Here is a 51632-nt window from a genome sequence, read left to right as displayed (position 1 = left end):
AAATAGTCTGGTGGCGATAGCGAAGAGGCCACACCCGTTCCCATGCCGAACACGGTCGTTAAGCTCTTCAGCGCCGATGGTAGTTGGGGGCTTCCCCCTGTGAGAGTAGGACGTTGCCGGGCTTTTTTGTTCCACAGTAGCTCAGTGGTAGAGCAATCGGCTGTTAACCGATCGGTCGTAGGTTCGAGTCCTACCTGTGGAGCCATTTTTTTTGCTTCCATAGCTCAGCCGGTAGAGCACCACCATGGTAAGGTGGGGGTCAGCGGTTCGAATCCGCTTGGAAGCTCCAGAAGAATACATATATTATGCGTCGTTTAGCAATTGCTGAACGACGCTTTTTGCTATTTCATGATAAGTTGATAGTCAGTATTGCAGCACGGTAATGTAAAATGAATGGATTTAGTCAACATAAAAAAAGCACTTGAAGACTCCATTAACACACAATAAGTCTTCAAGTGCTTTTTATTCATTAACCACTAACAAACTGAACCAATTCCTTAGGATATTGTTTAAGAAAGTGATAAATGGCGTTGGCCACACCGTCCTTGGAGTTTGGTTTTGTTATGAATGTGGCAAGGTGTTGCACAAGGCTGTCAGCATTCCCCATCGCAGCACTTTCTTTAGTAACGGCAAACAACGATAAATCATTGCCACTGTCTCCAATTGAGAGGCTATTTGTTAGAGGGAGATTTAATCGGTTGGCAAGTGCGACAGCAGCAAAACCTTTTGATGCTTTTGCGTCCATAAGTTCAAAGTTATGGGGGGAAGAAGTGACAACTGTAAGTCGTTCATCATTTCTGAAGTACTCTTTTCCGTATTCTCGTTTCATTTCATCAAAGGTAAAGGCAAGGATATTATAGTAGATGATCTCTTGTTGGAGAAAAGCCTCTATGTTATGAATAGGGAGATATCCTTGTTGATTCCTTTGCTTAGCAACAGCATTGACAAGTGAATTGCGATCAATCGTTGGATCTGCACTAAATGCTTTATCAATTTCGATTGTTAATAATGATTGACTATTAAAAGGGCTAAAGATACCTTTAGGAGTGAACACCTCATAATAAAATCCTTGTTCATGAAGCCATCTAATTGCTTTCTTCCCCACATTTTGTTCCATAGTTGTCTCGTTTAATAGCAAACCGCTCTCGTCATGAATTGCTGCGCCATTTGCGCTAATAATACGTAATTTTAGAGGAGTTTGTTTAAGGATATGTTGTACATCAAAGAAAGCTCTTCCTGTGGCTATAATTACCTCAGCACCACGTTTTTGTGCCCATTCGATTGCGTTAATGTTTTCAATACTAATGACTTGCTGCTCGTTTAACAAAGTACCGTCCAAATCAATAAAAATAAGTGGTTTCACGTTATGGCCTCCTTATGACACAATCATCAATTCAACATTGGCATCTGTAAGCTTTTCCTTTATAGCATTAGGTGGTTCTTCGTTTGTAATCAGTAAATCAATATCTTCAAATCCAGCAAAGCGATAGAAGCTTGTTTGGTTGAATTTTGAAGCATCAGCAAGAATAATCACTTGCTTTGCTTGTTTAATCATCTCTTTCATAACAGCACCGTCACCTTCGTGGGCTACAGTAAATCCATGTTCCGAAATGCCAACGACACCTAAGAAAGCGCGATCCACAAAGAAGTGACTCAGTGATTCTTTGACAGAGGGACCATATAGGAAGAAATGTTCTTTTTCAAGAATGCCTCCTAATAGATGAACATGAATGGATGACGGATTGCTTGTAAGTAACGTGGCTTGATGAATCGAGTTTGTCACGACTGTACAAGGTATAGTGATCGCTTCTGCGCAAGCTTGAACAGTTGTAGAAGCATCCAACAAAATATAATCACCAGAGCGAATAAGAGAAGCTCCTACTTGACCAATTTTTCTTTTTTCTTCAGAAAAGGTTTCTAGTCGTTGATTGTATGGTTTAATTTGTTCATGAAATTGAGGGAGAAGAGCTCCGCCACGTGTACGAATAATTGCCCCCTGCTCTTCAAGACTGACTAGATCTCTTCTTGCGGTATCACGTGAGACACCAAACAATTGACATATTTCTTCTACGGAAATGCGTTTTTGCTCTTTTAAGTGTTCAATGATGGCCATTAACCGTTCTTCTTGATACATAAAAGCCTTCCTTCCTTTCTATAAAAGCTACTATAATAGTAAGTGTTTTTAAGTGTTTGTGCAACAACTTAAGTTATTATAATTTATTTTAAGTAAAAAAAAGAACCCTTATCAAAAGGGTCTCTTTTATGTAAAATATTATTTATCCACTTGATTTTGTCTAAGCCCTGTAATTGCACGTACTAATTTAATATCAATACCATAATCAAGCATGCATTCAGCCACTTCTAATCGTGTTTCTTCTTTTGCTTTGTCTCGGATATATTCTAAAATAGTAAGTAACTCTTCGTGAGAGTGACGCCTCGCTTCGCTCATTCATATCACCTCAAATATATTTTTCTTTCATTATACCGAATGTATGTTCTTATTAACAACTTAAAAAAAATAAAAAAGTTAGCAAAAGGGGTTGTTTTCTTTTTTTTATTTAGATATAATACTTTTTGTCAGCAAGAAAGACTTGCTTATAAGGCCCGTTGGTCAAGCGGTTAAGACACCGCCCTTTCACGGCGGTAACACGGGTTCGAATCCCGTACGGGTCATTATTTAGTGCAGGACATGCTTACATATCTTGTACTTTGGAGGATTAGCTCAGCTGGGAGAGCACCTGCCTTACAAGCAGGGGGTCGGCGGTTCGATCCCGTCATCCTCCACCATATATGCCGGCCTAGCTCAATTGGTAGAGCAACTGACTTGTAATCAGTAGGTTGGGGGTTCAAGTCCTCTGGCCGGCATCTTCATTATGGAGGGGTAGCGAAGTGGCTAAACGCGGCGGACTGTAAATCCGCTCCCTCAGGGTTCGGCGGTTCGAATCCGTCCCCCTCCACCATTTCATACTGGGCTATCGCCAAGCGGTAAGGCAACGGATTTTGATTCCGTCATGCGTTGGTTCGAATCCAGCTAGCCCAGCCATATATGAGCCATTAGCTCAGTTGGTAGAGCATCTGACTTTTAATCAGAGGGTCGAAGGTTCGAGTCCTTCATGGCTCATTTTTTATTACTATTAAATATGCGGAAGTAGTTCAGTGGTAGAACACCACCTTGCCAAGGTGGGGGTCGCGGGTTCGAATCCCGTCTTCCGCTCCAATACGAATACGGGGCCTTAGCTCAGCTGGGAGAGCGCCTGCCTTGCACGCAGGAGGTCAGCGGTTCGATCCCGCTAGGCTCCACCAATATACTTAAACTATTCAAGCCATAGATGCTAGCATCTATGGCTTTTTTACACTATTTAACCGGTTTGTTTTTGGGTTCGGCGGTTCGATTTATTAAGGCCTCGTACTCATTTAAGAGTGCATCTAGTTGGCGGCTGTAATTTACCATTTTTTCAGAGGGGAGAGGAGTATTTTTTGATCGCTGGTTTAATAAATGTCTGTAGCGTTCAATCTCTCTAAGTAGAAGTTGTTCTTTACCCATTTTGTCGACACCCTTCTATGAAATGATCAGTATTTTTTGTTTACGCATTGAATTGGTAGATCATTTTACATATACCCCATCTTGTTACAAAAAATATCAAATGGAAACGATTTTACACAAACCGTGTTATGATAATGTAAATAAAGAAATTAATTTACATATGAATGTTTCTTCAGGAAAATAGTTTTAATGAAACGAAACGCAAAGCTATTCCGTATACAAAGTCAGAACGAATGTGGGTAGGGGTAAGAACATGGAAACGATTGTGAAAAGATTAATCCGGGAAGTGAGGAAAGGCGATCAACAAGCTTTCGCTGAAATTGTGGAGCTTTATAAGGATAAGGTGTATCAGATATCCTACCGAATGGTTGGTAATGTCCATGAAGCGCAAGATATTGCTCAAGAAGCATTTTTACGTGCTTATACAAATATGGATCGATTTGATATTGAACGAAAATTCTCAACATGGTTATTTCGAATTGCTACTAATGTCGCCATTGACCGCTTAAGAAAAAGGAAGCCTGATTTCTATCTTCAGGATGAAGTGAAAGGGTCTGAAGGTTTGACTATTGAGTCACAGTTAGCTGCAGGGGATGATTTGCCAGAAGATCAAGTCGTCACTCTTGAAATGCAAGAATGGGTTCAATCAGAAATTAATCATTTGCCGCCTAAGTACCGAACAGCTATCATTTTAAAATATATTGAGGATCTATCCATTAATGAAATCAGCGACATTCTCGATATGCCTCCGTCCACCGTTAAAACAAGAATTCATCGTGGGAGAGAAGCGCTTAGAAAGAGAATGCGTGATGTATAGGAAGGGGTGTTAGATATGAAATGTGAGCAACATTACGAAGAATTAATACAAGCATTCTTAGATGGAGAAGCAACGGAAGGAGAAAAGGAGCAGTTAGATGCCCATCTCGCGCATTGTCCTTCCTGTAGACAACATTTTCATGAACTTAAAAAAGTGATTGCGTTTGTACAGAGCTCTTCCCATATCGAAGCCCCTGCCGGTTTTACAGAAGGGGTAATGGCTAAATTACCAGAGCGAAAGCAAGCTTCAAAATGGAAGCAGTGGACGAGGCAGCATCCGATTCTCATTGCGGCAGCCATCTTTATTTTGTTAATGTCGGCGAGTATCTCATCACTTTGGGATAATGGTGATGAACAAGTTGTTGTGACGGGTTCTGGTCAAATTGTTATTGATCAAGAAACGGGTAAAGTATTAGTACCAGAAGGAGAAGTAATTGAAGGAGATTTAATCGTTCGTAACGGTTCTCTTCAAGTGGATGGAGAAGTTCGAGGAAATGTCCTTCTTGTTAATAGTGAGCCATACCTTGCATCTGCTGGGCATGTGTCAGGAGACATTGATGAAGTAAATCAAGTACTTGAATGGGTTTGGTATCATATCAAAGGGTTTTTTAAAGATGTCGTGACAATCGTCGAAGATTAATAAAGGATGACTCATAAGTGTATGACCTAGGAGCTTTTACTAGGGGGAGCCACTTAGCTAATGAGTCATCCCTTCGTTTTATAAGAGAGCCTTTTCTGACTATTGATTGGACCTCAATTAGAAGGCGTGTTGGTTGGCAGTTTATTTGTGCTATAATGGAACGAGTGAAAGAGAACATAAAAGTGAATCTCTTTCTACGTATGTCAATGGTTTGGAGGAAGAGCCATGTTTTCATTGGAAGACTTTAGTTTGCTAAATTATCTCGGGCAGATTGTCGATATCTTGCTTGTTACTTACGTTATATACAAACTGATTATGGTCATACGTGGAACAAGGGCTGTGCAATTACTAAAAGGGATCACTGTTATTTTGGCTATTTGGTCCTTGAGCAGGCTCTTAGGACTGCGAACACTCGAATTTATTATGACTCAAACAGTTACATATGGTTTGCTGGCGATTATTATTATTTTCCAGCCAGAGCTAAGACGAGCGCTTGAACAATTAGGGAGAGGGAGATTATTTTCTAGTCGGACCATTCCTCAGGATGATACGGTTAAAAAATCAATCGACGCCATTGTAAAAGCATCTACGTATATGGGGAAACGTCGTATTGGTGCACTTATGTCCCTTGAACGCGAAACAGGTATGAGTGATTACGTTGAGACTGGAATTGCAATGAATGCCAATTTAACATCTGAATTGCTCATTAACACATTTATCCCGAATACACCTCTTCATGATGGGGCTGTTATTTTAAAAGAAGATAAGATTCTTGCAGCAGCGTGCTACTTACCGCTTTCAGAGAATCCATTTATTTCAAAAGAATTAGGGACGAGACATCGAGCTGCACTTGGCGTTAGTGAGGTTACAGATTCAATAACGATTATTGTATCTGAGGAAACAGGGAATATCTCGCTAACGAAAAATAGTGAATTGCATCGCGATCTAGATGAAGAGCAGTTAAGAGCTTTGCTTGAACAGGAACTGCTCACAGAAGTTAAGCAATCAACCACTTCACGTTGGCAGTGGGGAGGAAAGAAGAATGGATAGGCTGTTTAATAGTCATTGGTTTGTTAAAATCATTTCTTTCTTTATTGCATTAATGCTCTTTACCATGGTAAACATGGATAGTATTAGTAGTCAACCAGGGGTGTTACCAACGATCAGTTCTGCTACTTATACGCTTGAAGAAGTGAAAGTAGCAGTGCTTTATGATGAAGAGAATTATGCGATTACCGATCAAACGGAGCATGTACAAGTGAACTTAAGAGGACCTCAAAGTGAGATTACGCTCTTTCAGCTATCGCGCCCTTCCTATGAAGTTTTTGTGGATGTAACGGATCGTGGAGAAGGGGTACATACGTTAAGTGTCCAACATCGTGGGTTCCCAAGTGATTTAACCGTATCAATCGTGCCGCAATTTGCACGAGTGGAATTACAAGAAAAGCAAACAGTGTCGTTCCCTGTCCAAGTTGATTTGTTAAATACAAATGAGGTAGAGGAAGGCTACAAAGTCGGTACACCAATCGTGACACCAGTTAATGTTGAGGTAAGGGCTGCTCGTAGTCTCGTATCTCAAGTGGCAGAAGCTAAAGCTTATGTCGATGTCTCAGGCGTCGATAAGGTTGTAGAGGAAGCAGCACCAGTGAAGCTTTACGATGAAAATGGTCAGGAATTAGACATACCAGTTGAACCAGCTGTCGTCAATGTCAAGGTGCCAGTGACGAGTCCAAATCGTAATCTTCCAGCTCAAGTGTCACGGACAGGAGAGCTTCAGGAAGGGCTTAGTGTGCAAGGGGTTGAGATTGAGCCAGCTGAGGTCACGGTCTATGGTCCTCTTGAAATTATAGACAGTTTAAATGTGATTGGAGTTGGAACGCTTGACCTCAGGGAAGTGAATGAAACAGGAACCTATAAGATGACAGTGCCCGTTCCTGCTGGTGTAGAGCGAGTGTCACCTGAAACCGTCAATGTCACGGTTGTCACTGCCGAAGAGCAGACGAAAGAGATGACAGATGTACCAGTCGAAGTGGTAGGAGCGAATGATGGTGAAATAGTTACATTTGACGGAGCGGATAATAAAGTCATTACGCTAACGTCTAGAGGGTCAGAAGCATTATTAGAAAGATTGTCATTGGCAGATATTCAAGCTTATGTCGATGTAAGTGACCTGCCAGAAGGCGATCATGTAGTAGAGATACAGATTAATGGTCCACCAAATATCCGTTTTAGTCCGAGTGAAAATACAATTCCAATTACAATACGTAATGAAGTGTCTGAAGGAGAGAATGAATAATGGGAAATTATTTTGGTACTGATGGTGTGAGAGGGGTTGCGAATACGGAACTAACTCCAGAACTTGCCTTTAAGCTTGGTAGAATGGGCGGCTACGTATTAACAAAACATACAGAGAAGCCAAGAGTGATCATTGGTCGCGATACACGTATATCTGGAGAAATGCTGGAAAGTGCGCTTATTGCAGGTCTTTTATCCATTGGAGCAGAAGTTATGCGTTTAGGTGTAATTTCCACTCCAGGTGTTGCCTTCTTAACAAAAGCATTAAGTGCAAATGCAGGCGTTATGATTTCAGCTTCGCATAATCCTGTTCCTGATAACGGTATTAAATTTTTCGGTCCAGATGGCTTCAAGCTGCTTGATGAACAGGAGTTAGAAATTGAGCGCTTATTGGATGCAGAAGAAGATGAACTACCTCGTCCAACTGGTGGAGAGCTTGGACAAGTCAATGATTACTTTGAAGGCGGTCAGAAATACTTACAATTCCTTAAGCAAACGGTTCAAGAAGATTTCTCTGGTATTCATATCGCCTTAGACTGTGCGCATGGTGCCGCTTCTTCACTTGCACCGCATTTATTTGCTGATCTTGAAGCGGACATTTCAACGATGGGAACAGCGCCTAATGGGGTCAACATTAATGAAGGTTGTGGCTCTACTCATCCAGAAGCATTGAGTAAGTTAGTGCTTGAAAAAGGTGCCCAGGTTGGACTTGCCTTTGATGGAGATGCAGATCGTCTAATCGCTATCGATGAAAAAGGAGAAATTGTTGATGGCGATAAGATTATGTTTATTTGCGCGAAATACATGAAAGAGCAAGGATGGCTCAAACACGGAACAGTCGTTTCAACCGTTATGAGTAACCTCGGTTTCTACAAAGGACTTGAAGAGCAAGGGATCGAAGCGAAGCAAACAGGTGTTGGTGACCGTTATGTCATGGAAGAGATGAAAAAAGGCGGTTACAACCTTGGCGGGGAACAATCAGGACATATTATCTTCCTTGATCATATTACAACTGGAGACGGATTACTTTCTGCTCTGCAACTTGTAAACATTATGAAAGCAACAAATAAGCCTTTATCCGAGCTTGCAGCTGAGATGCAAACATTCCCGCAAAAGCTTGTGAATATCCGTGTAACGGACAAGCATGCTGTTAGTGAAAATGCTCTCGTTCGCGAAGCAATAGAAAAGGTTGAAGAGGATATGGCTGGAGAAGGTCGTGTGCTTGTACGCCCGTCAGGTACAGAGCCACTTGTGCGAGTGATGGTAGAAGCAAAATCAGAAGAGCTATGTGAGAAATACGTAAATGATATTGCGACTGTTGTTACACAAGAAATGGGCTTAGCAGAATAAAAAAAATCATATGCATAAGTAGCACATTAGAGGCTATTTATGCATATTTTTAATTACCGCTTTGTTGCTATCAAAAATCTTGTAAGAATGTTTCCAATCATTGACGTGCTAACATCATTGCGGTATGATTATCGTTAGTCAAGGATAGCGAGGAGGATCGAATAAAAACATACTAAAAGCGCCAGGACTACACGAACGTGCAACTGTGTAGTTGACGAGGAGAGGGTTTATCGAGTATTCGGCGGATGCCCTCCGGTTGTAGCATGACAACCGCTAAGCTTCTGAAAAAACAAAGAGGCAACTTTTTGGACAAAGACAGAAGCGACCATGCCTTCTAAATAAAAAAAAGAGTGGGGGCAAGTTTGCCCTCTGGTTGCTTGCCCCCGAAACTTGGGAGGTAACTATTTATGTGTGGAATTGTTGGTTATATTGGAACGGAAAATGCAAGAGAAATCCTACTTAAAGGATTAGAAAAGCTCGAGTATCGTGGCTATGATTCAGCTGGTATTGCTGTGGCAAACGAAGATGGCGTTCACGTTTTCAAGGAAAAAGGACGTATTGCAGCGCTTCGTGACGTTGTTGATGCAACAGTTGATGGACCAGTTGGAATTGGTCATACACGTTGGGCGACGCACGGTGAGCCTAGTCGCGTCAATGCTCATCCGCATCAAAGTGAAACAGAGCGTTTTACACTCGTTCATAACGGTGTCATTGAGAACTACGAGCAGCTTAAGCGTGAATATTTACCAGGTGTGACTCAAAAAAGTGATACAGACACGGAAGTCATTGTTCAGCTTGTTGAGCTTTTTGTAACAAAAGGTCATTCAGTCGAAGAAGCGTTCCGTCAAACATTATCCTTACTAAAAGGATCGTATGCGACAGCTCTTCTTGATAAGCGTGACACTGACATCGTGTACGTAGCAAAGAATAAGAGTCCACTTTTAATTGGTGTGGGCGAAGGTGCAAATGTGATTGCGTCTGATGCAATGGCAATGCTACAAGTAACGAACCAATTTGTTGAAATTATGGACGAAGAAATGGTTCTAGTTACGCGTGATGATATCACGATCAAAACACTTGATGGTGAGGTTAAGAACCGCGCACCTTATACAGCTGAGCTAGACGCAAGTGACATTGAAAAGGGAACATACCCTCATTTCATGCTTAAGGAAATCGACGAGCAGCCGTTTGTTATTCGTAACATTATCCAAAAATATCAGAATGAAGATGGTACAGTTCATTTAGATGATGACATTCGCAGTGCAATGAAATCATCTGATCGCATCTATGTTATTGCAGCAGGAACGAGCTACCATGCTGGCCTTGTCGGAAAGCAGCTCATCGAAAAAATTGCACAACGTCCAGTAGAAGTGCACATTGCAAGTGAGTTTTTATACAATATGCCACTTCTATCTGAGAACCCACTCTTTATTTTTATTTCACAAAGTGGTGAAACAGCTGACCTTCGCGGCGTTCTTGTTGACGTTAAGAAGAAAGGCTATCGAGCATTAACGATTACAAATGTACCAGGATCAACACTATCACGTGAAGCTGACTTCACGTTGCACACTTATGGAGGACCAGAAATTGCCGTTGCCTCTACTAAGGCATATACAGCACAAATGGCGGTCTTTACATTACTTGCTGTTGATACAGCTAAGGCAAGCGGAATCGAGCTCGATTTTGATCCAATTAAAGAACTAGGAATCGTTGCGAACGCAATGGAAATCCTTTGTGATCAAAAGGATCGTTTCGAACAAATTGCACGTGATTACTTGTCTGTCACACGTAACTGCTTCTTCATCGGACGTGCAGCCGATTACTTTGTCTGCCTAGAAGGAGCCCTTAAGCTAAAAGAAATTTCTTATATTCAAGCAGAAGGCTTTGCTGGCGGCGAATTAAAGCACGGTACAATCGCGCTTATCGAAGACGGCACTCCAGTTATCGCAATTGCGACACAAGAGCACGTCAACCTAAGCATCCGTGGTAACGTAAAAGAAGTAGCAGCTCGTGGCGCAAATCCATGCATTATTAGTATGGAAGGCTTAGAGAGTGAAGGCGATGCATTCGTGTTACCAAAGGTGCATGAACTCCTAACATCACTTGTTACAGTAATTCCGCTTCAATTGATCTCATACTATGCAGCACTACACCGCGGTTGCGATGTTGATAAACCTCGTAATCTAGCGAAAAGTGTAACGGTAGAGTAGGTTTGATAGAGAGAGTTAAGCGTTTTGGACCAGCAAAATATAGTTGTTCCTTAGCAAAATAAACTGTATTCTTGGTCAAATAAACGTTCGCTAACACGAGCGAAAATCGGAATCACCATCCGATTTTCCTCGTGTTTTTTGTTGGAATGAAAAGAGCGAGGAAAAAGACTGGTGAAAAAGAACGTGGGAGAAAAAGCAAGGGGGAAAGCAAGAAAAAAGAAGAGGGAAGCCAGCATTTTAGGGAACAACTAATTCGCCTATAGAATATGGAAAGAAAGTTGTACCAGGGGTTTGAAGTGTGGGTTAGGGAACGACTTTATTTTACCGGTACATCTGTATTTTTTAAATAGACTAAATAGCATATCATTTTTTTGAATATTCTTAATATAATTACTTCAGGTTAATAGTCCTATAATTGCAAAAGGTGATATAAAATGAATAAAGTTGTAGTCACAGGATATGGCATTAAAGTACCGTGAGCAATTAATATAGAAGAGTTCTTATACAATTTAAGAAATGGAGTTTGTGGACTAGAGTCTGTTAATAATATCACTCCAAAAGGTGAGTCAACTATTGTAGGTTTAATTAAGGATAATTTTGATGAAATACCTCGTGAAAGAAAGTATGAAAGATTATCAAGACCTACTTTATTAGGTAGGGCAGCGGGTAAAGGAGCATTAAGTCATTCAGGTCTAGAAGATTTTAAAAATAAAAAAATTGGTTTGTTTTTCGGAATCTCTGTTGGTAATATCGGTGAAAAAACATATCAAGATTCAATTATACACGCCAATTCAAATCATTATAAAAGTATTCCTATTCCTTTTGCTCATAGTGCCAACTATCATAGTATTACCTCAGCAATTGGTCATTTTTTAGGAGTAAATGGAATTACAAAAACAATTACAACTGGTTGTACCTCAAGCTTAGAGGCCATTCAAGATGCGATGGTTTATTTAAAAAGTGGAGTTATTGATATAGCCATTGTTGGCGGAAGTGATAGTCCAGTTGGAAAAGTAGCTGATAGATGAAGAAGCCAGTACCTTTCCATTCTGAAAGCAAGGGATTTGCTATGTCGGAAGGTTCAGGGGTTATTATTCTTGAAAGAGAAGATGATGCTCTAAAGAGCAAACATACTTGGTGAGGTAGAGAATGTCGTTTCAAATAAACGCTTGATCAAGAAGTGAATGAGGTAGCAATGACAAACCATGGATGTGGTGGAAACAATGCCTGCGCTTATATAAAAAAAGTACAAAAGGGATGCATAACCGTGATTACTTCGTTATTAATTATGACTATTGGGTTAATCCCTTTAGTTTTAGCAATAAATGTATTAAAGATTTATAAAGGTTCACAATTAGGAATTGCATTATTACTGTTTATGATGTTGATTTGTTTTTGGCAAATAGACATTGGAGTGTTGTATTTAAAAGGGATCATTCCTGAGCATATCATATTACTATTATTTCAAATTTTCCGTATCGGACCTACATTTATTGTTCCAATAACGTTTTATATAGCCTATCTCGTTATGCATAAGCATTCACCAAATTTGAAGGGAACTCGTTACTATCAAATTATTGTATCGTTATTAAATAAGAATTTAATGTTGTTATTTGGAGTTTGGAGTATGTTTGTTTACTTCATTAACTGGACACCTTTAGGTATAGAAGGATTAAGGGTCGTAAATGTAAAATACTCAGACATAAGTCTGTACTTCCCGGTTTATGGAGAGTTTCACTATTTGTATCTCATCCATATAACCATCTTTGTTTTTTTATTAATGTTGATATTTATTATTTCTAGAGGAATTCAAAATGTTTACTTAAAGAATTTTTTAGGTACATTTTCATTTTGTGCCTTTTTACTATTTACAACAGGTATGGTGAATTTCATACCAGGTACGGGGGCTATTGTAAGTAGTATAGGCGTCATTCTTTTTTCATCCTTTATTATTTTTTCCTTTGTTAAAATGAACATCTTAATGACTATAAATTATAATAAGTTAATTGAACGACAAAAAAAGCTGGATTATTCAGGTGGACTCACATCTAGTTTAGTCCATGAAGTAAAAAACAATTTGCAAGTGATTAAAGGCTATTCCAAAATGTTAACGCGATCGACATCTTTATCAGAAAGTAAAAACATGGCAAGTATGATTCAGTCAGCGGCACAAGGATTAGAGGATTTAACAAATAATTATAACGTCTATATAAGTAATAAGATCATTCAATTTAGAATGGCAGATTTAAATAAAATTATAGAAGAAGCTATTAAGATTACTTCAGAAATAATAAGAGAAAATAGAGTTAACGTTTCCTTTGAGAAAAAATACAGGTCACTAAATACATATGTAAGTGAGACCTTTATAAAACAAGTGTTTATTAATTTAATAAAAAACAGCTCAGAATCAATTAATGCTGATGTAAAAGTAAGGAACATTAAGATCGACACGTTCGTAATGGGTGATCAAATTATTATCGATTTTATCGATACAGGTCATGGAATACCAGTTAGTGAGTGGGAGTCTATTTTCGATCCTTTTATTTCCTCTAAAGACACAGGAATGGGCGTAGGACTTCCATTTGTACGAAAAGTTATTTTTGAGCATCGGGGTGAAATCAAAGTATATGATAGCAGCTCGAAGGGGACTACATTTAGAATTATTTTACCGCAATATGAATTTAGTGAAATATAAAATAAAGAGAACCCTCTATGGACAGAGCTTCAACTAGCAGCCTTTGGTATGAAGGATCAAAATGATACATATCACGATGCTGAAACAGTCCATACTGGTTCTCTAGCAACATTGCATGATGAGTTTGCGACAATACTTACAACTGAGCAGCTGATAAATAAGATTTTGTAAGAGATTCGTTAAGTTATACAGAAGGTCATCCATCTATCCGTCTAGTCGTTTATTAATTGTAGATTTTATGATATTCTTGTTCATGGGAATCTCTTTATATATTGGGATTTGGACAGAACTGCCAATCTTAATTATAAGGAGTTTTTTTTGCATTTAAACCATAAATCAGTCAAAAGATAAGAGCTGATACGGAATACTAATTTCAGTGAAACTAAAAAAAGAGGTGAACTTAATGATAGGAAATATTATTGATTGGGGAAATACGATTCTGTGGTCGTATGTTTTAATTGCTTTGCTTGTTGGCTTAGGTGTTTACTTTACTATCAGAACAAAATTTGTTCAGGTTACGAATCTGAAAGAAATGCTTAGATTAATGACAGAAAGTCCTTCAACTGATAGCGGAAAAAAAGGAGTATCATCTTTTGCTGCATTTTGTATCAGTGCAGCATCAAGAATTGGTACTGGTAACCTAGCTGGGGTCGCCATCGCTATTACATTGGGTGGACCTGGAGCTATTTTTTGGATGTGGGTTGTGGCGATATTTGGAGCTGCTTTAGGTTTTATTGAAAGCACACTAGCACAAGTTTATAAAGTAAAAGATAAAAACGGCTTCAAAGGCGGCCCTGCATATTATATGGAAAAAGCGCTTGGAAGAAGATGGATGGGGGTTTTATTTGCTGTCTTAATTACGTTTTGCTTTGGACTCGCCTTTAATTCTGTTCAAGCCAATACAATTACTGATGCATTTGAAGAAGCATTTGGCCTAAATCGTCTTGCAGTAGGATTGGTTTTAACCGTTTTTACAGCAGTTATTATCTTTGGTGGTATTAAACGTATTGCAAAAGTATCTCAAGTTGTTGTACCAGTGATGGCGGTTTCCTATCTTCTATTGGCTCTATATGTTGTTGTTATAAATATTGGAGAAATTCCAGGTGTGATTGGATTAATTGTGACAAGTGCATTTGGTCTAGAACAAGCGGTCGGCGGTGGTATCGGTGCTGCGATTATGAACGGAGTTAAACGAGGCTTATTCTCTAACGAAGCTGGTATGGGGAGTGCGCCAGTTGCTGCTGCAACGGCTGATGTAAGTCATCCAGCAAAACAAGGCTTCATCCAAACGCTAGGTGTTTTTGTCGATACACTTTTGATTTGTAGTGCAACAGCATTTATTATTTTATTAGCTGGAACTCCTGAAGAAGGAATTGGAGGAATCCAAATTACTCAGGCTGCGTTAAGCACTCACGTTGGGTCTTGGGCTAATATTTTTATTGCAATCGCAGTTTTACTATTCTGCTTTAGTTCAATTATTGGTAACTACTACTACGGTGAATCCAATATTGAATTCATAAGAGAAAATAAAATAGTTCTCTTTATTTTCCGGCTAGCTGTATTAGGCATGGTTGTATTCGGTTCAGTATCAAGCTTAAGCTTCGTTTGGAATTTAGCTGATCTATTTATGGGATTAATGGCAATCGTCAACTTAATTGCTTTAGCTTTAATCGGTAACATTGCGATTAGAGTACTAAAAGATTATCTAAATCAGAAAAAAGAAGGAAAAGATCCTGTATTCTTCGCCCGCAACATTGAAGGATTAAAAAATACAGATTGCTGGGGAGAGCAGCAGGCTGAGGATCATAAAAACACATAAGAAGATTGTTGAGAAATATGGGAAAAGCATTCGATGTCTGATGATAGCGAATGCTTTTTTTATTGCTAAATGAAGTAGGATCACCATTTAAGCTCATTAGGTTACAAAGTTATCAGGCTAGAACTGTCTATAAACCACTTCTGTATGGTGATAGAGAAATAGGGGAACCTAATTTCTCTATCCTTTTTCATATTAACTAATTGAATTTTATACAGGTTGTTGCTGCTGTTGACGTAGTTTCTGTGTGGCCGTCACCATATTTTTAAGAGATGCAATTGTTTCTTCTTCATTACGTGTTTTTAAACCACAATCTGGATTCACCCAAAACTGTTCTTTTGAAATAACTTCTAAGCTATCTTTTAAAATCGTATCGATTTCTTCTACACTAGGTACACGGGGGCTATGAATATCATAAACTCCTAAACCAATACCAAGTTCATATGGGTTTTGTTTCAGAGATTGAATTAATTCCCCGTGACTTCTAGAGGTTTCAATTGAAATAACATCTGCATCTAGGGCTCGAATTGGCTCAATAAAATCATTAAATTCGCAATAGCACATATGCGTATGAATTTGTGTTTCATTATTTACATTTGAAGTTGCTAACTTAAATGCATCTACCACCCACGCTAAATACTCATTCCAGTTTTCTTTACATAAAGGTAAACCTTCACGTAATGCTGGTTCATCTACTTGAATAATGGCAATTCCCGCATCTTCTAGTGCTTGAATCTCTTCTCTTAGTGCTAAGGCAATTTGATGGGCTACTTGTTCACGTGAAATATCATCTCGTACAAATGACCAGCTCACCATGTACCAAAACATCAAGTCCGATTTCTTCTTGAATTTCAATCCAACGAGCTGTTTCATTTTTCACAAACTCTCTATAGGTAGTGTCTGTCATTTCTTTTTTACGCCATGCTGTACGTGTTCGTTTTACTTGGTCTGATTGAGGGAAGCTGCCAATCGTTGTTGTTGGATAATCTAGTAAATGTAATACCTTTTGCTGCAAAGCTTGACGTTCCTTAAAAGGCATAGGTCGTCTAAAATGTTCTGGCTTCACTTGTGATACAAGCTCCTTCACTCGTACATTTTTCCGAACCTCATGCTGGGCTTCTTGAAGTATATATTGAAAATTTAAAAAGCAGCATTAATTGATGAAAGAATCGATCGTATGACCTAAATTCCTAGAGGTAGATAAGCAAGACAATGAGGAAACAGGACGAAAAGACTAAATTCTCTGATTCAATTGACAATGATTATCGTTTTTAATAAGATACACACAGTGGTAGTGTAAATGATATTGATTATCATTTATAGATGAATAGTCATTTAATCTAAATGAAAGGAGTAGATGCAGTAGAGTAACTGTATATATCTCCTATATTTTTTTTAATTTAATGATAATGATTTTCATTATCGATTTTCTAATTAAAATTTTTCAAAGAAAGTGGGGATTTAAATGCGACCGTATTTAAAAAATGATCACTATCTTAATATTCAAGAGAAGCGTGAATCTAATGCTCGCTCTTATCCACGTCGAATTCCGATTGCCATTCGTGAAGCAAATGGAATTTATGTCAAAGATGTAGAAGGAAAAGAGTATATTGACTGCTTAGCTGGTGCTGGAACATTAGCATTAGGACATAATCATCCTGTAGTAACAGATGCGATGAGGAAAGTATTAGATGACAAGCTGCCATTACACACGTTAGATTTAACAACACCAGTAAAAGAAGAGTTTGTAGAAGAATTGTTCGGAATTCTTCCTAAAGACTTTGCTAAAAAAGCGAAGATTCAATTTTGTGGTCCCTCGGGTTCAGATGCGGTAGAAGCTTCTTTGAAGTTAGTGAAAACGGCAACGGGAAAAAGGAGTATATTAGCTTTTCAAGGTGGCTATCACGGGATGACTCATGGCTCACTTAGCTTAATGGGCAATATAGGACCGAAGAAATCGATCACTGGTTTAATGCCTGACGTTCACTTTCTTCCATTCCCTTTTGATTATCGCTGCCCGTTTGGAGTTGGTGGAAAAGCAGGATATGAAATTGGAAACAAGTATATTGAACAGCTTTTGAATGATCCTGAAAGTGGTATTGTTCCTCCTGCAGGAATGATTATGGAGATTGTTCAAGGCGAGGGTGGCGCAATTCCAGCACCTGATAGATGGGTACAGGAAATACGAAGAATGACAAAAGAAAAAGAGATTCCACTTATTATAGATGAAATTCAGACAGGGCTTGGTCGTACGGGGAAACTTTTTGCTTTCGAGCATTCTGGAATTACTCCAGATGTTATTGTACTTTCAAAGGCGATTGGAGGATCTCTTCCTTTAGCGGTTATTGTCTATCATGAAGATTTGGACATATGGAATCCAGGAGCGCATGCAGGAACATTCCGTGGTAATCAAATGGCATTTGCGGCAGGAACAGCAACAATTAAATTTATACAGGAAAGTGGTCTAGTAGCAAAAGTAGAAGAAATGGGTGAGCGTTTGATGTCAAACTTATACAAAATTCAAACGCAGACAAATTGTATTGGTGAAGTGAGAGGCCGTGGTCTTATGATCGGTGTTGAAATTGTTCATCCACAATCTTCTATAGATAAGGTAAGAGATGAACTAGCACATCCAGAATTAGCTAGTCAAATTCAAAAAGAGTGTTTTAAACGTGGACTAATTATTGAACTTGGCGGTCGTCATAGTAGTGTGGTTCGTTTCTTGCCGCCTTTAATTATACAAGCAAAAGAAATAGATACGATTAGTGAAATCTTTTTGGAAGCGGTTAAGAAAGCTGAAGCAATGGAGAAAAAAAGTATAATGCAGGAGGTGTAAAGATGGTAAATTATCAAACTGGAATTTTGGAACCAGTCATGCCACAACAAGAAGAAATAATGAAGAATCATTTTGATCGTTTGTTTTTACATAGTAAAGAGGAGAGCACCGAGTACTACACTCATGCTATGAGGTGGGCACAAGATGTATTAGGTCAACAGTTTTCTAGTAATAACAAGCCTTACAGTGGATTACCGTATGAAGAATTCACGAAGCTTTTTGATAGAACGTTTCAAGAAATATTGCCCGAGGATGAAACATCGATTGAAACCTTATTTAAAAACATTGGCAATACGATCTTGAAACATTCCATTATTGTGAGCAATCCAACATGCCTTGCCCATCTGCATTGTCCCCCTTTAAGTGTGGCACTTGCGGCTGAAGTGTTGATCAGTGGAACGAATCAATCAATGGATTCTTGGGACCAAAGTGCTTCTGCTACCGTCCTTGAATCAAAGATTGTTCACTGGTTAAACAATTTATTTTTCTCAAGTAAGCAAGCAGATGGGGTCTTTACAAGCGGAGGTACGCAATCTAATTTCATGGGATTACTCTTAGCGCGGGATCGCTATTTGAAAAAACAGTTTAACTGGGAGGCCAAGAAGGACGGATTACCAAGCGAAGCAAGTAAATTGAGGATTTTATGCTCAAAGGAGGCCCATTTTACCGTTCGTCAATCAGCTTTTTTACTTGGTTTAGGAGAGCAGGCTGTCATTCCAATAGAGACAGATAGTGAGCATCGAATGTGCGTGAATCGTTTAGACCGTTGCTTAAATGAACTATCTAAAGAGGGTTTACTCCCATTTGCTCTAGTAGCAACAGCAGGGACCACAGACTTCGGTAGTATCGATCCGCTTGTTGAGTTAGCGACACGAGCCAATCACTATCAAATGTGGTTTCACGTTGATGCCGCATATGGAGGAGCGCTAATGCTGAGTGAGCGCTACAAAAATAAATTAACGGGAATTGATTTTGCTGATTCTATAACAATAGACTTCCATAAATTATTTTATCAGCCGATTAGCTGCGGGGCTTTTCTAGTCAAGGATCGAACGGATTTTGATCTTATCAAACTTAATGCTGATTATTTAAATCCTGAGGAGGATGAAGAGACAGGTAATCCTAACTTAGTAACAAAATCCATTCAAACGACTAGACGCTTTGATGCATTAAAGCTCTTTGTCTCTTTCCATGCTCTTGGTAGAAAAACGTATGCAGATATGATTGATTATACGATTAATTTAGCTCAAAAAACGGCAACACTTATCGAAAAAGATCCAGATTTCGAGCTTGTAAATCAGCCTGAAATGAATGCAGTTGTGTTTCGTTATCGACCTGATGGAAAAGCGCACTCAAATGATTCAGAATGGCTAAACAAGCTAAACCAATTGATACGCAGGAAACTTTTAGAAAAAGGGCACACTGTTTTGGCAAGAACCCGAGTAAACAAATTTGTTTACTTAAAATTAACATTGCTAAATCCTCGTACTTCCATTAAGGATATTCAATCTATATTAAACGAGATTAAACAAGAAGCACGTAAAATAAGAGAGGATGGGTGAAATGAATTTTAAACAAATTGCTGAAAACGCCACGATGCAAAGCTTTTTAAATTGTTATTTAAGAGAAACTGTCGAGCATCATCTAATCGATAAGAAGAAGGTTCCAGATGCTTTATCTGTTAGACTTACTGATCATAATCAAGTAAAACAAATTATCAATTGCAAATTATCCAACCAAGGTATTAACCTGTACATTCCATTGACGTATTGGTCAGTTACAGGGCGACATATTTTTTCATTTCCGCTCTACTATTCTCTTTCAGCTGATACGAGTCAACTATTTGAACTGGATTATATCACTTTGGTAAGTATGATCATCAAAGAGCTACATTTGAAAGCAAATGCTGCTTCTAATAATATATCAGGCAATCAAGACGAACTTATGATGCGAGTTATTTTAAGCTGCCAAAATATCAATCAATTTATTCAAGAACGCCATAAAGAGAGTAATCGCCTCTATAAAGCTGATATGAGTTTCATTGAGGCAGAGCAAGCCTTATTATTTGGTCATTTATTACATCCTACACCGAAAAGTCGACAAGGAATATCGGAATGGGATGCTCCTTTTTATTCACCAGAGCTAAAGGGACAATTCAACTTACATTATTTCCGTCTTCATATGTCGATGGTTAAGTATGGGTCCGCCTTAGAAGATACAACAATGAACCTTATCAAACAACAATTAAAAGAGGATCCTCATGTAACAAGTGAGTTCAAAATGAATTATTGTCAAGAAGATGAGTATGCTTTAATTCCCATTCACCCATGGCAGGCTGAATTTCTCATGCGAAAACCAAAAGTTCAAAAACTGATGGAGCAAGGATTGATCGAGAATCTTGGAAGGCAGGGACGTGCCTTTTATCCAACGTCTTCTGTTCGGACTGTTTATCATCCTGAAGCAAAATATATGTTGAAGTTTTCTTTGAATGTAAAAATTACTAATTCTTTACGTGTGAATAAGCAAATGGAGCTTGAAAGAGGGGTAGAGGTTAAGAAGTTGCTAGATGGAAAGATTGGTAAGGACCTAAGGAATAAATATCCAAACTTTCGCATTATAAGTGACCCAGCCTTTATCACTGTATCTATTGAGGGTGAAAAAGAATCTGGCTTTGAAGTGATTTTAAGAGAAAATCCATTTCATTTGAACCAAGGACAAAATGCTACACCTATAGCTTCATTATGTCAGGATTCCATTAATGGTCAGACGTCAAGATTAGCAGAGATTATTAAACAATTAGCGGAAAAGGAGGGACGTTCAACTAGTGACGTGAGCTTAGATTGGTTCCGTCGGTATTTAGATCTATCTCTAAAACCAATTATTTGGCTTTTCTCAACTTATGGAATTGCACTTGAAGCCCACCAACAAAATAGTGTCATCCAGTTGAAAGAAGGTTATCCTGAACATTTCTTCTATCGAGATAATCAAGGCTACTATTTTTGCCAATCTTATTATGAACGACTAAATAAGCTTTTACCAGGGATAAGTGAGAAAAGTAAAACGATATGTTCAGATGAGATTGCAGATGAACGACTACGTTATTACTTTTACTATAATCATTTGCTTGGCTTAGTTAATACATTTGGAGTAGGGAAGCTTATTGATGAAAGGAAATTATTACAGGAAATTAAGAATGCATTATTAAGCATTAAAATTCCAAAGGAAAGCTCATCACAATTTATTAAAAGCTTACTGACATATGATAAGTTGTCATGCAAAGCAAACTTACTTACTCGGTTCCATGACATGGACGAGTTAACGGGATCACTTGAAACACAATCGGTTTATATTGAAATCGATAATCCTTTGACAAAGATGGAGTTGGTTACGAGTGAAGTTTTTTGATGATGAGGCTGGTTACGAGTTTTTGTTTAGACAGGTAAAGCTAGAAGATGATTTGGAGCGTTTACATTATTGGCATCATCAGGACCATGTGATTCCGTTTTGGAATCAAAATTTTCCACTTCTGAAGTATAGGGAACATTTACACATGTTATTACAGGATCGCCATCAGACTTTATATATTGGTCATGTAAACGGTGAACCAATGAGCTATTGGGAAAGCTATTGGGCCAAGGATAACATTGTTGCTAATTACTATGATGTTGAAGACAAAGACCAAGGGATTCATCTATTGTTTGGCCCTAAGAAATTTTTAGGAAAAGGGTTAGCATTACCCTTACTAAGAGGAATGACTGCCTTTTTGTTTCAACATGAAGGAACAAGAAAAATTGTAGCGGAACCAGATATTCGTAATGAAAAAATGATTCATATTTTTCAGAAGTGCGGCTTTGAACCAGAAAAGGAAATTGATTTACCTGATAAGCGTGCATTGCTTATGTTTTGTGAGCGTAGAACCTTTTTTAGGAGGTGGAAGCATGTCCAATTCATTCACCAGCAGCATGTATGATGTTATTGGCATTGGAATCGGACCTTTTAATCTTGGCCTAGCTGCCTTAATAGAGGAGGGCACAAATGTAAAATCGCTATTTTTTGAACAAAAGCCTTATTTTGAGTGGCACGGAGGTCTTCTTATTAAAGAAACGACACTTCAAGTTCCTTTTTTAGCGGATGTTGTGACGATGGCAAATCCAAAGAGTAAGTTCAGTTTCCTCAATTATTTACATGAGCATGAAAGGCTATATAAATTTTATTTTTTAGAACGATTTCACATTCCAAGAAGAGAATACAACCATTATTGTAAATGGGTATCTGAACAATTAGCCAACTGCAGCTTTGGTAAGCGAGTAACAGCGATTGAATGGCAAGCGGATTTGGATGAAATAAACAGCACTAGCGGTTATTTCAAAGTGGAAACAGAGGACATTGAAACAGGAGATGTACATTACTATTATTCTCGACATCTTATTATCGGTATAGGGAGTGTCCCGTATGTCCCAGATCGTATATCAAGTCACTCAAAGAAAAATATTTTTCATTCGTCAGAATTTTTGCCAAATATAGAACGGTTACGAAAAGCCGATTCTATTACGGTTGTAGGTTCAGGACAAAGTGCTGCAGAAGTTTTTCTTGAATTGCTAAAGGAACAGGACATTTATGGTTATCAATTGGATTGGTTTACACGATCAAAAGGGTTCTTTCCTATGGAATATTCAAAGCTTGGTTTAGAGCATTTTTCACCAGATTATACTCGATATTTTTATCGTTTAACACAAGATAAAAAGGACGAGCAGCTGCCGAAGCAGGATTTGTTATATAAAGGAATTAGCGCAACAACAATTGCAAATATTTACGAAACCCTTTATGAGTGTTCCGTTGGAGAGCAGGCTCCTCCTATTCGTTTGCTTGCTAAAACGGAAGTGACAGATATGAAGGTGATTAATTCAGATACAAGAAAAAAGTATCAAATGCTGTGTTACCAATGGGAGCAGGAGCAAACCTTTACCCATGAAAGTGAGTTTATTATAGCTGCAACAGGCTATCAATTTCCTATTCCAACATTTATTTCGAATCTGAAATCACTTATTCAATGGGATGAAAAAGGAAGGTATCTCGTAAAGGAAGGTTATCAGCTTAAGCTAACAAAAGATATCTCTAATAAGATATTTATTCAAAATGGAGAAATGCATAGCCATGGAGTTGGAACGCCAGACTTGGGATTGGGAGCTTATAGGAATTCAATAATTATCAATCAACTAACAAAACAAGAAGTATATCCCGTTCGCAAATATAACGTGTTTCAGCAATTTGGAGTTTAGTAAGTGGTTTCTTCCAAACCAGTTCAGACAGTGTTGTTTTTCTTCATTTTTTATTCAGTTTATACAGATGTTGCACTGTCTCCATTTTACCCTCAATTTTTTGAAAAAGTGTTTGGTATAAGGGATTTGGAATTTACAGCATTTTATATCTTTTTATCTCGTTTAACGGTTATCATTGCCATTCCAATATGGGGGCTGCTTTCTAAATATGTCGAAGTGAAGCATTTGCTGTACGCTGGACAATGGATTTCAGTTGTAATGTTAGTTGGAATGGGGGGAGCGCAACATGAACAGCAATTTTTATTTTTTACAGTATTACTATTAATCGGTAAAAGTAGCTTTTTTCTTATTTATGTTTTTCTGATTAAATTAAATGGTGAGGAGAAGCGTTCTACAGTTGTTGGTACTTATCACGCTCTTTTTCATGGAGCCATCATTTTAGGGACGTTGTCAGGGGCATGGATTATCAAGCTTGAAGATCCTCTACTCTTATTTTATGGATTAGCTGTCATAGAGATTGTCCTTTGGTTTATTTGTTACCTCGTATTCCCGAAGCAATCATTACGGGAAAAAAACTTATCAAAACAGCACCCTGTTCATTTTGGTAAGGAGCAATTCCGTTTTTTATTGGCTATTAGTCTAGTCATTTTTGCCTTTCATACAGCCAATAACATGATACGTCCATATTTTACAATCTATACACTCGATGCTTTTCAGGTTTCTCTCATTGAAAGTAGTGTCTTATATATGCTTCCGAGTGTAATGGCGATCATCGCTTATCCATTTATTAGGAAAATTGGTTCGCCTGAAACATTACCTGTGATTTTTGCTCTAGCAGTAGGTGTCATATCGATAAGTCTCCTTTTACAAGGAATAGTTAGCGGTTTGATGGTCTTATATTTAGGAAGGATTTTTTATGGTTTCTTTCTAGCACTTGCTCAATCAGTGCTAGAAATTTACTTGTTTCATAAAAGCAATGATCGATTACATGGTAATTATGCGATCGTATCATCGTTTCAAAATGCTGGTTTACTAGTCGCTCCATTGCTCGCTTCAATGTCTGTTACTTTATCGAACTTAGCAGCACCTTTCATTTTTGCCAGTGCTATTTGTTTACTGACACTGTGCGGTGCTCAATTAACGATTTTTAAAGCTCGAAAGCCCGGTTTTAGGAAATAGATACTGAGATAAAGTTGTATAAATCAAAAATTTAGGAGAGTGGAAACATGTTGGATCATTATCCTTTACAAGATATATTAAAGTCCGATATTTGGGATGAGGTCGGGGTGAACTTATTAGCCAAAATGATCTCAGAATTTATGTATGAGGAGATTATCCATCCCATTATGACTAAGGAAACAGAAGATCGAACAGTGTATCAACTAGTCCTTAAGGATAGGGAGAGTGGTCAAGAAATACGCTATCAATTTGAAGGGAAAAAACGTTTAATGGATAGCTATCGAATTTATTCAGATACAATCTGGTGCATGAGAAATGGAAATTGGGAAAAAATGCGAAACCCACTTCAATTTATTTTGGATATTCAGGAAACTGTCGGGATGAAACCAGGGACAACTGGCCATCTCATTAAAGAATATAATAACACCTTATTAGCTGATGCACATATATTACAAAAAAAACAAAAGCAAAGTGTTGAAGAGTTAACTAGTATGGATTACGCTGAATTAGAGGGAGAGATGGAAGGGCATCCATGGATTACATACAATAAAGGAAGAATTGGGTTCAACTATCAAGAATACCTCTCTTATTCACCTGAACAAAAGAAGAAAGTAAAACTATTATGGGTTGCTGTTCATAAGGAATACGCGACTTTTCATTCTATTGCTGGATTAGATTATGAAAGGTTAATAAAAAAAGAGCTAGGGAATAACAAATTCGAGCGTTTTAGGGAACGTTTAAAGAATGAAGACGTTGAGGTTTCAGCTTTTTACTTTTTACCGGTTCATGAATGGCAATGGAATAATATGATCATTCAATACTTCCCAGAGGATATTGCTCAAAAGAGGATTGTCTCACTTGGAGAAGGGGATGATGAATACCTTCCACAGCAATCAATTCGTACCTTTGTTAATACAATGAATAAAAATAAACACCACGTTAAGTTACCTATGAGCATTTTAAACACGTTAGTATACCGTGGCCTGCCTGGAGAACGAACTGTTGTTGCCCCAATCATTACGGACTATATTCACAGCATCCGTGATCAGGATGCGTTCTTGAGAGATGAGTGCAGAATCATTTTGCCTGGAGAAGTAGCGAGTATAAATTATGAGCACCCATATTATTCAAAGCTGGACGGAGCACCTTATCAATATCTTGAAATGTTAGGTGCGATTTGGCGCGAAAGCATATACTCATTTTTAGAAGAAGGGGAACGCCCTATAACATTAGCTTCACTTCTTTATGTAGACAATGCAGGTAAGCCGTATGTAGCTCTATTAATTGAACAGTCAGGGTTAACGGTTGATGAATGGGTGAAAAAGTTATTTAACGTACTATTACCCCCACTACTACATTATCTTTATAAATATGGAACTGTATTTTCACCGCATGGACAAAATACAGTATTAGTATTAAAGGATAATATTCCACACCGTTTAGCGATGAAAGACTTTGTGGATGATGTAAATATTAGTAAAGAACCACTTCCTGAATTACGATTTTTACCAAAAGAATTAAAGTCTGTTCTTCGCAGTGAAGAGCCAGAAGGAGTATGTCAGTTTATTTTTACTGGGCTTTTTGTTTGTCATTTTCGTTACTTAACGAATATTTTGGATACGTACTATCATTTTGAAGAAGAACGATTTTGGCTTTCACTAAGAGAAATGATTCTTAATTACCAAAATCAATTTCCAGAATTAGAGGAAAGGTTTCGTCTTTTTGATTTACTCAAACCATCTTATACGAAGTTATGCTTGAACCGTAACCGCATGATCGATTATGGATACGAAGACGATCATGATCGCCCACATGCATCTGAGTTCGGAAAAGTTCAAAATCCGTTGCATCTTGTAGGTTCTAAAAGGTAATCATCAATTAAAATGAGAGGACGCAATAGTGAAGTTACTGCGTCCTCTTCTTTCATTTTAAACATTAAAACTAGTTAGGTTTATAACTGAAAATAGTTACATTATCTTATTTACAATTTTATGGCATGTGATTTAGTGTTTAAACAGTAATGATTACGATTTATAAAATGGAGGGGATAAGAAATGAAAACAATCTTTATCGAACCAACCGTTGAAGAAGTTTTAGAAGTTTACGAAAATGCCTATAACATTTTAAAGAGAGCTGAAGATAAGTCACCTAGAAATGAAAAAGTGAATAAAGCCCTTTATTCACTCGTAAATACGGTTCTAGCTTTTGAAGATAAACGTAAAACAGAAAAAATATTGAATGACCCAATTGTACAGAAGAACCAAATACATATGAGGAATTTGCTTTCAAAGGCAGAAAGTGAGATGGAAAAATTTTTTACTGAAAAGTTTATATTGAATCAACAATTAACTTTGGCTACTGTAAAAGAATTTTTATATTGGAAATGCTACGAAAGTCTTGTTGAGATTGAAAAAGCTGGTTTAGAGAAGATAACAACTACTCTACCGACCTCAATGGCCTTTGTTGGTTCTGGTCCATTACCTCTTACAGCTCTTTTGTGGCAATTTGTTACAAAAGGAGAAGTGATTTGTCTCGATTGTGATTCAGATGCTGTAAAACAATCGGCTGAGCTTATTAAACGCTTAGGAAAAGAAGACAACATTAAGGTTGTTGAAGCAGATGGCTGTTTATTTGATTATCAAGGATTGGATTTTGTCATGATAGCTTCTCTAGTGCCAAATAAGAATGAGATTATGAAACAAATTTTATCGACAGCTGAAAATGCACTTATTGGGATTCGGAATGTGAAAGATTTACATACTCTCTTATATGAACCTCTCAAAGAAGAAGAGCTCAAAGACTTTCAACTATTACATCAAACGAAAGCCACAAAAGAAACAATAAATTGCACTGCTTTTATAAAGAGGCAGTTTAATAAAACGTGATTTTTTAAAAAATAATTCGAATATTTCACAGACTTTTAACAACGTTCTTTTACAATACATCTAACAGCGCTGGGTTAATTTTTAGGAGGAATACTTGATTTAAAATGATAAAGGAATTTAGAAAGGTCTTGAAAGTTTCCTTGACTTAGGATAATATGATAAAACTATAAAACAAATCGTAATTATTACGATTGAAGTGGAGAAGGAGAGAAATGATGAAGAAACATTCTATATTTACAATCGTATTCGTTCTTATGATGGCTATTTTGGTTAGTGCCGGTTGCTCGTCCACGAACGAAACGACTTCAAACGTGGAGGAAACGAACCAAGAGAGCGAAGAAAAATCAGTGAGTCTTTTGTATAGCTTTGCACCAGAAAGCTTAGATCCACATACTGATTGGTTCACGGTTCGTGCAGGAGTGACAGAAACGTTAGTGAAAGTCGATGAAAATTTGCCAATTCAACCGTGGTTGGCCGTGAGTTGGGAACAAGTAGATGAGAAGACTTGGACATTTAAGCTACGTGATGGCGTTACATTTCATGATGGTTCAGTGATGGACGGGGAAGCTGTTAAGCAATCGTTTGAACGGGCGTTAGAAGTAAGTCAGGCATTACAAAGTTTATTAAAAATCGAATCAATTGAAGCAAATGGTCAAGACATCACATTTACGACAACGGACGCAAATCCAGCATTTCTATCTGAGTTAGTACATACAAATGCTTCTGTAGTGCAAGTGAATGCAGAAAACATTGAACAAGCACCAATTGGTACAGGGCCTTTTAAAGTATCCTCTTATTCACAAGATGTTGAAGTGAAAGTGGATCGCTGTGATGAGTATTGGGATGGTCCAGCTAAATTAAATTATGCCGTTTTTAAATTTAATTCGGATGAAAATGTCCGTGCATTGGCTCTTCAATCAAGTGATGCTGATATTGCTTATCATTTACCAGTAGAGAGTCTAGATGCAATCTCAAACAGTGAAGATTTAAAAGTGGAGTCTATTCCAAGCTTACGTGCACATTTTATTTTATATAATTCAACGAAACCAGCATTACAAGATGTGAAGGTTCGTCAAGCAATCGACGCGATCATTAATCGACCTGTGATTGCAGAGGATATTATGAATGGTCATGCGACACCAGCTAATGGACCGTTTAACCCTCGTTTAGCATTTGCGAGTGATAAGCCGTTTACCGCCTTTGATCCAGAACAAGCAAAATCCTTATTACAAGAAGCTGGCTATGAATTAAATGAGGCTGGCAAGATGGAAAAAGACGGTGAGACGCTTTCTTTAAAACTAGTAACGTATGCAGCACGTCCAGAGCTTCCACTTATCTCTCAATATGTGCAAGCAGAAGCTGCCAAAATAGGAGTCGATATTGAGATTGTGACTGTCGAGAATGTTGATAGTTATTTATACGAGCAAATTGATGAATGGGATATGGTTACGTACAGTATTTTAACTGCACCTCGTGGTGATGGTGGTTATTTCTTCAATGTTGCGTATTTACCTGATGGTTCTTTAAATCCAGGACAAATTAACATTCCAGAGTTGAACACGATTACGGAAGAGTTAAATAGAACAAGTGATCAATCGGAGCGCGATCATTTACACAAACAAGCGGTTGACATCATTCGAGAGCAAGTGCCACATTCGTTTATTGTGTTTCCGCATATTATTGTAGGCATGAATGAGCGAGTAACCAATTGGAAACCAGGGGCAGAAGAGCAATATATGATTACAAATACAATGGATGTGGAGTAGGTGGCAAAAGTCATTGTTTCAAGAGTCCTACAACTCATAATGGTCTTGTTTCTTTTATCGATTATGACGTTTGGATTAATGAAATTAGCACCAGGTGACCCTGTAAGGACAATTTTAAAGACCGATGAAGTGTCGGTTTCTCTTGAAGAACTAGAAGCACTAAGAAAAGAATTGCAGTTTGATCAACCTATTTTCATACAGTACACCTCCTGGTTAAGCAATGTCGTCAGGCTAGACTTAGGAGAGAGTTATGTCAGTCAACAACCTGTTGTAAAGGAGATTGCGAGTCGCATTGTTCCTACCCTTTATTTAACGGTTGGTGGTTTAATGGTGATGACGATTGTAGCAACAGCACTTGGCACACTCTCAGCTGTTTTTAAAAATAGTTGGATTGATCATTTTAGTCGGTTGTTTGCTTATATTGGTGCATCGGTTCCAACATTTTGGCTAGGTTTGATTTTGATTTATCTTTTTTCTTTTAAGCTATCTATCTTACCTGCAATGGGAGAAGGAAGTATCAAACATTTAATCCTTCCTTCTCTTACATTAGGTTTAGGGATGGCAGCTGTTTATGCTAGATTACTGAGGGCAGGTTTATTAGAGAGCTTTTCTCAAGAGTATATTCGTGCAGCACGTTCACGAGGATTAAGTGAGTGGCAAATTGTGAAGGGACATGCGCTTCGTTCTGCTTTATTACCAGTCATGACAATGTTTGGTATGAGTTTCGGTTATCTCCTAGGAGGATCTGTCGTTGTTGAAATGATCTTTTCCTATCCTGGGCTCGGGAAAATGGTTGTGGATGCTGTTTTCAAACGCGATTACACACTTATTCAAGGGTATATTTTGTTTACGGGAGTTGTCGTCGTTTTTATTAATTTATTGGTTGACCTTTCTTATCGTTTTCTCGATCCGAGGATCCGTTTTGAAAAGGAGGGGAGGTTATGACGCTAAAGTGGCTGTTCCGTGATCGAATGCTTGCCATTGGCATAAGTATTTTCGCATTGATTGTCATAGCGATGTTGATTGGCCCTTTCTTTGTACCAAATGACCCGTTAGAAATGAGTATGAGTCAACGTTTACAATCGCCCAGCTTTGAGTATCCGCTTGGAACAGACTTTTTTGGAAGATGTATTTTTTCTCGTTTAATAGAAGGGGCAAAAATTACGTTTGGTTTAGCCGCTATCGTTCTAGTAGCAGCTCTATGTATTGGAGTGCCTGTAGGCTTGCTATCTGGGTATATCGGTGGCAGGGTGGATGCTATTTTTATGAGATTAGTAGATGGTCTGATTGCTTTTCCTGATTTTATTCTTGCGATTGCAATAGCAGGGTTTTTAGGTCCGAATTTAACCAATGTCATCATTGCTATCGTAGTAGTGAAATGGGTAAGTTATGCTCGTGTGGTGAGAAGTTGTGTGCTAGCGGAAAAAGAAAAGGATTATGTTGTAGCTGCTAGACTGAATGGGAGTAGCACGTCAAAAATTATTGTGAAACATCTTACCCCACATGTCATTTCTCAAATTGCTATTCTTGCTAGCTTGGATTTAGGAAAAATTATTTTAATCATTTCGTCGTTATCGTATCTCGGCATAGGGGCTCAACCGCCCACACCAGAATGGGGAGCGATGTTAAATGATGCTAGACCTTATTTTCAAACAATGCCATCATTAATGCTTTACCCAGGACTAGCCATCATGCTTGTTGTCTTAAGTTGTAATTTAATTGGCGACGGTCTTAGGGAGTCGTTCGATATTAAAAAGTAACTAAGGTAGAGAAAGAGGGATAGGATGGCAGATTCTAAGAACAACAATCAGCAATCTGTGTTAGAAATTAAGCAACTTTCCATCCAGAATAGTCAAACCCAAAAGGTTCTCATTAATGGCTTGGATTTAACGATTCGAGCGGGAGAGATGGTTGGTCTTGTAGAGGAAAGTGGCAGTGGTAAAAGTATCACGGCTTCTACTATTATGGGACTTTTACCAAAACAATTAGAGATTAGTCAAGGAGAAGTAATATTCCAAGGTCATAGGATCGATTACGATTCTAAAAAGCAATTAAGACGATTAAGAGGAAAAGAAATGGCGATGGTTTTTCAAGACTATAATGGTAGTCTTACACCATTTGTTAAAATTGGCAAACAAATGGTGGAGGTTATTCGCATTCATAAAGACGTTTCGAAGAAGGAGGCAAAGCAAATGGCTCTTTGGGCGCTTAGGCGTGTGAAGCTTCCTGAAGAGCGTGTATTTACAAGCTATCCTTTTGAGCTTAGTGGTGGGCAAAAGCAACGAGTGGCAATCGCGATTGCCATGATTCATAAGCCTGCTCTTTTAATTGCTGATGAGCCGTCAACAGCTTTAGATGCTGTGACAGGTGAACATATACTAGAATTGATTGATGAACTGCGCCAAGAATCAAATTGTGCTGTATTGTATATTACCCATCATTTAGGAGAAGTGTTGAATCGGGCTAGCCGAATAGCTGTGATGTACGGCGGACATATTGTCGAAGAAGCCGTATCGAAAGCCATTGGGGCACAACCGCAGCATCCTTTTACAGATCTTCTTTTAAAGGCTCGTCCCTCTTTCATGTCGCGGCAAGAACGATTAGCTGTTATTCCAGGAGATCCAGGAAATGTAGCAGAAACAGGTTGTCCTTTTGTTCATCGTTGTCCAAAAAGGAATGATAAATGCCTTCATGAAAGAAGTGAACACATCTTCCTTAATGATCACCATCGTGTTGCTTGTCATTTATATAGCGAGCATGAGAACGCGAATTATTATGATGAGGTGCTATCAACATGACGTTATTACTTGATGTGAAAGGTGTCCAAAAAACATTTGTAAAAGGATCTTACGCTGTTGATAAAGTCTCTTTGCAAATGGAAAAAGGAATGTGTCTTGGAGTAGTAGGAGAAAGTGGTAGTGGGAAAAGCACGTTAGCTCGTTTAATCCTTTCGATTGAATCATTAACTGCTGGTGAAGTTTATTTTAAAGGAGAGAGGTTCGATACTCTTAAGGGAAAAACGTTAAGACGGAAAAGAAGAGAGATGCAGATGGTTTTCCAGGACCCATCAGCATCTCTAAATCAACGATTGAAAATCTTAGCGTCTGTAATGGAGCCGCTTGATAATTTTTCAGATGTATGTCCTTCATTTCTGACAGATGTTAGACATTCGAGGCGAGAAACAGCTGCAAAGCTTTTACAAATGGTAGGCTTATCAAGCGAATATCGCGACTCTTATCCCCACCAATTAAGTGGAGGACAAAGGCAGCGGGTAGCGATTGCAAGAGCGATTAGTTTAGGTCCTGATTTAGTTATTTGTGATGAGCCAACATCTAGTCTCGATGTATCCATACAAGCACAAATTCTAAATTTGTTAAAAGAATTGAAGCAAACGCTTGGTATGTCATATTTATTTATTAGTCACGATCTCGCTGCTGTTCATTATATGTGTGACGAGATCATCGTCATGAAGGAAGGGAAATTGGTCGATCGCTTTCTAACAGAGGATTTGTTCAGTAGTGAGCGGAATGTATATACGAGAAGTTTGATTAACGTCGCACAGTAAGGAAAGAAAAAGGTGAAAAGAATGAAGCAAGCAACCTCTTCTTTAGAAAAAAAGAGTTCCTCTGCCTTAAGTCATCGCGAGTATTTGGTAATGGCAATTCCGCTTATTATCGCTGGGATATCGACCCCGTTATTAGGTGCTGTCGATACAGCAGTCGTAGGGAGAATGCCAGATCCATCTGCGATTGGGGGAGTAGCGATTGGTGCCTTAATCTTTAATACGATGTATTGGCTCCTTGGCTTTCTTCGGGTAAGTACAACTGGCTTTACTTCACAAGCCCAAGGTTCAAAAGATGAAAAAGAAACGATCCTGTCGTTTGTGCGGCCGATAATCATTGCCATCTTCTTTGGCTTATGTTTTATCATCTTGCAGCAACCGATTTTACATCTTGCATTTTATTTAATCGGAGCAAGTGAGGCAGTAACAGAGCTTGCTGAAACCTATTTTTCTATTCGAATTTGGGGTGCGCCGTTTACTCTAGTAAGCTATGTCATGATTGGGTGGCTTATAGGGATGGGAAAGGTTCGTTTGGCTTTAGCTACTCAGCTGTTAATGAACATCTTGAATATCATACTAGATATGATATTCGTTTTTGGTTTAGGATTTGGTGTAGCAGGGGTAGCATACGCCACGTTGATATCTGAAGTTAGTGCGGTTTTATTTGGGGCATGGATTATTTATCGAACAAGGAAAGTCGCTATATTGAATTTAAAAATGGACATGTTACTTGAAACCGCACCGTTTATGAAAATGGTAAAAGTAAATCGAGATTTATTCTTGCGGACGGTTTGTTTACTTGCGATGACTGGTATTTTTACAGCAAAAGGGGCGAGCATGGGTGAGGTAACATTGGCAGCGAATGCCGTTCTTTTGCAAATTCATTATATGATGGCTTACTTATTTGGGGGCTTTGCAAATGCTTCAAGTATTCTTGTAGGTAGGGCAATCGGTGCTGGAGATCAATCTCTTTACAAACGCGCCTTTTTGTTGTCCGCACAATGGGGTTTCATTTCCGCTATTGTGTTAGCATGTGGTATCGTTTTGTTTGGTGAAACGATTGTCTCATTATTTACATCAATCATGGCGGTAAAAGAGACAGCATTTGACCTCTTAGTTTGGATGATCATTTTCCCTTTTGTAGGCTTTTGGGGTTTACAATTAGAAGGGATTTTTTCAGGAGCAACAGAAGCAGGATTTATTAGAGATTCGATCGTTCTTTCATTGATCGTCTTTTTACTAGCGATTTGGTTATTCGTTCCTAGCTTTCATAACCAGGGTGTTTGGTTATCGTTTGTTTTATTTAGTCTATCACGTTCCTTGTTTTTATGGTTATTCGTACCGAAATTAACTCGAGTAAAATTTAGTTAAGATTATGAAAGAACATATGTGCGATTCGAATGATTGGAGCGAGAATAGTGAAAAACGGTGTTATTTTGGCAATCATTTCATCTCTGATTTTTAGTATTATGAATGCTTTAGTAAAAGCAGTTAGTGTGAACATTCCAACTGGAGAAATGGTGTTTTTTAGAACCGTTAAAGGTACAATAGGAAAAGTGTAGGAATTAAACAAACGTTTGATTAATTGGACCATTTTCAATGTCATTAGCTCCTTCTTCTGCAAAATTTGGTTGGATTGAGAAGAAATATCGTGTTTGATGACAACTAAATCTATCTAAAAATGACTGAAAAAAGGTTGAAGGTACTTATACGAGTATCTTCAACCTTTTTTATATAAATTTAATTGACAAATCTGAAAAATGATCATATATTGTATATGAGCATATGTTCATATGGTTTATCCTACAGTGAATTTGAAAGAGATATCGTGACGGAGGGGTAACAGTGAAGAAACAGGATCATCCACATTTATCTGATCAAACAGTAGAAGACGCATCTCGTATTCTAAAGGCGCTTTCAGATCCTACACGAATTAAAATATTGTATTTATTATTTCAGGAAGAGTGCTCTGTTGGGCATATGGTCGAGGTGTTAGGAATCTCTCAATCAGCGATTTCTCATCAGCTAAGTTATTTGCGAAATCTACGCTTAGTGAAGTATAGACGTGAAGGGAATACGTATTTTTACACGTATGATGACGAGCATGTTGTCGAGATTTTAAATCAAGTCATTGAACACGTCGAGCATCAATAGGAGGATTGAGAAATGGGGCATGACCACCACCATCATCACCATCACCATCATCATTTTGAAGAACAGCGAGAAGGAAATAAGAAAGGCCTTATGATCGCGTTAGGTATTACGACGATCATCATGGTGTTACAATTTTTTGGTGGCTTAATCACCAATAGTTTAGCCTTGCTTGCAGACAGTGGACATATGTTAAGTGATGCTAGTTCACTTGCGTTAAGTTTAGTCGCCATTTGGTTTGCGAACCGCCCAGCTTCGCCGAATAAAACGTATGGCTTTTATCGATTTGAAATTTTAGCTGCTTTGTTTAACAGTGTCACGTTATTTGTGATTGCTGGTTTTATTATCGTTGAAGCATACAACCGTTTTTTCGATCCACCAACAGTTGCGAGTGGAACGATGATTATGATCGCTTTTATTGGTTTAGGAGCCAACCTTCTTAGTGCTTGGTTTTTAATGAGAAAAGGGGACGTGAATCATAATCTCAATTTACGTAGCGCCTATTTACATGTGATTGGTGATGCCCTAGGTTCTGTAGGAGCGATTTTGGCAGGAATCATCATGTTAGCTTTTGAGTGGTATGTCGCAGATCCGATTATTTCTGTTGTTGTGGCACTCCTTATTCTAAAAAGTGCTTGGGGGGTATTAAAGCATAGTGTTCACATTTTGATGGAGGGAACCCCGCCAACCATTAATGAAAGAGAAGTAAAAGAAATGCTTGAAGGGATAGAAGGTGTGAAAAGTGCACATGACCTTCACATTTGGACGATTACTTCGGGATTAGATATGTTAACTTGCCATTTATTAATTGAAGATGATAAAAGTAGTCAAGTTATTTTACAACAAGCGATTGACCTTATTCATGACCATTGTAAAATTGAACATACAACGATTCAAGTTGAAAAATCAATGTTACAGCATGGAGAAATGAAAGTATAAGGTTTGAGTAAATATAAGAATCATCCCCTGTGTTTATTTGGAAGTAGGGGATGATTTTTTTTGTGAGTTATTACTTCTGTTGTTTAAAAAGATGCAGCATTTTCTCAAGATGTTTAATCGTGGGTGTTAGGTTCGCTAGGAAATATGCCTCTCGTAATCTGCGCGAATCTGCACTGTTTTCCAGATAAGCAACCCCTCCGCCGTGTAACATTGCAGCATGAACGGCTTGAAGATTAAGGTTAGCTGTATCTCTACGAATAGACACGACATCTTTCCACTCTAAACGTTTAGCTGGTCGTGCAAAGAGAGATTGAAGAGAGGTTTGAAGCAAGTTCAGCTTCTCTTCAATCTCGTCTGGCTGTACAGGCAGAAATGAATTGCTCTCACCTTGTCTCTTTACACTTCTTTTTATGGAGTGAAGGGCAGCCTCTATTACACCCAAGCCAAGGGGTATTTGATAGGCTAAAAAGGTTGGACGAATAGATTGAATAAACGTATTTGCATCCTCAGCAATGACTTGTTCAGTCGGAATGAACACTTGATCAAATTGGCAGGCAAATGTACCACTACCATTAATACCGAGAAAGTCTGTCTTCTCTTTTAAAGTAAGACCTTTTGTTTCACATGAAACAAACACCAAGACCCTTTTATTTTCACTAACTTCTGCCACTGCTCCAAACCAATGGTCACTCGCTAAGTTTGACACAGCAGGAAGTGTACCTGAGAGAATGTATCCCTCTTCTGTCTCTTCGGCTTTAAGATGAAGCTTCTCAAGCCCCGCATAGTATTTCATCGCATTAGAAAGCCCTGTGCTTGCTACAGTTTCTCCTTGTTCAAGCCTAGTGAGAAAGCGATTTTTTAATGGTTCGTTTTCAGAGTTTCGAATATAGGTTAAGGAAGCTAAGTGACACCATATGAGAAATCCCGTCGTCATGCAAATAGCTGAGGCTTGTTTAACGACTTGTAGCTCTCTTTGGACGATTTCTTCAAGAGTTAAATCTTTAGAGGAAAAGTAGCCGTCCTTACCTAGGAGCTTAACAATGTCTTTCGGATAATAACCTGAATCAATTTCACGAACACGTGGTTTAAGATGTTTATCAAATAAAGTGGTGAGGGATTCTTGTTTGTTTATAATCACTGCTTGTGTCTCTCCTCTTATCAAATAGGAATTTTGATGAAGTCTTTAGATCAAATTGTACGGTAATAAAAAGCATATAAAGTTTATTGAAAAAACCCACTTGATTCAATACCTAACAGGGTATAATATACCTGTATAGGTATTGAAACTTTATAACAAATGTACACAATCACTGTCATCCATCATCCTTAAAGGAGGGATCTTGATGTCAGCTAAATGAAAAGAAGATCATTGTACGACGAGTCATTGAGGCGTACAAATAGGGAAGACAGTAGAAGGTAACAAGGGGAAAACCCCACCACCTATATGACCTGCTGTATACCTTTGGTTCCTGGTAGGACCCTTATTCATTGTTTTTAGTATTGCGTGGTTTGTGATGTCACTTATTTAATGAATATTACTGGAGGGATTTTGAAATGAGTAAAAAAGTAGCGATTATTGCAGCAAACGGTTCAATGTTTGACGCTTATAAAGTATTAAATCTAGCAACAGCAGCAGCTTCAACGGATGCTGATGTACGAGTATTTTTTACATTTGAAGGATTACAATTGATTCATAAGGAAGGCCATAAAAACTTACCACTTCCAGAAGGAAAAGAGCACATGAAGGCAGGCTTTGAACAAGCAAATGTACCATCAATTGAAGAGCTCGTTCAAGTAGCACAAGATCTTGGTGTTACATTTATCGCTTGCCAAATGACGATGGATGTAATGAATCTGAATAAAGAAGACTTTGTTGACAGCATTGAAGTTGGTGGAGCTGCAACATTCTTAGAATTTGCTTATGGTGCCGATACGACGTTAACGTTTTGATTTTTTACAATTAAAAGCTAAGTGTCTGAGCCTTAGTGTACAGCTTTAGATATTATAATGTAGATTGCATGGAGTTCACGCGACGAGATCAGGTACTTATGTATCACCTTCTTCTTTTGAAGAAAGGGTAGTGAAAGAAAGGTGAAGATATATGGAATACACACAAGAGATGAAAAATAGATTGAAAAGAATTGAAGGACAAGTGAGAGGTATTCTTCGATTAATGGAAGAGGAACAGGACTGTAAAGCGGTCATAACTCAAATGTCAGCCGCATGTTCGGCGATTGACCGTGCAATGGCCTATACAATTGCGAAAAATTTGCAGCATTGTTTAGTGGAACAAATTGAAAATGGCGAAGACACTAAAGAAACTGTTGATGAAGCGATTAAGTTACTTGTGAGAAGTCGTTAATGGAGTAGCTATTTGTACTAACCTATGAGTTAATAAAAATACCTAGTTAGGTATAAAGAAAAGTATTGACATTCTTTTTTTAGCCATTATATTATAGGTATAGGGGTAATGGTATAAAACAAACGGAGGTTATGATCATGTCAATCAAAGTTGATCACGTTTTAGATGCAAAAGGGCTCGCATGCCCGATGCCAATTATCAAAACGAAAAAAGCATTAGATGAATTAAAATCAGGTCAAGTTCTTGAAGTTCAAGCGACAGATAAAGGCTCGCTAGCGGATTTACAAGCGTGGGCGAAATCAACTGGCCATCAATATTTAGGCACAAATACAGAAAGAGATGTACTTGTGCACTACGTGCGAAAGGCTGATCCTTCTGAAGTAAAAGAAGAAGTTGATTTTCCGAATGTGATCACAAATGAAGAGCTTGAAGGCAAGCTTGATCAAAATGGAATTACGATTCTTGATGTTCGTGAGCCTGCGGAATACGCGTTTTCTCGGATTCCAAATGCAACATCGATTCCTTTAGGTGAGTTAGAGAGCCGTTTAGGAGAATTGAATCCAATAGATAAGATCTATGTGGTCTGCCGTACAGGTACAAGAAGTGCAATGGCTGCACAGCTTCTAGCGAATAATGGTTTCACGAACGTGACGAATGTCAAGCCTGGCATGTCACAATGGCAAGGCAACACCGAACAAAACTAATTCACGATAAACAACACATATACGTTTGGAGGTATAAAAATGACGATTCAAGCAATGAAAGCAGGAGAGTTAGCGAAGGTAGTAATCAATAAGGAAGAATTATTTATCCTTGATGTTCGGAATACGGATCAGTTTGATGAGTGGAAAGTTGAAGGAGAAGGCATCGAGATGATGAATAAGCCTTACTTTGATTTAATCGAAGGGGTCGATGAGATCGTTGACCAAATTCCTCATGACAAAGACATTTTAGTTGTCTGTGCAAAAGAAGGCTCATCAAAGTTTGTCGCGGAAATGCTTTCGGAAGCTAAGGGACAAGATATCTACTATTTAGAAGGTGGCATGAAAGCATGGAGTGAGCACCTTGAGCCAATCAAAGTGGGTGATTTAGACGGTGGTGGAGCGGTTTATCAATTCGTTCGTCTCGGAAAAGGCTGCTTGTCTTACTTAATCGTATCTGATGATGAAGGGGCGATGATTGACCCACTTCGTCTTGTGAGTCAATACAAGGATTTTGCTGATGCATTAGGTATTAAAGTGTTACACATGTTTGATACTCACTTGCATGCTGACCACATTTCTGGTGGACGTCGTTTAGCTGAATCAACGGGTGGAACGTATTACTTACCACCAAAAGATGCGGGTGAAGTAACGTTTAAGTATGAGACATTAGAAGACGGGAAAGAAGTGACGTTTGGCGAGGCAAATGTCAGAGTGAAGGCTGTTTACACACCAGGTCATACGATTGGAAGCACGTCACTGATTGTCAATGACACGTACTTGTTTACTGGAGATATTCTCTTTATTGATTCCATTGGTCGTCCAGACTTAGCAGGAAAAGCAGAAGACTGGGTGAGTGATTTACGTGAGTCGCTATATGTTCGTTACAAAGCGCTTGATCAAGAATTACTTGTCTTACCAGCTCACTTTGCGAAGCTAAAGGAACTTGATGAACAAGGTCGTGTGTTCGCAAGACTTGGTGACTTATACAAAACAAATGAGGGATTAATGGTCGAAGATGAAGAGGAATTTCGTCGTATGGTTTCAGAAAACTTACCGCCACAACCAAACTCATACCAAGAAATTCGTCAAACCAATATGGGTAAGCTTTCACCTAGCCCAGAAGAAGAAACGGAAATGGAAATTGGTCCAAATCGTTGTGCCGTATCGTAAGAAAAACACTGATAAAGAATCAAAACAAACAATAGAGGAGATGTAGTGAAATGAATAGTGATAAAGTATTAAACGCAACAGGACTTGCTTGCCCAATGCCAGTAGTAAAGACGAAGAAGGAAATGGATCAGCTTGAATCAGGTCAAGTGCTTGAAATACACGCAACAGATAAAGGAGCAAAGTCAGACATGGCTGCTTGGGCGAAAACATCTGGTCATGAGCTTGTTCACCAAGCTGAAGAAGGCGATGTTCTAAAGTTTTGGATTAAGAAAGCCTAGTTTTATAGGGAGGGGCATCGAAAAAAGATGTCCTTTCTTTCATATAACAGCACCTTTTTAGTGATTAGCTAGGGAAAGAAGGTAGGAAGAATGGAAATCGGTTTTATTATAACGCTTTTCCTCATTGGCTTTATCGGTTCATTTATATCAGGGATGGTCGGGATAGGTGGCTCGATCATTAAATATCCCATGCTTCTCTACATTCCAGCCCTACTTGGATTTAGCGCTTTTACCGCACATGAAGTCGCTGGAATTAGTGCCGTCCAGGTCTTTTTTGCGACAATAGGTGGCGTGTGGGCGTATCGAAAAGGCGGATATCTTAATAAAACATTAATCATTTACATGGGCTCAAGTATCATTATCGGTAGTTTTATCGGTGGGTTTGGATCAACCCTTCTGAGTGAGGGTCAAATTAATCTTGTCTACGCGATTCTTGCGACGATTGCCGCCGTTCTGATGTTTGTCCCGAAAAAAGGACTCGATGATAAGTCGATGGATCAAGTGATATTTAATAAAGGATTGGCTGCGATACTCGCCTTGATCGTCGGGATTGCCTCAGGGATCGTCGGAGCGGCTGGAGCGTTTATTCTCGTTCCGATTATGCTTGTTGTCTTAAAGATTCCGACACGGATGACGATTGCCACCTCGCTTGCGATAACGTTTTTGTCATCAATTGGCGCAACAGTTGGTAAAATTGCGACGGATCAAGTATTATTCTGGCCAGCTGTCATTATGGTGATAGCGAGCATCATCGCTTCCCCATTAGGAGCCGTAGTCGGTAAAAAGATGAATACGAAAATTCTACAATGGATCTTAGCGCTGTTAATTGTCGCAACATCGCTTAAAATTTGGTTCGATGTCTTTTAATCAAACAATAAAAATTTTTGGTTGTCATTATACCCTTTATGGTATATGATGAGGATAATGATAAATACCCATGCAAGTATTAGGAGGAGATTGAAATGGAAAAGAAAAAAGCGACGATGATCGTCTTTGACGGCGACTTAGATAAAGCGATTGCGAGTTTCATCATTGCGACAGGAGCAGCGGCAATGGGGAAGCCTGTGACCATGTTCTTTACATTCTGGGGACTAAATGTATTGCGTAAAGAGCAGTATGTAAAGGTTGAAAAGAACTTCCTTGAGAAAATGTTTGGCAAAATGATGCCGCGTGGTCCTGAAAAGCTTGGCCTGTCAAAAATGAATTACGGTGGAATTGGTTCAAAATTAATGAAGCATATGATGAAAAAGCATAATGTTGTTTCATTAAATGAATTAATTGAAATGGCGAAAGACCTTGACATTAAAATGGTGGCTTGTACAATGTCGATGGATGTCATGGGGATTCAAAAAGAGGAACTCATTGATGGAATTGAGTATGCAGGTGTGGCAACATATCTAGCAGAAGCTGAAGAAGGTAATGTTAACTTGTTCATTTAATAGGATTGTAAGCTGGTAGTGTGGGAATCCTCATTACTGGCTTATTTTTATATTTTTCAGACTTTTAAGATGGTAATACATAAAAATTCTTATTATTACATAGAAAAAGACGTTTGTTAGGCTACTTGGACAGGTATAGATAACTAACTTTACAAAGGAGGTTTCTCAAATGGCACAAAACAACAATCAAAAGATGAGCTATGAAGAAGCAGGTAAAAAGGGTGGAGAAAAGGTAAAACAAGAGTATGGGAAAGAGCATTTTGAAGAGATTGGTCAAAAAGGTGGACAAAACTCTAACAACGGTAATTCTAACAATTAAGGAAAATTAAATCCTGTAACTAAAGCAAAAAATATCTCCTAAAGTCGTTTTAAAGGAATGCGATAATTAGGAGATGTTTTTTGTAGGGTGAAATCGAGAATGGAAATGTTAATTAAACGTTTATTTAATAAGGAGGCGATTTGTTGTGACATATTATCGTAATAGTGAAACAGAGACAAGTAATACGTTATGGAAAGCAGTGCTTGTTGGGGCAGTCGTTGGGGGCATGGTCGCCATGTTTGATGCATCAAATAGGAAAAAGCTATCCACGACGACTAGAGATATGAAAAATTCAACGACAAAAATGATTACAAAGGTAAAAGAAAATCCTACTGAAGTCAAAAATGAATGGCAAGAACGAATCAAAACAACATCTGCAACGTTAAAAGAGATTATCAATGATGTTCAGGAAATATATGAGAAAGTGAATAGTAACGTTATTGAACCTGTCAACCAGATGAAGAATGATACATCTGAGATTATTTCATCTGCTAAAGAAGCGACAGATGATTTAAAGGAGATTGGTAGTAAAGTGAAGGATGCAGGTGAAGGTATCACTGCTGAAAATGATAAGAGTGCAAATGTAAATAATAGTGGAAATGTACATTCTATTCATGATACAACTAGCTCAACGACGAACGGCAAATCGCTGAAACAGCATGGATAAGTTAAAACCAGTGAAAGCTGTTAAAAAAGTAGAATACTAGTTTGATAAAAAGAAATAAAGAAGGACTAACAGAAACAGTTGTTAGTCCTTCTTTTGATTCCAGTTAAAATATTACGTTCATGTTGCTGGTTTATGAATAAATCTCCCAAGCTACCTTTAAGGAATCGGTAATATAATCGGCGATTTCCTCAACATTTAGATTATCTGTAACTAATTTCGAATTGTGAGCGGAATAGATCTCCTGTCTTTTGTAAAATAATTCTTCAATTTCTTCCATTGAACGACCTTGTAACACAGGGCGGCTGTCAATAATAACATTTAAGCGCTCTTTCCACGAGTCCCAAGAAATATCTAAAGCAATAACAGTACAATTCGTTAAGCAAATATCACGTATTTCTTTTTGTAAGAAAGCTCCACCGCCAACTGAAATAATTTTCAGCTTTTGCGTACAAAACTTCTGAATTAAACTTTTTTCCTTTTCACGGAATGCTTTTTCACCTATCTTTTGAAAAATTTGTTGAGTGGGCATCCCGTATTCTTTTTCAATTTCTTCGTCTATGTCAATAAATGTTCGGTATAACTTTTGGGCAACGAGTTTTCCGATTGTTGTTTTACCAACTCCCATGAAACCAATAAAAACAATGCTTTTTTCCCTTGGAGATACATGATTATTTGTCATATTAAAGCTCTCTTTCAGTTTTTTTATTCTAAATGACGCATCGCATTTAGTCTTCAAGTACGTATCAATCATTATAATATAGTTCGAAATACTTGTAAAAAACAGTTGAAATTTTAAGACAACAAGCTGATGAGGTAGGCGACGCTAATACTTAATAGCATATAAAAAATGGCATATGGAAGATTCCATAATCCTAAGCGATATGGGTTTATCTTTATTTGTTCAGATAAAATCGATACAGATAAGTTATACGGACTGTACATGACAGTCGATAAACTGCAAGCAATTAAGACAATCGTTAGAGAAACATTTGGAATATCGGCAATGATCGGACCGAGTAATTGTGCAACAAGAGTGATAGATACTAAAGGATGGAACCCGATAAAAGACGTAATGAGAAAATATGCCCCGATCATTAAGAAAAAGAGTAGCGTGTTGTCTGATGTGGCAATAAAAGCATTTTGTAAAAAAGCAAGATGACCTGAAATTGAAAGCATTTCGACAAATAATCCTGCACTTAAGAACATGAAGAAATAATTTGATAAGCCTCTCGTTCTCTCTTTCCAATGTGGGATCGTTACTTTAAAGTACCTTTTGAACTTACCAATAATAAAAGCCCATCCGATTGAAATGGGGATGATTAGGATAATAATTGAAAATAAATAACCTTTATCAAGAATGTATTGTGTAAAGGAAACAGATAAAATCAAGATTAGTAGTAATAATAACATTTCACGTATTTTTTTATATATTTTTTTGTTTGATACAGTTGAATGTGAGGTGGTTAAGACTAACGGTTCTTTAAACTTAAAGGCAGAAAGAATCCAGTCTGATAAAATGGCAATCAACACGATTGAAATGATTACTGGGAATATTTGAAAGTAGCTTGTTCCAGTAATGTCTAGTGATTGACTGACCATTACCTCCATTGGACTCCAGGTTAGACACAAGGCATAGGCGCGTAGTAGATTTTGGGTATAAAACTTATCTGCAGTTTTCTTTGGTAATTGGTGCAATGTATTATTTAGCGTTTTAACGAGTAGAGGAATGGTAGCGATATTCAAAAATAACCCAAGAAGGTGGGAAACAAGAAAGCTACGTTTATATAAATTATTCAGGTTTGTGACGCCTCGTTCTAATAACACGCTTAAATTCTTATCATAATGACCGACCCTAATTAAAGAGTTAATAAAAGGAAGAACTAAGAAAAGGGAAAGAACGCCAAGCATTGTTTCAAATTGAAACAACAATTCATACCAAGCAAGCTCACTTTGGATAAATAAAAGAAAGCCAATAGCAAAGAAACAAATCCCTGATATTAAATACAGTCCTTTCGCATGAAAAAAAGAAATGAATAAAGCAATTAATGCGATGATTCCAATCGAGTAAGAAAAGAAAGGAATATCAATAAATCTCGATACAATATATAATGCAACAAGTAATGGATAAATAAAAATCATCAGCATCGTTCATACATATCCCTTCGTATATGGAGTCAAGTTTGACTTTTGCTTTTTTTACCAATAAAAAGATAGTCTCATAATGTGTATTAATAGTCTAGTTCGTAATATGTTCGGTTAAAACTGAATTTCAGTAGAGAAGTTTTGTGTGACCGTATAAAGAGTAATACATAAGATTGTAAGCAAATTTAAATACATGTAAGATACATTTATTGACCGAAAAGCAGTCTAATTAGTGGTTGTCATTTTTTATGTAATAAAATATACTTTAAAGCATTAAAGTGAAAAAGTGAATGGCGCTAAATACCTGAGTCTTCTAGACAACGTCAAGTATCCTCTTTTTGAGGGCGATTGAAAGAGAGGGAGAATGCTAATGAGTGATTTAAGAAAGATCGTAAAGGTAAGAGGAAGAGAAATTAGTGGTGACCATCCTCATATCTGTGTCCCATTGATAGGAAAGAACAAACTTGAAATCATAAACGAATTAGAAAATGTGAAGCAAAAAAAGCCAGATCTTATTGAATGGCGTGCTGATTTTTTTGAAGATTTGGATGATCGTTTAATAGTGATGGAAATGTTGTCGGAGATTCACACTCATATGCCAGACACTCCGATTCTTTTTACGATTCGTTCAGAAAAGGAAGGTGGCCAGCCGATTTCTTTACTGGAAGAAGAAAAGGTTCAATTAATGGCTGAGGTTTGTAAAAGTGGGAAAATCGATATTTTAGATTATGAATTAATAAATGAAAAGCAAGATATTGAATTTCTCCGAGAAGAATCAAAAAATCATGATATACGTTTTATTCTTTCGTATCATAATTTTGAATCGACCCCTGACTATTCCGTTTTGATGGATAAGTATAAAGAAGCTGAATTATATGGTGCTGATATCGCAAAAACGGCTGTTATGTCCCAAAAGTTAGATGATGTTTTATTATTATTACAGGTTACGCATGATGCTAAAGGACTTGTGCAGCTTCCTTTAGTGACGATGTCGATGGGGAATTATGGATCACTCACTCGAATGTTTGGCTTTGTTTTCGGATCAGCTATTACATTCGGGATTGGTGAAAAAAGCTCAGCCCCTGGGCAAATACCGATTGAAGATTTAAGATCGGTTATAGAGATTATAAAAAAGTCAATGTAAGTACTTTTGCTAGGGAAATTACATATTGATTGAAAGTTATCACATAGATAGGTGGTAACTTTTTTCTTATTATGTAAAGAGAACTAGAGTAAGTCTTAAAACTTTGAAAGAGTAACAGTACCTTTTATAATAAAAATTGTTACCAAATTATTGAAGGTGGAAAGGGATGAAGGATTCAATGACGAAGCACGTACAGATTGGAAAAACAGATTTATATGTAAATCCTATTGGGCTTGGAACAAATGCTGTTGGTGGGCATAATCTTTATCCTAACCTTAATGAAGAAGTAGGAAAGGATTTAGTTAGAACGGCCTTAAATAACGGTATTAACTTTTTAGATACGGCTTTTATTTATGGTCCAGAACGATCAGAGGAATTGGTCGGGGAAGTCATCAAAGAAACAGGAAAGCGTAGTGAGATTATTCTCGCAACAAAAGGTGCTCATAAGTTTGTTGGTGAAGACACTGTTTTTGATAACTCACCAGCTTTCTTAAAGCAATCAGTTGAAGATAGCTTAAAGCGACTTCAAACAGACTATATTGACCTTTATTATATTCACTTTCCAGATGATCACACACCAAAAGACGAAGCGGTTGGTGCGTTAAAACAAATGAAGGACGAAGGGAAAATTAGAGCGATTGGGGTATCGAACTTTTCACTCGATCAATTAAAAGAAGCAAATAAAGATGGATATGTAGACGTTCACCAAGGAGAATATCATTTACTACAACGTGAGGCAGAGAAGGAATTATTGCCGTACGTAAAAGAACATAACATCTCATTTGTCCCGTATTTCCCACTTGCAGCTGGCTTATTAGCTGGTAAATATAATAAAGATACTAGATTTAATGATCTACGTGAAAATATGCCGCACTTACAGGGAGATGCATTTATACAAAACTTAGCAAAAGTAGAACAAGTACGCAAAATAGCTGATGCTAAAGGTGCAGAAGTTGCTCACGTTGTTCTCGCTTGGTATTTAACGAACGACGCCATTGATGTGATGATCCCAGGCGCAAAAAGAGCAGATCAAGTGCTAAACAATTTAAAAACGTTAGATGTTCAGTTAACAGCTGCAGAAATTAAAGAAATTGATCAGATCTTTAGTTGATCAAGGAAAGGGCGCGACAGCTTCGTGCCCTTTTTTGATTGTTAAATTATCTGACATATTATTTAAAATTTCAGAATTTTTTGTTATAATTAGCTTAATTGTTTGTAAGATTAACCACTAACATGTAATTAGTTATCTCAATTGATCCTCAAAAATTTTTTCTTAATTAGTACATGGTTGTACATATAATTCATACTTTTTTGCTTTACTCTAAAACATTCTAACCTATCAGATTCTTTCTTACATAAAAGCATAAAATTCTCTCTGTTTTAATAGAACTCATTTTATTTTATGAGAGGAGTGATGTTAAATGTAATTTCAATTTATTAATATCACAATTTTCTAGTCAAAATAAAGAGGAGGAGATTGTATGCCAGAAACACTTTTTAGAATCGATCTATCAAAGCCAATGGACGAGCAAGAGGTTCCAGGCCATAATAGGTGGCATCCAGATATCCCTGCGGCCATTTCCGTAAACCCAGGAGATGTGTTTAGAATCGAGTGTAAGGATTGGACAGATGGACAAGTTTCTAACAATGATGATCCATCAGATATCCGCGATGTAAACTTAAGCAGAGTCCATGTGTTGAGTGGGCCGATCTATGTAAATGGAGTGGAGCCAGGTGATCTCCTTGTTGTTGACCTACTAGACATGGGGGCTATGTCAGAGTCTGAATGGGGGTTTAATGGGATTTTTGCTAAAGAAAATGGTGGGGGATTCTTAACGGACCATTATCCTGATGCAGCAAAATCAATTTGGGATTTTCATGGTATTTATACGACTTCACGTCATATCCCAGGTATTAAGATGCCAGGAATCATTCACCCTGGTTTAATTGGTGTTGCACCATCTCATGAAATGCTAGATAAATGGAATAAGCGTGAACAAGAACTTGTTGATACCGATCCAGATCGCGTTCCAGCACTAGCAACTTTACCAAGCCCAGATTCAGCTGTTTTAGGGAATGTAAAGGGAGCTGAATTTGATCGAATTGCTAGAGAAGGAGCTAGAACGGTTCCACCTCGTGAAAATGGTGGGAATTGTGATATTAAAAACTTATCAAAAGGCTCACGCATTTATTTTCCTGTTTTCGTGAAGGGCGCTAAATTATCAATGGGTGATCTTCATTTTTCGCAAGGTGATGGAGAGATTTCATTTTGTGGTGGTATCGAAATGGCTGGCTGGATTGACGTCCATGTAGAGGTCATCAAAGGCGGTATGGCGAAGTATGGCATTGTTAATAATCCAGTTTTCAAACCAGGCCCAGTTGAGCCACGCTTTTCTGATTATCTCACTTTTGAAGGAATTTCAGTTCATGAATTTACTGGGAAGCAACATTACTTGGATGCACACATCGCATATCGTCGGGCTTGCTTAAATGCAATTGATTACTTGAAAACAAGAGGCTTCACTGGTGAACAAGCCTATATGCTTTTAAGTACAGCACCAGTAGAAGGTCGTCTCAGTGGAATCGTGGATATTCCGAATGCTTGTTGTACAGTAGCGATTCCAACAGAAATCTTTGATCAAGATATACGTCCTAAGTTGAAATAACGAGTTATTTCTTAATCAAGGTTGTACTGGTGCAATTCGGTTCCTCTCTTGATTTTAAACTGATACATAGGAGGAGGGATCATATGCCTTTTTACACATTTGAATGTCCTCAAGATGGTTACTATGAAGAATGGCATAAAAGTACGGCAACCTATAATGATCAGTCATTTTGCCCGCATTGCCAACAAGCAGGAACACGTGTGTTTTTACCACCGAATCTTATTCTTTCACCAAACGCAGTGAGAAAAAGAGTTGAAGCAGGCAAGGAGCCTAAGATTGTAAAAAAAGAAAATCTTAGTGGTAAACCACGTCATCAGCATCAACATCAGAAAACGCAACAACGCCCTTGGCAAATTAGTCATTAAAGAAATGAAGCCAGCAAAAATCTATGTATTTTTGCTGGCTTCATAAGAATTACATCCTAGAATAAAGAAGCGCGGTTTACAAAAATAAAACATACTGGGAGGACGAATTTTCTAAGGTGAAACTTCATCCCCAGCTCGGGTATGACATTTTAAAACAAATACCATGCTTTAAAAGGAGTAGTGTCCTTGATATCATCATGAAAGATATGATGGCAAAGGGTATCCTTATGCTTTAAAAGGAGAAGAGATTCCTCTTGCGGCTAGCATCATAGCGATAGCTGATGCCTTTGATGCTATGATTTCCAAACGGGTGTATCGAGAGTCTCAGGAGTTTCATTCAATTTTAAAAGAGATAAGACAAAATATAGGACGACAATTTGATTATACGGTAGCAAAAGCCTTTCTAGGTTTCTGTCAAAATGAGCAGTTTGTTGAAGGTCTTAAAGAAGGTAAGTCTTTGAGCCAATTTTTAAAATGGCTAGAGGGGAAGCACGAGATCTAGTTATCCTAAATTGACTTAAGTAACGAAAGTTGGGACGTGTGATTTGATTTAATAAAAAGGCTGATATCTTTGAGTCTTTTTGTCGTTTTGTATTTAACACATCTATCATACCTTGGCTTGTTGTGATGCCAATTCCATGGCCGAAATAGAGATTTCCATTGAGGATAATAGCATTTTCACCTTGCCATTCGGGCATTCTTGGGTCATGATCAGGGTTTTTGAAGTAGACACAGTCTCCTGGTAAGAAATCCGTTCCGATATGACTACTAAGATCAAGATCTAAGTCGAATTTCCAAGAAAATAAATAAAGGTTTGCAAACATTTGATTAAAATGCCTTTTATCAATGGATTCTAAGACAGCTTTATAGTAGATAATCACGATTGCGACGGCGCATTCAAAAGCGTATTTCTGACCATTAATAAAAATATCTTCGATGGCAGTTTGAGGTAAGACGTTCGGTTTAAATTCAAATCCTCCTTCCCCAGTTACTGTCCAATATGCTTCATTACATTTAGATGTTTCAAAGCTTGCAAATTGGGCCCTGCTTTTATCCAGTAATCTTGCTGATTCGATGATTTCTTCCCTAAGTAACAGCTCAAATTCAAGCTGCATCATCGAATCATATCGATAAACCTCCCTTGATTTCTCCATTAAATTGAGAATGTTTAATTGTTGAGGAGATAACCCCTCTAGATAAATTTGACTAACCTCTATTAACGTTTGGTTAATGGAAATCATAAGAAACCTCCCATTTTGCTGTGCTTATTCTATACTATGAAAAGCATTAAAATATTGAACAAAAAGTAAAATGATGAATGATCCTAATATTCTATAAAAAATACTGTTTTTAGGGTAAAATAATGTACAACATTAAGTTATGGATTAAACAGGGTGAGACACGTTTAAGTTTGAGTGATTCCGTTTATTTATTAAAAGGATATGAGATAAAGGAGGCTTTATTAACATGAGAGATATGATCAAAAAAGGGTTAGCGTTAGGTCTTGGTGCAGCCATTACAAGTAAAGAACAGGCAGAAAAAGTCGTGGAGGAATTAGTTCGTAAAGGAGAGTTGAATAGGGGTGAATCAAAAGAATTTGTTAAAGAATTAATTCAAAAAGGGGAAGAAACACAACAAAAAGTTGATCAAATGATCCAAAGCAGGCTTCAAAAAATGCTCAGTGAACTAAATCTTGCGACAAAAGAAGATATAAAGAGGTTAGAAGACCGAATTAGCGAACTTGAAAAGCGACAAATGAAAACAGAAGGTGAAGACATCTAGATCAGTACGGTTTAAAGGAGTGCTCGATTATTATTAGGAAAAGAGTTCGACATATTCAACGATATCGGGAAATTGTGACAGCTTTTACGAGGTATGGTTTCGGCTTTGTCATGAGAGACTTGGGACTCCTAGAAAAGCTTTCTATCCCGAAGCGACTGTTTATCGATAGGAAACAAGAGTTACACACTAAAACCCTTGGTGAGCGTGTGCGCATGTTCTTAGAGGATCTCGGGCCCACTTTTGTGAAAGTAGGACAAATTTCTAGTACACGACCTGATATTTTTCCTGCTGATGTCATTCGTGAGTTAGAGAAACTCCAAGATCATGTACCACCTTTTGGGTATGAAGATGTTCAGCGAATAGTTGAGCAAGAATTAGGTGCGAAACTTGAAAATGTTTTTGATGAATTCGGAGAAACGCCACTAGCTGCAGCATCAATAGGACAAGTTCATTATGCCGTTTTAAAAACGGGTGAACGAGTGGCGGTAAAGATTCAACGCCCGAATATAAAGAATATGATTGAAACAGATTTAGAGATTCTTCAAGATTTAGCTGCACTAGCCCAGCATCGCTTAGAATGGGCGGACAGATATCAAATAGTCGATGTTGTTGATGAGTTTGCAAAGACGCT

At 37.9% G+C, this 51632-nt stretch carries 49 protein-coding genes, 10 tRNA genes, 1 rRNA gene and 3 pseudogenes (1 of these 63 only partly in view); 54 read left to right on the top strand and 9 right to left on the bottom strand.

Going from position 1 to position 51632, the window contains the following annotated elements:
• Positions 1 to 6: 6 nt before the first annotated feature.
• The 3 genes from rrf (at position 7) to IQ10_RS15805 (ending at position 289) form a co-directional block, all read left to right on the top strand.
• Positions 7 to 122: ribosomal RNA gene (gene rrf / locus IQ10_RS15815) — 5S ribosomal RNA — on the top strand.
• Positions 123 to 130: 8 nt separating this feature from the next.
• Positions 131 to 205, top strand: a tRNA-Asn gene (locus IQ10_RS15810).
• An 8-nt stretch (positions 206 to 213) separates the two neighbouring features.
• Positions 214 to 289 (top strand) — tRNA-Thr (locus tag IQ10_RS15805).
• A 180-nt stretch (positions 290 to 469) separates the two neighbouring features.
• On the opposite strand, the gene IQ10_RS15800 is transcribed toward IQ10_RS15805, so the two are convergent.
• From IQ10_RS15800 to IQ10_RS18210, 3 genes are all read right to left on the bottom strand, one after another.
• Positions 470 to 1363, bottom strand: a complete 894-nt coding sequence (locus IQ10_RS15800) for a Cof-type HAD-IIB family hydrolase (RefSeq protein ID WP_144451442.1) — start codon at positions 1361 to 1363, stop codon at positions 470 to 472.
• A 12-nt stretch (positions 1364 to 1375) separates the two neighbouring features.
• Positions 1376 to 2134, bottom strand: coding sequence for a DeoR/GlpR family DNA-binding transcription regulator (locus tag IQ10_RS15795; RefSeq protein ID WP_144451441.1), 759 nt, complete (start codon positions 2132 to 2134; stop codon positions 1376 to 1378).
• A gap of 138 nt (positions 2135 to 2272) precedes the next feature.
• Positions 2273 to 2449 (bottom strand): hypothetical protein, encoded by a 177-nt coding sequence (locus tag IQ10_RS18210; RefSeq protein ID WP_199757440.1) that lies wholly within the window; start codon positions 2447 to 2449, stop codon positions 2273 to 2275.
• 152 nt (positions 2450 to 2601) lie between these two features.
• On the opposite strand from IQ10_RS18210, the gene IQ10_RS15790 reads away from it, so the two are divergent.
• From IQ10_RS15790 to IQ10_RS15755, 8 genes are all read left to right on the top strand, one after another.
• Positions 2602 to 2673: transfer RNA gene (locus tag IQ10_RS15790), tRNA-Glu, on the top strand.
• 38 nt (positions 2674 to 2711) lie between these two features.
• Positions 2712 to 2787 (top strand) — tRNA-Val (locus IQ10_RS15785).
• Positions 2788 to 2792: 5 nt separating this feature from the next.
• A tRNA-Thr gene (locus IQ10_RS15780) sits at positions 2793 to 2865 on the top strand.
• Between the two features lie 10 nt (positions 2866 to 2875).
• A tRNA-Tyr gene (locus IQ10_RS15775) sits at positions 2876 to 2960 on the top strand.
• Positions 2961 to 2968: 8 nt separating this feature from the next.
• A tRNA-Gln gene (locus IQ10_RS15770) sits at positions 2969 to 3043 on the top strand.
• Between the two features lie 5 nt (positions 3044 to 3048).
• A tRNA-Lys gene (locus IQ10_RS15765) sits at positions 3049 to 3121 on the top strand.
• Positions 3122 to 3142: 21 nt separating this feature from the next.
• Positions 3143 to 3217: transfer RNA gene (locus tag IQ10_RS15760), tRNA-Gly, on the top strand.
• Positions 3218 to 3227: 10 nt separating this feature from the next.
• A tRNA-Ala gene (locus IQ10_RS15755) sits at positions 3228 to 3303 on the top strand.
• Positions 3304 to 3355: 52 nt separating this feature from the next.
• Here IQ10_RS15755 and IQ10_RS15750 read toward each other — a convergent pair.
• A complete protein-coding gene (locus tag IQ10_RS15750) occupies positions 3356 to 3544 on the bottom strand; it encodes an aspartyl-phosphate phosphatase Spo0E family protein (RefSeq protein WP_144451440.1) in 189 nt (62 codons plus the stop codon).
• 253 nt (positions 3545 to 3797) lie between these two features.
• On the opposite strand from IQ10_RS15750, the gene sigW reads away from it, so the two are divergent.
• The 10 genes and pseudogenes from sigW (at position 3798) to IQ10_RS15700 (ending at position 15369) form a co-directional block, all read left to right on the top strand.
• Positions 3798 to 4361 carry an RNA polymerase sigma factor SigW gene (gene sigW / locus IQ10_RS15745; protein ID WP_144451439.1) on the top strand — a complete coding sequence of 188 codons (564 nt, stop codon included), beginning with the start codon at positions 3798 to 3800 and terminating at the stop codon, positions 4359 to 4361.
• 15 nt (positions 4362 to 4376) lie between these two features.
• Positions 4377 to 5000 carry an anti-sigma factor family protein gene (locus tag IQ10_RS15740; protein ID WP_144451438.1) on the top strand — a complete coding sequence of 208 codons (624 nt, stop codon included), beginning with the start codon at positions 4377 to 4379 and terminating at the stop codon, positions 4998 to 5000.
• A gap of 225 nt (positions 5001 to 5225) precedes the next feature.
• Positions 5226 to 6050: a diadenylate cyclase CdaA gene (gene cdaA / locus IQ10_RS15735; RefSeq protein ID WP_144451437.1), complete on the top strand. Its 825-nt coding sequence runs from the start codon at positions 5226 to 5228 to the stop codon at positions 6048 to 6050.
• Positions 6043 to 7296, top strand: a complete 1254-nt coding sequence (locus IQ10_RS15730) for a CdaR family protein (protein WP_144451436.1) — start codon at positions 6043 to 6045, stop codon at positions 7294 to 7296. Before cdaA ends, IQ10_RS15730 begins: the two co-directional genes overlap by 8 nt.
• Positions 7296 to 8645: a phosphoglucosamine mutase gene (glmM, locus tag IQ10_RS15725; protein ID WP_144451435.1), complete on the top strand. Its 1350-nt coding sequence runs from the start codon at positions 7296 to 7298 to the stop codon at positions 8643 to 8645. The genes IQ10_RS15730 and glmM overlap by 1 nt, the downstream gene beginning before the upstream one ends.
• Positions 8646 to 9052: 407 nt before the next feature.
• Entirely contained in the window at positions 9053 to 10855 is a 1803-nt protein-coding gene (glmS, locus tag IQ10_RS15720) for a glutamine--fructose-6-phosphate transaminase (isomerizing) (protein WP_144451434.1), read from the top strand.
• A gap of 482 nt (positions 10856 to 11337) precedes the next feature.
• Positions 11338 to 11883: a beta-ketoacyl synthase N-terminal-like domain-containing protein gene (locus tag IQ10_RS15715; protein ID WP_144451433.1), complete on the top strand. Its 546-nt coding sequence runs from the start codon at positions 11338 to 11340 to the stop codon at positions 11881 to 11883.
• 167 nt (positions 11884 to 12050) lie between these two features.
• Positions 12051 to 13550, top strand: a complete 1500-nt coding sequence (locus IQ10_RS15710; RefSeq protein ID WP_144451432.1) for an ATP-binding protein — start codon at positions 12051 to 12053, stop codon at positions 13548 to 13550.
• 36 nt (positions 13551 to 13586) lie between these two features.
• Positions 13587 to 13721, top strand: a pseudogene (locus IQ10_RS15705) (cysteine hydrolase); the annotation flags it as partial.
• A gap of 232 nt (positions 13722 to 13953) precedes the next feature.
• A complete protein-coding gene (locus tag IQ10_RS15700; RefSeq protein ID WP_144451431.1) occupies positions 13954 to 15369 on the top strand; it encodes an alanine/glycine:cation symporter family protein in 1416 nt (471 codons plus the stop codon).
• Positions 15370 to 15576: 207 nt separating this feature from the next.
• Here the strand turns inward: IQ10_RS15700 and IQ10_RS15695 are convergent.
• Positions 15577 to 16462, bottom strand: a pseudogene (locus IQ10_RS15695) (hypothetical protein); the annotation flags it as partial.
• A gap of 369 nt (positions 16463 to 16831) precedes the next feature.
• On the opposite strand from IQ10_RS15695, the gene IQ10_RS15690 reads away from it, so the two are divergent.
• From IQ10_RS15690 to IQ10_RS15610, 17 genes are all read left to right on the top strand, one after another.
• The gene (locus tag IQ10_RS15690; RefSeq protein WP_144451430.1) at positions 16832 to 18202 is read left to right on the top strand and encodes an aspartate aminotransferase family protein; all 1371 of its coding nucleotides are present in this window, start codon (positions 16832 to 16834) and stop codon (positions 18200 to 18202) included.
• Positions 18203 to 18204: 2 nt separating this feature from the next.
• Complete coding sequence (locus IQ10_RS15685) at positions 18205 to 19764, top strand: pyridoxal phosphate-dependent decarboxylase family protein (protein WP_242009862.1); 1560 nt, start codon at positions 18205 to 18207, stop codon at positions 19762 to 19764.
• Position 19765: 1 nt separating this feature from the next.
• Positions 19766 to 21607 (top strand): IucA/IucC family protein, encoded by a 1842-nt coding sequence (locus IQ10_RS15680; RefSeq protein ID WP_144451429.1) that lies wholly within the window; start codon positions 19766 to 19768, stop codon positions 21605 to 21607.
• Positions 21594 to 22172: a GNAT family N-acetyltransferase gene (locus IQ10_RS15675; RefSeq protein WP_144451428.1), complete on the top strand. Its 579-nt coding sequence runs from the start codon at positions 21594 to 21596 to the stop codon at positions 22170 to 22172. The genes IQ10_RS15680 and IQ10_RS15675 overlap by 14 nt, the downstream gene beginning before the upstream one ends.
• Positions 22141 to 23481: a lysine N(6)-hydroxylase/L-ornithine N(5)-oxygenase family protein gene (locus IQ10_RS15670; RefSeq protein ID WP_144451427.1), complete on the top strand. Its 1341-nt coding sequence runs from the start codon at positions 22141 to 22143 to the stop codon at positions 23479 to 23481. The genes IQ10_RS15675 and IQ10_RS15670 overlap by 32 nt, the downstream gene beginning before the upstream one ends.
• A 3-nt stretch (positions 23482 to 23484) precedes the next feature.
• Entirely contained in the window at positions 23485 to 24660 is a 1176-nt protein-coding gene (locus IQ10_RS15665) for an MFS transporter (RefSeq protein WP_144451426.1), read from the top strand.
• A 47-nt stretch (positions 24661 to 24707) separates the two neighbouring features.
• Complete coding sequence (locus tag IQ10_RS15660; protein ID WP_144451425.1) at positions 24708 to 26531, top strand: IucA/IucC family protein; 1824 nt, start codon at positions 24708 to 24710, stop codon at positions 26529 to 26531.
• Between the two features lie 183 nt (positions 26532 to 26714).
• A complete protein-coding gene (locus IQ10_RS15655) occupies positions 26715 to 27545 on the top strand; it encodes a nicotianamine synthase family protein (protein ID WP_144451424.1) in 831 nt (276 codons plus the stop codon).
• A gap of 215 nt (positions 27546 to 27760) precedes the next feature.
• Positions 27761 to 29311 (top strand): nickel ABC transporter substrate-binding protein, encoded by a 1551-nt coding sequence (gene nikA, locus IQ10_RS15650; RefSeq protein ID WP_144451423.1) that lies wholly within the window; start codon positions 27761 to 27763, stop codon positions 29309 to 29311.
• On the top strand, positions 29312 to 30256 hold the full coding sequence (nikB, locus tag IQ10_RS15645; protein ID WP_242009861.1) for a nickel ABC transporter permease: 945 nt from the start codon (positions 29312 to 29314) through the stop codon (positions 30254 to 30256).
• Complete coding sequence (nikC, locus tag IQ10_RS15640; RefSeq protein ID WP_144451422.1) at positions 30253 to 31071, top strand: nickel transporter permease; 819 nt, start codon at positions 30253 to 30255, stop codon at positions 31069 to 31071. Before nikB ends, nikC begins: the two co-directional genes overlap by 4 nt.
• Positions 31072 to 31095: 24 nt before the next feature.
• Positions 31096 to 32109, top strand: coding sequence for an ABC transporter ATP-binding protein (locus IQ10_RS15635; protein ID WP_144451421.1), 1014 nt, complete (start codon positions 31096 to 31098; stop codon positions 32107 to 32109).
• The gene (locus IQ10_RS15630; protein WP_144451420.1) at positions 32106 to 32876 is read left to right on the top strand and encodes an ATP-binding cassette domain-containing protein; all 771 of its coding nucleotides are present in this window, start codon (positions 32106 to 32108) and stop codon (positions 32874 to 32876) included. Before IQ10_RS15635 ends, IQ10_RS15630 begins: the two co-directional genes overlap by 4 nt.
• A gap of 21 nt (positions 32877 to 32897) precedes the next feature.
• A complete protein-coding gene (locus tag IQ10_RS15625) occupies positions 32898 to 34244 on the top strand; it encodes an MATE family efflux transporter (protein ID WP_144451419.1) in 1347 nt (448 codons plus the stop codon).
• 47 nt (positions 34245 to 34291) lie between these two features.
• On the top strand, positions 34292 to 34435 hold the full coding sequence (locus IQ10_RS15620) for a hypothetical protein (RefSeq protein WP_199757439.1): 144 nt from the start codon (positions 34292 to 34294) through the stop codon (positions 34433 to 34435).
• Positions 34436 to 34718: 283 nt separating this feature from the next.
• Complete coding sequence (locus tag IQ10_RS15615; protein WP_144451418.1) at positions 34719 to 35027, top strand: ArsR/SmtB family transcription factor; 309 nt, start codon at positions 34719 to 34721, stop codon at positions 35025 to 35027.
• A gap of 12 nt (positions 35028 to 35039) precedes the next feature.
• The gene (locus IQ10_RS15610; RefSeq protein ID WP_144451417.1) at positions 35040 to 35963 is read left to right on the top strand and encodes a cation diffusion facilitator family transporter; all 924 of its coding nucleotides are present in this window, start codon (positions 35040 to 35042) and stop codon (positions 35961 to 35963) included.
• Positions 35964 to 36033: 70 nt separating this feature from the next.
• Here IQ10_RS15610 and IQ10_RS15605 read toward each other — a convergent pair whose 3' ends face one another.
• Positions 36034 to 37101: an acyl-CoA dehydrogenase family protein gene (locus IQ10_RS15605; protein WP_199757438.1), complete on the bottom strand. Its 1068-nt coding sequence runs from the start codon at positions 37099 to 37101 to the stop codon at positions 36034 to 36036.
• Positions 37102 to 37517: 416 nt separating this feature from the next.
• On the opposite strand from IQ10_RS15605, the gene IQ10_RS15600 reads away from it, so the two are divergent.
• The 9 genes from IQ10_RS15600 (at position 37518) to IQ10_RS15560 (ending at position 42902) form a co-directional block, all read left to right on the top strand.
• Positions 37518 to 37913, top strand: coding sequence for a DsrE/DsrF/DrsH-like family protein (locus IQ10_RS15600; RefSeq protein ID WP_144451416.1), 396 nt, complete (start codon positions 37518 to 37520; stop codon positions 37911 to 37913).
• 151 nt (positions 37914 to 38064) lie between these two features.
• Positions 38065 to 38325, top strand: a complete 261-nt coding sequence (locus IQ10_RS15595) for a metal-sensitive transcriptional regulator (RefSeq protein ID WP_144451415.1) — start codon at positions 38065 to 38067, stop codon at positions 38323 to 38325.
• A gap of 137 nt (positions 38326 to 38462) precedes the next feature.
• Positions 38463 to 39029 carry a sulfurtransferase TusA family protein gene (locus tag IQ10_RS15590; RefSeq protein WP_144451414.1) on the top strand — a complete coding sequence of 189 codons (567 nt, stop codon included), beginning with the start codon at positions 38463 to 38465 and terminating at the stop codon, positions 39027 to 39029.
• Between the two features lie 39 nt (positions 39030 to 39068).
• Positions 39069 to 40199: an MBL fold metallo-hydrolase gene (locus IQ10_RS15585; protein ID WP_144451413.1), complete on the top strand. Its 1131-nt coding sequence runs from the start codon at positions 39069 to 39071 to the stop codon at positions 40197 to 40199.
• A 50-nt stretch (positions 40200 to 40249) separates the two neighbouring features.
• The gene (locus IQ10_RS15580) at positions 40250 to 40477 is read left to right on the top strand and encodes a sulfurtransferase TusA family protein (RefSeq protein WP_144451412.1); all 228 of its coding nucleotides are present in this window, start codon (positions 40250 to 40252) and stop codon (positions 40475 to 40477) included.
• A 90-nt stretch (positions 40478 to 40567) separates the two neighbouring features.
• Positions 40568 to 41344 carry a sulfite exporter TauE/SafE family protein gene (locus tag IQ10_RS15575; RefSeq protein WP_144451411.1) on the top strand — a complete coding sequence of 259 codons (777 nt, stop codon included), beginning with the start codon at positions 40568 to 40570 and terminating at the stop codon, positions 41342 to 41344.
• A 95-nt stretch (positions 41345 to 41439) separates the two neighbouring features.
• On the top strand, positions 41440 to 41916 hold the full coding sequence (locus IQ10_RS15570; protein ID WP_144451410.1) for a DsrE/DsrF/DrsH-like family protein: 477 nt from the start codon (positions 41440 to 41442) through the stop codon (positions 41914 to 41916).
• 169 nt (positions 41917 to 42085) lie between these two features.
• Positions 42086 to 42235, top strand: a complete 150-nt coding sequence (locus tag IQ10_RS15565; protein WP_144451409.1) for a hypothetical protein — start codon at positions 42086 to 42088, stop codon at positions 42233 to 42235.
• 145 nt (positions 42236 to 42380) lie between these two features.
• On the top strand, positions 42381 to 42902 hold the full coding sequence (locus tag IQ10_RS15560; protein WP_199757437.1) for a YtxH domain-containing protein: 522 nt from the start codon (positions 42381 to 42383) through the stop codon (positions 42900 to 42902).
• Positions 42903 to 43032: 130 nt separating this feature from the next.
• Here the strand turns inward: IQ10_RS15560 and IQ10_RS15555 are convergent, their stop codons facing one another.
• A complete protein-coding gene (locus IQ10_RS15555; RefSeq protein ID WP_144451408.1) occupies positions 43033 to 43581 on the bottom strand; it encodes a shikimate kinase in 549 nt (182 codons plus the stop codon).
• 113 nt (positions 43582 to 43694) lie between these two features.
• A complete protein-coding gene (locus IQ10_RS15550) occupies positions 43695 to 45047 on the bottom strand; it encodes a hypothetical protein (protein ID WP_242009860.1) in 1353 nt (450 codons plus the stop codon).
• 367 nt (positions 45048 to 45414) lie between these two features.
• Between IQ10_RS15550 and aroD the strand changes: the two genes are divergently transcribed.
• The 5 genes and pseudogenes from aroD to IQ10_RS18815 all read left to right on the top strand — a co-directional run.
• Positions 45415 to 46188 (top strand): type I 3-dehydroquinate dehydratase, encoded by a 774-nt coding sequence (gene aroD, locus IQ10_RS15545; RefSeq protein ID WP_144451407.1) that lies wholly within the window; start codon positions 45415 to 45417, stop codon positions 46186 to 46188.
• A 178-nt stretch (positions 46189 to 46366) separates the two neighbouring features.
• A complete protein-coding gene (locus IQ10_RS15540; protein ID WP_144451445.1) occupies positions 46367 to 47299 on the top strand; it encodes an aldo/keto reductase in 933 nt (310 codons plus the stop codon).
• Positions 47300 to 47669: 370 nt separating this feature from the next.
• On the top strand, positions 47670 to 48854 hold the full coding sequence (gene fmdA, locus IQ10_RS15535; protein WP_144451406.1) for a formamidase: 1185 nt from the start codon (positions 47670 to 47672) through the stop codon (positions 48852 to 48854).
• 83 nt (positions 48855 to 48937) lie between these two features.
• Positions 48938 to 49219, top strand: a complete 282-nt coding sequence (locus tag IQ10_RS15530; protein WP_144451405.1) for an FmdB family zinc ribbon protein — start codon at positions 48938 to 48940, stop codon at positions 49217 to 49219.
• Between the two features lie 202 nt (positions 49220 to 49421).
• Positions 49422 to 49721: pseudogene (locus tag IQ10_RS18815) on the top strand (HD-GYP domain-containing protein); the annotation flags it as partial.
• Here the strand turns inward: IQ10_RS18815 and IQ10_RS15520 are convergent.
• Complete coding sequence (locus IQ10_RS15520; protein WP_144451404.1) at positions 49660 to 50460, bottom strand: protein-glutamine gamma-glutamyltransferase; 801 nt, start codon at positions 50458 to 50460, stop codon at positions 49660 to 49662. The pseudogene IQ10_RS18815 and the gene IQ10_RS15520 overlap by 62 nt on opposite strands.
• A 226-nt stretch (positions 50461 to 50686) precedes the next feature.
• On the opposite strand from IQ10_RS15520, the gene IQ10_RS15515 reads away from it, so the two are divergent.
• Complete coding sequence (locus IQ10_RS15515; protein WP_144451403.1) at positions 50687 to 51001, top strand: phasin family protein; 315 nt, start codon at positions 50687 to 50689, stop codon at positions 50999 to 51001.
• Between the two features lie 29 nt (positions 51002 to 51030).
• On the top strand, positions 51031 to 51632 hold the beginning of the coding sequence (locus IQ10_RS15510; RefSeq protein WP_144451402.1) for an ABC1 kinase family protein. 1084 nt of this gene lie beyond the right edge of the window; 602 of the gene's 1686 nt are visible here — the first part of the coding sequence; the start codon lies at positions 51031 to 51033; the stop codon falls past the right edge of the window.

It is taken from the genome of Halalkalibacter nanhaiisediminis (genome assembly GCF_007830185.1).
GTDB lineage: Bacteria > Bacillota > Bacilli > Bacillales > Bacillaceae_D > Halalkalibacter > Halalkalibacter nanhaiisediminis.
Note: the sequence above shows the minus strand (reverse complement) of the source record. Positions and strands in the feature narration are given on the sequence as shown.

Coding starts and splice junctions, on each gene's coding strand:
- IQ10_RS15635 (WP_144451421.1), top strand. CDS start 31,096: ATGGCAGATTCTAAGAACAACAATCAGCAATCTGTGTTAGAAATTAAG.
- nikC (WP_144451422.1), top strand. CDS start 30,253: ATGACGCTAAAGTGGCTGTTCCGTGATCGAATGCTTGCCATTGGCATA.
- IQ10_RS15660 (WP_144451425.1), top strand. CDS start 24,708: ATGTTGGATCATTATCCTTTACAAGATATATTAAAGTCCGATATTTGG.
- aroD (WP_144451407.1), top strand. CDS start 45,415: ATGAGTGATTTAAGAAAGATCGTAAAGGTAAGAGGAAGAGAAATTAGT.
- IQ10_RS15655 (WP_144451424.1), top strand. CDS start 26,715: ATGAAAACAATCTTTATCGAACCAACCGTTGAAGAAGTTTTAGAAGTT.
- IQ10_RS18210 (WP_199757440.1), bottom strand. CDS start 2,449: ATGAGCGAAGCGAGGCGTCACTCTCACGAAGAGTTACTTACTATTTTA.
- IQ10_RS15625 (WP_144451419.1), top strand. CDS start 32,898: ATGAAGCAAGCAACCTCTTCTTTAGAAAAAAAGAGTTCCTCTGCCTTA.
- IQ10_RS15550 (WP_242009860.1), bottom strand. CDS start 45,047: ATGCTGATGATTTTTATTTATCCATTACTTGTTGCATTATATATTGTA.
- fmdA (WP_144451406.1), top strand. CDS start 47,670: ATGCCAGAAACACTTTTTAGAATCGATCTATCAAAGCCAATGGACGAG.
- IQ10_RS15750 (WP_144451440.1), bottom strand. CDS start 3,544: ATGGGTAAAGAACAACTTCTACTTAGAGAGATTGAACGCTACAGACAT.
- IQ10_RS15730 (WP_144451436.1), top strand. CDS start 6,043: ATGGATAGGCTGTTTAATAGTCATTGGTTTGTTAAAATCATTTCTTTC.
- nikA (WP_144451423.1), top strand. CDS start 27,761: ATGAAGAAACATTCTATATTTACAATCGTATTCGTTCTTATGATGGCT.
- cdaA (WP_144451437.1), top strand. CDS start 5,226: ATGTTTTCATTGGAAGACTTTAGTTTGCTAAATTATCTCGGGCAGATT.
- glmM (WP_144451435.1), top strand. CDS start 7,296: ATGGGAAATTATTTTGGTACTGATGGTGTGAGAGGGGTTGCGAATACG.
- IQ10_RS15590 (WP_144451414.1), top strand. CDS start 38,463: ATGTCAATCAAAGTTGATCACGTTTTAGATGCAAAAGGGCTCGCATGC.
- IQ10_RS15685 (WP_242009862.1), top strand. CDS start 18,205: ATGGTAAATTATCAAACTGGAATTTTGGAACCAGTCATGCCACAACAA.
- IQ10_RS15515 (WP_144451403.1), top strand. CDS start 50,687: ATGAGAGATATGATCAAAAAAGGGTTAGCGTTAGGTCTTGGTGCAGCC.
- sigW (WP_144451439.1), top strand. CDS start 3,798: ATGGAAACGATTGTGAAAAGATTAATCCGGGAAGTGAGGAAAGGCGAT.
- IQ10_RS15690 (WP_144451430.1), top strand. CDS start 16,832: ATGCGACCGTATTTAAAAAATGATCACTATCTTAATATTCAAGAGAAG.
- IQ10_RS15540 (WP_144451445.1), top strand. CDS start 46,367: ATGACGAAGCACGTACAGATTGGAAAAACAGATTTATATGTAAATCCT.
- IQ10_RS15795 (WP_144451441.1), bottom strand. CDS start 2,134: ATGTATCAAGAAGAACGGTTAATGGCCATCATTGAACACTTAAAAGAG.
- IQ10_RS15610 (WP_144451417.1), top strand. CDS start 35,040: ATGGGGCATGACCACCACCATCATCACCATCACCATCATCATTTTGAA.
- IQ10_RS15585 (WP_144451413.1), top strand. CDS start 39,069: ATGACGATTCAAGCAATGAAAGCAGGAGAGTTAGCGAAGGTAGTAATC.
- IQ10_RS15700 (WP_144451431.1), top strand. CDS start 13,954: ATGATAGGAAATATTATTGATTGGGGAAATACGATTCTGTGGTCGTAT.
- IQ10_RS15670 (WP_144451427.1), top strand. CDS start 22,141: ATGTCCAATTCATTCACCAGCAGCATGTATGATGTTATTGGCATTGGA.
- IQ10_RS15580 (WP_144451412.1), top strand. CDS start 40,250: ATGAATAGTGATAAAGTATTAAACGCAACAGGACTTGCTTGCCCAATG.
- IQ10_RS15530 (WP_144451405.1), top strand. CDS start 48,938: ATGCCTTTTTACACATTTGAATGTCCTCAAGATGGTTACTATGAAGAA.
- IQ10_RS15710 (WP_144451432.1), top strand. CDS start 12,051: ATGACAAACCATGGATGTGGTGGAAACAATGCCTGCGCTTATATAAAA.
- IQ10_RS15595 (WP_144451415.1), top strand. CDS start 38,065: ATGGAATACACACAAGAGATGAAAAATAGATTGAAAAGAATTGAAGGA.
- IQ10_RS15630 (WP_144451420.1), top strand. CDS start 32,106: ATGACGTTATTACTTGATGTGAAAGGTGTCCAAAAAACATTTGTAAAA.
- IQ10_RS15575 (WP_144451411.1), top strand. CDS start 40,568: ATGGAAATCGGTTTTATTATAACGCTTTTCCTCATTGGCTTTATCGGT.
- IQ10_RS15520 (WP_144451404.1), bottom strand. CDS start 50,460: ATGATTTCCATTAACCAAACGTTAATAGAGGTTAGTCAAATTTATCTA.
- IQ10_RS15565 (WP_144451409.1), top strand. CDS start 42,086: ATGGCACAAAACAACAATCAAAAGATGAGCTATGAAGAAGCAGGTAAA.
- IQ10_RS15680 (WP_144451429.1), top strand. CDS start 19,766: ATGAATTTTAAACAAATTGCTGAAAACGCCACGATGCAAAGCTTTTTA.
- IQ10_RS15600 (WP_144451416.1), top strand. CDS start 37,518: ATGAGTAAAAAAGTAGCGATTATTGCAGCAAACGGTTCAATGTTTGAC.
- IQ10_RS15555 (WP_144451408.1), bottom strand. CDS start 43,581: ATGACAAATAATCATGTATCTCCAAGGGAAAAAAGCATTGTTTTTATT.
- IQ10_RS15740 (WP_144451438.1), top strand. CDS start 4,377: ATGAAATGTGAGCAACATTACGAAGAATTAATACAAGCATTCTTAGAT.
- IQ10_RS15570 (WP_144451410.1), top strand. CDS start 41,440: ATGGAAAAGAAAAAAGCGACGATGATCGTCTTTGACGGCGACTTAGAT.
- glmS (WP_144451434.1), top strand. CDS start 9,053: ATGTGTGGAATTGTTGGTTATATTGGAACGGAAAATGCAAGAGAAATC.